The organism is Nostocoides australiense Ben110 (genome assembly GCF_001050535.1).
In the GTDB taxonomy this organism is placed as follows: Bacteria; Actinomycetota; Actinomycetes; order Actinomycetales; family Dermatophilaceae; genus Nostocoides_A; species Nostocoides_A australiense.
In genome coordinates this window covers 1755864-1798789 of the sequence record NZ_HG764815.1, presented here as the reverse complement: position 1 = coordinate 1798789, position 42926 = coordinate 1755864, and the positions used below count along the sequence as shown (strand labels likewise).

The following is a 42926-nucleotide window of genomic DNA, read 5'->3' as shown; positions in this document are numbered from 1 at the left end:
GTGTGTCCGGCGGTCGGCGGCAGGCTGAGCCGGGCGAGCTCGACTCGTTCGGCGCAGACGGTGAGCACGACATAGCCGACCAGCCACGGGAGGAGGCCGGCCACGTCGAGCCGCGTCCAGAGCACCGCAGCCCCGAGAGCCAAGGTCGCCGCCAGCACCTGCGTCGCCGTGGCGTCGTCTCGCGCCCGCCGCCACAACATCGCCAGCACGGCCGTCGCGAGGGCGCAGCCGACGATGAGCAGCACCTGCGAGATCACCCGCGGCACCGGCACCACCAGCGTCAGCCCGCCGGCACCGAGAGCGGCCGGCGCGGCATACCCCCAGACCTCCCGGAGCGCGACGGCCCGCTCCAGCGCGATCAGCGTCCCTAGGAACCCGAGCACCATGAGGATGCCGTGGGCACCGGCCACCCGGTCGGTGCTTGCCTCGTCGAGGAGCAGCCGGGACGCGGCATACAGGCCGGCGAGCAGGCTGATCGCCGCCGGGAGGAAGAACGGCAAGCGGGCGAGAGCCGTGCTGGGTGCAGGCATCGCGTATTCAGTGTGGTCCGGTGTCAGCGCACGCGGGCGAGCTTCAGGCGCCAGGCGTCGGGGCCCTCCTGCAGGTAGCTCACCTCGATCGCGTCGCCTTCGCGGTCGGCGAGCTGCTTCAGCAGCGGCAGCGGATTGTGCGGCGCCACGAGCACCATCGCCTGGCCGGGGCGCAGCTGGCCGACGGCGCCGAAGACGGAGCCGTGCCGGATCGCGTGCGGTATGACGCGCGCGTCGAGTTCGGGCAGCTGCTCGTCGACCTCGTGGCAGCCGCAATCGTGGCCGTGGGCGGTCTCGGTGATGGGGAGGCTGCGGTCGGGGATTTCGGTGTCGGACATGGGCTTTCCTTTCCGGTTGGGGTTCTTCTGGGGGTTGAGCGTGACGGTGCAGGCGCCGGGTTCGGCGAAGGCGTGCAGTCGGGCGCCTGCGAGGTCGAGGTGTTCGGCGAGACGGTCCAGCAGGCCCTGGTGAAATCCGCAGACGACCTCGGGGTCGGCACGGGCCAGGTCGATCAGCGGGCAGGTGCGCAACTGCAGCGCGCCGTCGGGTCGCCTGGTCGCATCGAATCCGCGCTCGGTCAACAGCATCGCGAGCCGGTCGATGCCGTCTCCCGGGTCGCCGGGTGCGAGGGCCTTCGGCTGCGCTGCGCCGCTGGTGCGACCCAGCCGCCGGGCCGCGGCGACCGGAACGTCGCTCGTCTGGCGGAGCACGCCCGCGAGGGCGCCGATCAGCGCACTGAGCGGGTGCTGCGCGGCAGATGGGCGGACGGCATACCGGTATGACGGTCGCCCCCGCCCGCCGTCGCTCACCGGTGCGCGGGTGACGAGTCCGAGGTCGACAAGGGCGTCCAGGTGCTCCCGCACCGTATTGCCGTGCTGCCCCGTGGCCGCGGTGACCTCACCGACGGTCGCCGGGCCGCGGCGGTCGAGCTCCGCGAGGACCAGCGCCTGTGCGGGCGTCGGTGCGGCCTCGCGGACGGGCGCCGGCCCAAGCTGTAGCGGCCCCTTTTTCACGGTTCTAACCGTAACAAATCATCCGAGCCTTCCCGGACCGCGATCGTGAGACGGCCAGTGCGTGGGGAAAGGCGTGTCCATGACGAAAGGCTCGGCACGCCGGTGGCGTCCGAGGCGTCATCCAGACTCTCTCGAGCCCAGGTCGGCTCGCTCCGATTCCGGTCAGGGCCAGTTGTCGTCGCGATCGCCACGAGCGCGGAAGGTGGCGTTCTCGACGAGTGGGTTGCCGGCGGCGGCCTTCTTGTCCGCTTCGATGGTTGCGGCATCGCCCAGCACGACGAAACGCGGTGCGCGGTCGGCGGCGACGTCGAACAGGACGACGGCGCCGGTCATCTCGTCCCCGACAGACATCCAGTCGCGCAGGTGCTGATCGATCTCGGGCGTGAACCAGGTGATGGCGCTGCGCAATTCGTCCGGGTGGTCGGAACCGTTGGGGCGTTTGATTCGGATCTTCGCGGTCGTCCAGTCCTTCGGCAAGCCCGACTTCTCGTCCAACCCGGCCAGTTCGGCCCGAAGGGCGGTGACGTCGTCGGGCGTTGCCGGTTCCGCGAGATTCACATCGATGGCTTCGGGGAACTCGAGATCGGCTCGAGTGTCGACGGGCTCGACACCACGTAGTGCGGTGAGCCGCTGCTCGACGGTGTCCTGGCCGTGATCGGGGCTGATCCCGCTGCACCCCGCAGCAAGACCCGCCGCGGCCGTCACATGGCGAACCGGACCCGCCACCTATGTCCTCAAGCGGCCATCATGGCGTCGGGGTCGCAGCTGCGTCGGGGCCGACGAGCACGTGCATCGCGTCGTCGATGACCTGCCGGCTGGTCGGCCGCACGACCCGGGCCACTTCCGCGCCGTCGCGCAGGAAGATCAAGGTCGGCCAGAGCTTGACTCGAAACGAGCGACCCAGCGGCCGGCCTCGTCCGTCCTCGGTCTTGATCAGCGGCACCTCGGGATGAGCGTCGAACGCCGGCGCGATGAATCGCTCTGCTGAAAGGCAATAACCGCACCAGTTCGTGCCGAACGCCAGCACGACCGGGCCTTCGCGGGCATCGATCTCCGCGCGCGTCGGCTGCGCCTCCTCATACTCACTCATCCGCAGAGCATGACCGAGGTGAACGCTGATCGGGGGCGAGAGGGACGAGCGGGATCAGTTGTGGACGACGACGGGAGTGCCGATCGGCGCCCAGTCGTAGATCCACTTCGCCGTCGGGATCGGGAGGTTGATGCAGCCGTGCGACGCGGCATACCCCCAGGTCTTGCGCCAGTAGGCGCCGTGCAATGCCTCCCCGCCGTTGTAGAAGGACGACCACGGCACGTCGGGGGTCTCGTAGTCGGTGCCGTCGGCGTTCTGCCCGGTCATCGTCATGAGCGGGTTCTTCATGTAGATGTGGAAGGTGCCGACATCCGACGGCGTGTCCTTGGCACCGTGAACCATCTTGACCGTGCTGGCGGCGGCCTTGCCGCCGACATACGGCGTCATGGTGTGCGCCGACAGGTTGACGTCGACCCACTTCTCGCCGGCGACGGCCGGATAGGCGAGGTTCTCGGCACCCGCCGCCAGCGTGCGCTCGGTCCAGGTCGCCGGCAGCACCTTGGTCTTGACCGTGGCAGTGGTGTCCTTGCCGCCGTCCAGCGCCGCGGTGAGGGACTTGGCGACCGCCGCCGAATTGGTGACCTGGATCCCGTCCGACGCGGGTGTGATCACGCGCAGCAACGTGCCGGTCGACGTCAGGTAACGCATCCCGCTCGTCGGCGCGGTGTCGATCGACTTCACTTGCGCGGCAACCCATGCGGTGACCTTGGCGGCGTCCACCTCGGGAGCGGCGGCCACGTCGGCGGGCAGAGTGACCCAGCTCGCCTTCTCCGCCTCGCTGGGCGCAAAGGTCCGCTCGCCCGCGGTCATCTCGGCGGCCGTCTGCACCACGGCATTCGCCTTGTCCGCCAACGCCTTTGCCTCGGCGGTGGTGACTTCAGGCTCCCGGTCCACCAGGGAGGTCGTCGCCGCCGACGACGTCAGGGAGGCCGCCGCCTGCGCCGCGATGTCCGCCAGGCCGGTGGCTTCCAAGGACCGGCCGGCAACCCCGGGTGAGACCGTGAAGGACTCCTTGTTCTTCGCCAGGCTCACCGTGGCGTCGACGGGGCGACGGGCATACGACTCACCCAGGTCGGTGAGGAACGCCGAGAGCTTGGTGCGATCGGCGGTGGTGACCACGGCGACCGGGCGGGATTCGCGCAGTGCCTTGGCGTAGGACGACCAGTCCTCGTTGGCGGAGAACACCCGGGCGAGGGTGGCGTCGACATCGACGGCGGTGCCGAGGTCGGCCAGCGACGCCTGCTTGTGCCCGTCGGGGAGCTTAATGTCGATGACGACGCCATCTGCCTTGGCGCGCAATGCATTTGCAACCTCGTCGCGGGTCAGCCCGGCGACGTCGATGCCGACCACGCTGCTGCCGGGCAGAGCCCGGTCGTGATAGTAGGTCGCGTAGGCCGCCCCCGCGGCGCCGACCAGCACCGGCACTCCGATGCCCACCCAGGTCAGTACCTTCGTCCGTGTCCTCACGGGTTGCTCACCCTCTCGCCGTTCGCGGCCATTCGCCCCCTGTGCATCTACCAAGTATGCGACACCCCCGGGCGAGGCGCGCCGCAGCCGCTCAATCCCGGCCGGCCTTTCCCAAGGCCGTTGACACCGGCTGATCTCTCTGGCACTCTGACCTAAATCGATTTAGTCCTCGACGATGCCGATCCAGCCGACAGCGATCCAGACGGCGTCGATCTTGACGACATCGATCCAGACCGGTGGCACCGACGCCGCCGGCACTCTCCTGGCAGGAGGCATCATGAGCGATCTCAGTCGCCGCGCCGTGCTCGGCGCGGGCGGCCTGGCCGCGGCGGGTCTGTTCGGCGCGAACATCCCTCGGTTGTTCGCCACCGACATCCCCGGACGGGGCGACGACGCGTTGACAGTGGCGATCCTCGGGACCAACCAGGACGCCGAGGCACGGCAGAACCTCGTCACGGCTTTCCGGCAGATCCATCCCGATATCAAGGTGCGGATCCAGGCGGTCCAGGGCCAGGACTGGTCCAACTTCTTCGCCAAGATCCTGACGATGGTCGCGGCCGGCACTCCACCGGACGTGTGCGTCGTCGCGACCGAGGGCGCACAGCTTTTCGCCGATCGGCTCGCTGAACCGTTGGACACCTACGTCCAGCGCGACAAGGACGTCATGCAGGACTACTTCGACGACGTCCACCCGAGCCTTGTCGAAGCCTTCATGTACAAGGGCAACCTCTATCAGCTACCTATCGACTTCAACGCCGCCAACATTTACTACAACACCGGCACCTTCGAGAAGGCGGGCGTCGACCGTCCGGCGGACACCTGGACCACCGACGACTTCCTGCGCATCGCGCGCCAGCTGCGGCAGGGCAATGACGCGCCCTTCGTCCCGTTCTACTGGACCAACCGGCTGTGGGGCGGTTGCGTCCCTTGGCTGTATATCAACGACACGAGCTTCCTCAAGGAGACCAAGGCGGCGGGCGGCGACTGGCTGTGGTCGACCTTCTACGCCGACGACCCGGCGGCGGCCGGTCGATCCGGCGGCTACCTGTGGGAGGAGAGCAACGCGCTCGACCCCAAAGTGGAGGAGTCCTTCGAGTTCCTCCGCACGCTGGTCTCCGAGGGCCTCGGCACCAGCCCAGCACAAGGGGGCGGGAACGAACTGGTGGCCCAGTTCGCCGGCGGCAGCATCGGTATGACGCCGGCGGGCGGCTTTTGGGTCCAGGGCCTGAGCGAAGCCGGAATGAAGGAGAACGACTTCGACGTCCAGTTCTTCCCGAAGTGGGCTTCCCAGCATCACCAGCTCGGCGCGGCCGGCTACGCGATCATGCGCACGTCCAAACGCAAGGACGAGGCGTGGGAGTGGGTGAAGTTCTGCACCTCCCGCGAGGGCATGCACCTCGCGTTCCCCACGCCGAACACCACCCCCACCCGTCGCTCGATGTGCAACGCCCAGTTGTATGCCGGAAAGGGCCCGCAGCACTGGCAGGTCTTCTACGACACCCTCGACAAGGTCGGCGCTTCTCCCATCCCGGCCCCACCACAGCAGGCGGCCGTCGATACGGCCCTGATCAAGAACGTCCTCGGCGCGGTCACCGCGGGTAGCCGGCAGGGCCTGCGCGGCAACCTGCAAACCCTGGACCGCGATCTCACTCTTGCTCTCGGGAGGTCATGATGTCTGCAGCACCCGTCGAACCCGTGATGTCCCAGGCCATCGAGCTGGACCAGGCCGAACAGGACACCAGGCGCCGCCGCAAGCAGAGCCGCTGGTTCGCAACCCTCTTCCTCGCCCCGACGGTGATCGGCATCGGGTTGTTCACCGTGATACCGATCATCGCCTCCTTCGTCCTCGCCTTCTTCGAGTGGGACATCATCAGCAACCCCAAGTTCGTCGGGCTGGCCAACTTCACCGATATCGCCACCGATCCGACGGTGCGGGTGAGCTTCCTCAACACGATCCTCTTCGTCATCGCCGCGGTCACCTTGCAGCTGGCCGTGGCCCTCGGACTCGCGGTGCTCGTGCAGTCCAAGATGCCGAACTTCATGCGCAGCTTCTTCCGCTCGGTGTTCTTCTTCCCGCTGATCCTGTCCGCGGCGAGCGTGTCCATCATGATGAGCTACCTGTTCAACCAGAACTTCGGCCTGGTCAATCACTTTCTGGGAAAGGTCGGCATACCCGCCGTCCCCTGGCTGAACTCCGAGACCGGCGCGATCGTCATGATCGTCCTGGTCTACGTCTGGCAGAACTTCGGCTTCTCCTTCCTGCTCTTCCTCGGCGGCCTGGCGTCGGTGCCCAAGGAGGTCTACGAGGCCAGTTCGATGGATGGCGCGAGCGGTTGGCGCCAGTTCTGGCAGATCACCTTGCCGCTGATCAGCCCGACGATGCTCGTGGCCTCGGTCATGGCGATCATCGCCGCACTGCAGATCTTCGACCAGCCCTATGTCATCACCAGGGGCGGACCGGGCGATGCGACCCGGACCGCGGTGATGGTGATCTACGAATCCGCCTTCCAGCAGCTGAGATTCGGCCGCGCCTCGGCCATCGGCATCGTGCTGACCGTGCTCATCATGCTCGTCACCGCGCTGCAGTTCCGTCTCTCTCGCCGCTTCGTCTTCTACAGCTGAGGTGACCACGATGACTACGAAAACCACCGCCGTCGAAAGCGCGAGCAGCAAGGCAAGCCGGACCCCCGGCATACCGCACCACGCCTGGTATGCCCCCTCGAAGCTGGGCAAGTACTTCATCCTCCTGATCGGCACCCTGCTCACTCTCGGGCCGGTGCTCTGGACGATCTCGACATCCCTGCGTCCGGTCACCGAATCCCTCGGTGCCTCAGCGAATCTCATCCCGTCCAGCCTCGACTTCGGCTCCTACCGAGAGGTCTTCGAGCAGGTCGACATGAAACTGCTCATCCTCAACAGCGTCCTGGTCACCGCGGCGTGCGCGATAGGGCAGATGATCACCGCGGCGATGGCCGGCTATGTCTTCGCCAAGGTCGACTTCCGCGGCCGTAATGCGCTTTTCGCCATCGTGCTGGCAACGATGATGGTGCCGATGCAGGTGACGATCGTCCCGGTGTTCATGCTGATCCGCGGCATGGGCCTGTCCGACACGCTGCTTGCCCTGATTCTCCCGGCTATCCCGACGGCCTTCGGCACCTTCCTCATGCGCCAGTACTTCCTCGGCCTGCCCGACGAACTCTCCGAAGCGGCCCAGATCGACGGGGCCGGGCCTTGGCGCACCTTCTTCTCGATCTTCGCCCCGCTGGCGACCCCAGGCATGGCGATCGTCGGGATCCTGGCTTTCAACTACCACTGGAACGAGTTCTTCCGGCCGCTGATCATGACGATCAGCGAGGAGAACTTCACCTTGCCGCTCGGCCTGGTCTCGCTACAGGGCAACATGGGCACCGGTAGCGTGGCGACCGTCCTCGCCGGTGTCGTGATCTCGATGATCCCGGCGCTCGGCGTGTTCATGTTCGGTCAGCGCACCCTGCGCGAAGGCCTCACCGCCGGCAGCCACCGTTGAGGTCACGCATGACCCACCCGAACGCGGACGATCAGGTCCTGCCCGTCTATCACTTGCGTCCCGCGCGCGGCTGGGTCAACGACCCGAACGGGATGACGTATCACGACGGGCGCTGGCACGTCTTCTTCCAGCACCACAGCGGCGGCCCCTTCCACCACCTCATCGAGTGGGGCCACGCGAGTTCGGCCGACCTGATCCACTGGCGCGAGCATCCCATCGCGTTCGGCCCGACACCCGAGGGGCCCGATCGCTTCGGCTGCTGGACAGGCGTTTTCGTCCCGGGCTTGCAGAGACCGGCCGTCGCGTATTCCGGAGTGGTCGACGAAGGCCTGCAGACCACCACACTGCTGCGGTGGGGGTCGGACGATCTCGACCGGTGGAGCAAGCCCGAGATCGTCGCACGGACCCCCACGACTGACGGGGTCCGGATCATGCGGGACCCTTTCGTCTTCGTCTGGGGCGGGCGTCGATGGGCCCTGACCGGGGCCGGACTCGAGTCGGGCGCGCCGGCATTGCTCATCTATGGAGCCGACGACCCGCTCTCGTGGACCTACGCAGGGCTCTTCTATACAGGCCCGGAGCCGGAGGCCGATGACCGCTATGCGGCCGACATCTGGGAATGCCCGCAGCTGTTGCTCACCGAGGACGCAGCCGTTCTCGTGGTCTCGCTGCAACTGGACGGCGTCCTGGGCGACGTGCTCAGCATCGTCGGGCAGGTCGTCGATGACGCCGGTGTGCCGCGTTTCGTCGCGGTCTGGCCGGACGCGGCGAGCCTGCTCGACCTCGGTGATTCCTACTACGCACCCCAGCTCGTCGCCGACCCCCAGGGCCCCGGTGCGCTCATGATCGGGTGGGTGCGACAAGACGGCCTGCCGCAGGAGACGCACAAAGTCGCCGGATGCCTCTCTCTGCCACGCCGCCTGGCACTGCGGGACGGCGGGGTGGTCGTCCAGTCCGACGAGGCACTGGCGAGCCTTCAGCTAGGGGATTACGTCGACGCGACCGGCGATGGATCGCTCCCCGAGCACTGTCTGGTCGAAACATCCGCTGCCACAGTTGAACTCGCCGGGTCGCTCGACAACGAAATCCGCACGGTGGTGGTCCACCCCGGCGACCGCGCGTGGATCGACGCCGGCGTTGTCGAGGTTTACCCCGAGACGGGGATGCCCCGCACCCTGCGCGCCGATCCCGGCACTTGGCGCATCAGCAGCGGCCGCCCGCACATTCGGCCCGTGCTGACGATCTCGATGTCCTGAGAAGGCACGCCGCCCGCGCACTTAGGTGGCGGGCGGCGGTGCCACGGTGTCCCTCTCGATAAGCTCAAACGGAAACAGGCGAGGAGCATCCACCGCGGGGTCCGCGGCTGTCCGTCGCCGACGGGTGATCATGTCGAGTGCCGTATCCACGGCCCATGTTCCGAGCGCCTCGTGCGGCAGCCTGTAGGTCGTCAGCGCCGGGACGGTCTGATCCGCCAGTTCCTCCTGATCGTCGACTCCGACTATCGAGAGTTCGTGGGGCACGCGCACGCCGAGCCGCAAGGCGGCAAGGAGAGCGCCCGTGGCAACGCGGTCGTTGACGGCGAAGATCGAGGTCGGGCGATCGGATGCGGCAGCAAGCCGATCTCCATCGGCGGTGAGCACAGCGACGGCGCCGCGATAGCCGTCCCCGATGGTCCAACCGCAAACACGAACCTCGCCGGCCGCTCTCGCGACCCCAGTCGAACGCAATCCCGCCCGGAACCCGCGAGCGCGCCGGGCTGCGGCGACATCGACGACCCTGGTCCCGTGACCTGGCCTCCCCGGTCCGGAGAGCATGACGATGTGCCTGTGACCTGTCGACGTCAGCAGGCGCGCGGCCGCTTGGCCGACGGCGACCTCGTCGGGAATCGCGCTCGGATGCCGGGCCGGCTCCTGGAAGCAGTTGGCGAGAACCAGGGGCAGAGGTGTGGTGGGCAGGTCCACAAGCCGTTGTAGGCCCATCGTCGCGTAGACCACCGCATCGACCCGGCGAGACGCGAAGTCGTCCAGGGCTTCCTGATCACGCTCGGAACGAAAATGGGTGTCGCGCAACAGCAACGCCTGCCCAAGCTCGCTGGCGCGCTGCTCGGCCGCGGCGAGCAGGCGGCCGGCGAAGGGCGAGGACGCGATGCCATCGGTGAGCAGGGCGATCGTATGGGTGCGACTGTGGCGCAGGCTCTGCGCCAGCTTGTTGGGGCGGTACCCGAGTTCGTCGGCGACCTGCAGGATGCGCTCCTGGGTCGCTGCGCTGACGTTGCCCCGGGCCTTGCCGCCGAAAACGAAGGAAACGGTCGTCACCGAGACGCCGGCGCGCTTGGCCACGTCTGCGGCGCGCACGGGTCTGGTGGTCACGAGGACGATCGTAGGCACACGTGCACCGCCCTCGGTGTTGTTGCGCTTCGGCGTCCGGTGCGCAGCGCGGTGGGGGCGGCCATGCGGGGCATCGGCTGACTCTCCAACGTTCGCGCACACGAGCAGCCGTGAACTGGCCGATCACCCCGGGCGTTCTGTCGCGATCCACCGCATACGGTTCACGGCATGTCGACAGCCGTTGCCGATCAGCGCCGAAGCCAGATTCTTGTCTCCCTTGCCGCCGTTGTGTGGGCGGTGGGCACCGCTGTCGGCATGGGAATCCTCGGCGATGGGGTGTCACAACAGTCCCGCGGACTGTTCTCCGACCACGCCACCCTCATCGCGCCGCACGGCCCGGCGTTCTCGATCTGGAGCGTGATCTATGTGGGCCTGCTCGGGTACGTCATCTGGCAATGGCTTCCGCGTTGGTCGGCGACGCCCTTGGCGTCGACCACGCGGGTGCCGGCCGCGTGGGCGCTTGCTCTCAACGGGATCTGGCTGTTGGTGGTGCAGGCTGGGTGGGTGTGGGTGTCCGTCGTGGTCATGGTGGGGCTCGTGGTTTCGCTCGGGATCCTCCTCGATCGCGTCCGGTTCGCGCTCGCGGCAGCCGAGATCGACATGGCCTCAGTCTTTGCGGTGCCGGTGACGTTCGGGCTATACCTCGGCTGGATCTGCGTGGCCACGTGCGCCAATATCGCCTCCGCCCTCGTCGGCTCGGGGGTGGAGCCGCACGATCGTCTGGCCACGATCCTCACGATCGTCGTGCTCGCGGTCGTGGTGGCGATCGTCTTCGTCCTGGGTCGGCGGTTCAGCAGTCAGGCGATCGTCACGGCCTTGTCGACGGCCGCGGTCTGGGGACTGGCCTGGATCGCGGTGGCCCGGTTCACCGGAGAGCTGCGCTCGACCCCGGTGGCGTGGACGGCGCTCGTGGCCGCGGCTCTCGTTGCCCTGGCGTGGGCGCTGCGTATTCGCCAGCGCGCCTGAGCCAGGCTCGCACGCCGCCGAACCCCGGGTACGGCGGCAGTCGTATGTCAGTGGAAGCGCTGCTGTGCACCCTGCTTGGTCAACCCGTAGACGGCCCCGATGGCGCGCCAGGACGTGCCCTGCTTGCGGGCGCTGCTGACCTCGTCCAGTTCCAACTCCTCTGCGCTGGCTCGGATGCGTCGAGCGGCGTCCAGCCGGCCGGCCGGATCGGCGGCGTCGTCGAGGTCGGCCAATGCCCGGGTGAGGCGGTCGCGCACCGTGTTCTTGCCCATGGGCGCAGCCTAGGGGCGCGACACGCCATGTGTCCGGGGCGGGCCAGATCGCCGGCCTGCCTGCCTGGAATAGAGGGATCCTGGCTGGGCGCCGGAGGTTCTCATCCGAGCCGGGCCGCGGGGGCTTCTACCCGGGCGCCGACACGGTGCTGTCGTCGACGGGTTCGGTGGTGGAGCGGCGGAAGGTCGAGGGCGTGCTCACCGTCGCCGACGCCCAGCGCGCCCACGGCGTGCTCGCCGAGTCGGAGGCGGCCGCCATCGTCGACCTCGGCGACGGCGTCGCCTGCCTGGCGCTGCGTACCAAGACGAACACCTGCGACGCCGGCGTCATCGAGATGGTCGAGCGCGCCCTGGCCCTGGGCGAGGAGGGGGCCTTCGACGCCCTCGTCATCGGTTCGGACCACCCCCGCGCCTTCTCCGCCGGGGCCAACCTGGCGACGTTCACGCACTTCATCGAGTCCGAGGACCCGGACGGCTTGCGGGCGCTGATCCGACGCGGGCAGGTGTCGTTCCACGCGCTGCGGAACTCCGCGTTCCCGGTGGTGGCGGCTGCCAAGGGCTTCGCGCTCGGCGGCGGCTGCGAGCTGATGCTGGCCGCCAACCGGGTCGTCACGCACGCCGAGCTGTACGCCGGTTTCCCCGAGCGGTCGGTGGGGCTGCTCCCCGCCTGGGGCGGCACGGTGCAGTCGCTGGTACGCGCGCTGGGGGCGGGCGAACCCCTGCCCGCGGCGTCCGCGTTCGCGGTGACCACCAGCTGCGAGGTCAGCACGTCGGCGTGGCAGGCCGCCGACTGGCACCTGCTCACCGACCACGACGAGGTCGTCGCTTCGGTACACCGGGTGCTGGCCGAGGCCAAGGCGGTGGCGCTCGACCTGCTCGAGGGCGGTTGGACGCCGCCGGCCCCGGCCGAACTGCCCCTCCACTCCCCCGACGCCGAGCCGCTGGACGCAGGGTGGGCGGATGCCTCAGAGACCGACCGTGCGATCGTGGCCCGCATCGCCGGGATCCTGACCGGCGACCGGCCCGGGGCGACGGCGTCCGAGGAGGACCTGCTCCCCCTGGAGGTGGACGCCGCGGTGGACCTGCTGCAACGTCCCCTCAACCAGGAGCGCGTGTGGCACCTGCTCCGGACGAACAAGGCCTTGGCGAACTGACCGCCTCCCGGCTCACCGTCGGGCTGCGTCGGACTCCTCGGCCACCGGCCCGAAGCGGTGCCAGACCCGGTGCTCGGCGAGCAGGGCCGCCAGTTTTCCGACCACCGCGGCCGGCTCCCCGACGACCACGCCGGGGGCGTCCTCGGGCACGCCGGCCGCCGTCAGGACGTCCGTCGCGTCGGAGGCGACCCCGATGGCCTTGAAGTGCCGGAACATCTCCGCCACCAGCTTCGCCACCCGCGGGTCCACGGGCAGGCCGGCCGTCGCGTGCCCCGCCTTGGCGTCGAACAGCGGGACCGCGTCCGGTGCGGGCGCGGGAGCGTCCACGACGAGAACGGAGTCGAACTCGATCGACGCCGCCGTGAGGAACGTCCGGTCGACCACGACGTCCCCGAGCTTCCCGCCGGAGGGTGCCGTGACGAACGCCATCATCCCCGCGGCCGTAACGGCATCCTTCGCCGCCTGCACCGCAGTGGGGTCGGTGTCGGCGTCCACGACGAGGGCCACCTTGCGGCCGGCGATCGGCCACGTGCCGCCCACCTGCGACAGCGCCGGGCTGGGCTCGACGTCCGCCGGCGGCACGGTCGGCTCGGGGGCTGGCAGGCCGAGCCCGCGGGCGACCTCGGCGCACAGGTCGGCGTCGATGTTCGCGAGGCACTGCAGCTGGCGGAGCCGGATCGCCTCCTCGTAACACTTGCCCAGCTCGAAGGTGTACGCCCGCGTCAGGTGCTCGCGTTCCACCTCGCTGAGCGAGCGCACGAAGAGGGTCGCCTGGCTGAAGTGGTCGTCGAAGCTGGCCGACAGCTCCCGCACCTTGGCGCCGGGCGCCACCGGGTGCGGCACGTCGATGAAGGCGCCGGAGTCCTCGGACGCCTCGGCGGGGTTGCCGCCGTCGAGCGAGTTCGGTCGATAGGGCGCGACTCCGCCGTGCACCGCGTGCTGGTGGAACCCGTCGCGGAACATGTCGTTGACCGGGCAGTGGGCGCGGTTGATGGGCAGTTGGTTGAAGTTCGGCCCACCCAGGCGGGTGATCTGGGTGTCGATGTAGGAGAACAGCCGCACCTGCAGCAGCGGGTCGTTGGTCACGTCGATGCCGGGCACCAGGTTGCCGGGGTTGAACATGACCTGCTCCACCTCGGCGAAGAAGTTGATGGGGCGCCGGTTGAGGGTCATGGTGCCGATGATCTCCACCGGGCACAGCTCCTCGGGGACGAACTTGGTCGGGTCCAGCAGGTCGATGCCCTCGAACGTCTCGTCGTCCGTGTCGGGCATGACCTGGACGCCGAGGTCCCACACCGGGTACGCGCCGGCGTCGATGGCGTCGTAGAGGTCCCGACGGTGGAAGTCAGGATCGTTCCCGGCCGTCAGCTGGGTCTCCTCCCACACCTGCGAGTGGACGCCTTGGCGCGGCTTCCAGTGGAATTTCACGAGGCTGGTCTCACCCGCGTCGTTGATGAGCCGGAAGGTGTGGACCCCGAACCCCTCCATCATGCGGTACGAGAGGGGCACGGCCCGGTCGGACATGGACCACGCCACGTGCGCCTGCGCCTCGGTGTGCAGCGACACGAAGTCCCAGAAGGTGTCGTGCGCGCTCTGCGCCTGAGGGATCTCCCGGTCGGGCTCGGGCTTCACCGCATGGACGATGTCGGGGAACTTGATGCCCTCCTGGATGAAGAACACCGGAATGTTGTTGCCCACGAGGTCGTAGTTGCCCTCGGAGGTGTAGAACTTTGTCGCGAAGCCCCGGGTGTCACGGACCGTGTCCGACGACCCGCGGAAGCCCTGGACGGTGGAGAACCGCACGAACGTCGGTGTCTCCACGCCCTTCTTCAGGAATGCCGCGCGGCAGATCTTGGCCGCCCGTCCGTTGGCGACGAACACGCCGTGGGCGCCCGTGCCGCGGGCGTGCACGACCCGCTCCGGGATGCGCTCGTGGTCGAAGTGGGTGATCTTCTCGCGGAGGTGGTGGTCCTGCAGGAGAACGGGCCCGCGCCGACCCGCCTTGAGGGCGTGGTCGGTGGTCCGCAGCCGCGCCCCCTGGGCCGTCGTCAGGTACTCGCCCTGCTGGGCCATGGCCTCGGGCGGCGCGCCCGTGGGGGCACCGGTGGGCGTCACCGTGGCCGGGCCCTGTTGGGACGCCTTGGGCGGCGGCGGAGCCACCGGGGCCGTGGGCTCGTCCAGAGAGGGGTCCTCCACGCCGGGGCCGGGTGGCCGGGGCGCGGGGGACGCCATGTCCGCGCCGGGGGTCTTCTTCTTGGGCGATGACATGCGGTTCTCCTTCTGCTCGGGCCGTTCCGGATCAGGTCAATGGCCTCTCATCCTGCGGGGACGCCCCGCACCACGCAACACCCATAGGGGTACTCGGGCTCGCGGAGGACGCCCGGCCCCCGGCGGCTCCTCCTGCGCGGACACCGACGCGCCCTACCCGCCCGCCGGTCGGGAGCCTGGCCGCGAGGGCAAGAGCGGGCCGCAAGACCGGCTCGAACCCCTCCCGCGCGGCCCGGGCGGTGACATGGTCCTGTTAACTGGGCCACCAGCGGCGGGCATCGATGGCGCGCAACTGCCCTGGCCAGTCGGGGGCGAGGGTCGCCGCGGCATACGTCCCGAGTTCGGCCGTCATCGCGTCGCCGGGGATCGGCAGATGACGGGCATCGAGGTGACGCTCGACGTGCCGGGTGAGGTCGAGCGGCCGCCAGCCCGCCATCCAGGCCGCGCGCAGGAGTTCCCGAAGCAACGAGGCCAACTCCCGGGTGATCACCCGGGCATGGCCGGGCTCGTGCGAGCGCGTCACCAGTCGCTGGATGCCGCTCTCGGCATACGCGGACCGTCCGGTGGCGACGTGTCCGATGGCTTCCAGTGTCTCGGCGCGCACCTGCTCGGTCCCGTTCGCGGGCGGTGGCAACGCGGCGGACCCCGGGCCGGCCCCGCTGTATGCCGGTGCTGGCACGGTATGCCGTCGCCGCTCCTTGGCTTTGGCCGCGCGCCGCTGTTGGTTTCGTCGTCCCATCGTGGTCGTCCTTCTCCGCCGGCGCACCCCCCTGGTGCGCGTCTGGTGGCAAAGCTGCCAGCGGACTCCGACAGCGCGGCCGCCACCGAAGCCCACCGCCGCCCGCCTGTGGATAACTTTCTCCGCATTTCGCCGTGTGGGGGGAGGCTGTCCCCATGACGATTCCTCACATGCACGCCCTTCCCAAGCCGACCCATCCGGCGCGCTCCGGACTTCCGTGGACCTCTGACGACTACACCACCTTGGTGCGCCTGGTCCGCGAGGGGCGCGACCTCGGCGAGATCTGCGCCGAGCTCGAGCGCGGCGAATCGGCCGTCCTCGACCGCACGCGCCGGATGCTGCCTCTCGAGGAGCGCGGTGGTCCCCGAGACCACAGCATCGCCCGGCTCCGCATGCACCTGGAGAAGGATCCCGATTACGACTGGAGCACCCAGATGTGCGCCAAACCGCCACCGCCGGTCTATGTGCCGCCGATCATCAAGGGCATTGGTGGGCTGGCCGACGACGACGTCGTGGCTGTCGCGTGTCTGCTGGCCGACCGGCCGTATGCCGCGCCGACCAGCCTGCACCGCAGGGTTTTTCGCGAGGTGCGCACGAGAGGCCTGCGGCGCACGCTGGAGGCGCAGTGGATCCAGGGCGCCCAAGAGAACCTGGAGCGGGTGATCGACACCGACTACGACTGCTACTACGGGCATCCGGACTACCCGCCAGCCTACGAGCGTGACTGGCCGGCGAGCTACGCAACCCCGGAGCCGGACTATCCCTGGTGAGTCACCACGAGGATTGGTCAGGTGCGGAAGGTCCGGGCGAACCGGGTCCAAAGCCTGCGTGATCCCTCGATGGTCACCGTGCCCGCGCGGAGGGCTTGAGTGGGCGTGATCTCGCCGGCCATGACCTGCTTGATCTCGGGGCCGGACCGGATGATGAGGTCCGCCTTCGTGGCAGGTCCTGTGCCTGCGGTGACGCGATCGCCCGTGACGATGGCGTGCGTGACGAGGTCACCCAGGTGGACCTCGTAGGTGACGGGTGTGGTCGCGGCGACGTCGCCCGCGGTATCGGGACGGAAGGTCGTCCGCAAGGCCATCGCGAAGGATTCCGCTGTCACGATCTCACCCTCACGCGGATCGCCGAGGCGTGGCGCTCCCCAACGGCCTAGTGCCACAAGGGTTTCCTCCAGCGCGTAGCCGTCGGTCGTGAGGCGGTATGCCGTCCCCCGCCCCGGCGCCGGCCGCACCACGCGCTCGACAACGCCTGCCTCTTCGAGTTCCTTGAGCCGGTTGGTCAGCACATTGCTGGGGATCCGGGGCAAACCAGCCTGCAACTCACCGAAGCGGTGCGGCCCACTGAGCAGGTCACGCACGATGAGCAGCGCCCAGCGGTCCCCGACAACGTCGAGAGCCCGGGCGAGTCCGCAGTACTGTCCGTAGTCACGCTCCCGCATGACTTCATCTTAGCAAGAAAATGGCTCTTTACAGATTTTACTTGCTTAAATAGCGTGATCATGTCGCGCCTAGTGCGGCACCCATCAGACCAGGAGGAACGCATGCGTAAGGCCACCGCCCATCTGTTCAGCTCCGTTGACGGCATCGTGGAGCGGCCCGACACCTTCTTCCAGTTCGAGAGCATGGGACCGGAGGAGGAGGCCTTCATGGCCGAAAGCCTCGCGTCCTGCACCGACGTGATCCTCGGACGCAAGATCTACGAGGAGTGGGCGGGCTACTGGCCGGCCCAGACGGACGACCCGTTCGCCGCCTTCATCAACCCGGCGCCGAAGTATGTCGCGAGCCGGACGCTGACCGGCGATCTGGCGTGGGAGAACGCTTCCGTCATCGACGGCGACCTGCTCGAGTTCGTCCGAAGCCTGAAGGCCGGCGACGGGGGCGACATCAACGTCAACGGGATCACGGTCATCCGCGAGCTGCTCCTCGCCGATCTGCTCGACACCCTGACCCTGACAGTGCACCCCGCCGCAGCCGGCGGCGGCCGCACCCTCTTCGAAGGCATCGACGGTCCGCTGCTCCTGGAACTCGTGGACAGCAAAGTCACCCGCACCGGCAACGCCATCCTCACCTATCGCACCAAGGCCTGACAGCAGCGCCGGTCGCGGATCTGCTTGCCCGCACCCGGCGCGGCGGACACGATTCATCGCTATCGTCACCAGCCATGGACAGGCTGACGGGGGACCAGATCACCGAGGCCAGGCTGACCGACTGGACGAAGCGGCCCAGGGACTGCAGACCCGCTATCTGACCGACTCATTCGCCGCCGGCGTCCGCTTCGTCGCCGCCGTCGGCGAGGCGGGCGAGGCGGGCGAGGCGCTCGGCCACTACCCGCGCGTAGCGCTGGGCGCGGCATACGTCGACCTCAAGCTCAGCAGCCCCGACGCGATCTTCCGCGACGACGAGGGCACCGAGCACATCGTCGAGTGGGTGACCCAGCAGGATGTCGATCTCGCGCACCGCATCGCCGAGATCGCCGCCGCGCAGGGCCTGACCGCCGACCCCGGCGCGGCCTGCGTGGTCGAGCTGGGTCTCGACGCGAACGACTCCGCGACGATCGCCCCCGTATGGGCAGCGTTGCTCGCCGGCGAGGCCGAGGCCCAGGGGCGCGGGACGCCGAGCGACGAGGTGCGGGACGCCACGGGACGGGTGCCGAATCTGTGGTTCGGCGACGCCGACGGGGCGGAGGCGCGCCAGCGCTTCCATGTCGAGGTGTACCTGGCTGCCGACGTGGCCGCGCAGCGGATCGCTGCGGCACTCGCGGCGGGTGGGACCGTCGTCGACGACAGCGACGCGCCGGGGCTGACGGTGATCGCCGACCAGGAGGGCAACCGGGGCGTCGTCTGCGTCGCCGCCTCACCGGCGCCCGCGGGCTGACCCGGCCGCGACGAGCCGGGGCCCTGACGTCGGGGCTGTGTCCGACGTCGCTGTCAGACCTGTGGTGCGTAGTCACGCGCAACGTCGATGAGCACCTCGTGGAAGGCGATCTCGGCGGCGGCACGCACGCGGTCGTGCCGGTGGGCGGCAACGATGCGTCGAGGTGGCGCACTGTCGCCGAGGGGGATGATGCGCACGGCGGGGTGCTTGTTGGTCATCGCGGTGCGGGGGGCAAGCGCGATGCCGAAGCCAACGCTGACCATGGCCTGCGCTTCCTGATAATCGTTGGCCTCGAAAGAGATTCGCGGCTCGAAGCCAGCGGCCGCGGCACTGCGCTGCAGCACCTCGACGACCGGGTGCGCGGCGCGAATGATCCACTGCTCCTCGGCCAGGTCGGCCATCGACACCTGGCGCTTGCGAGCGAGCCGGTGATCGGCGGCGACGACGAGGACGGTGGGGTCCTCGAACAGGGTCGTCAGGGCGAACTGGGTGGGGTCGAGCCGTCGCCACTCGTAGTCCCACAGCAGCGACAGCCCGACGCTGCCTTCCTCGAGCATGGTGAGCAGAGCAGCCTCTCGTGCGCTGTGGATGTTAAGCCGGATGGAGGGGTAGAGCGCCCGGAAGCGTTGCACGGCAATCGGCACGAACGAACTGCCCACGGTGGCGAAGGTTCCGATGCTCAGCTGGCCCCGGCGCAGCCCGGCCATCTCCTGCAGATCCGACTCGGCGGCGGTCAGCTGCCGGATGACCTTGCGGGCATGGCCGGCAAGGACCTGGCCGGCCTCGGTCGGCTCCATGCCTCGCGCGTGCCGGATCAGCAGGGGCTGCCCGACCTCCCGCTCCAGGCGCCTTAGCTGCTGCGACACCGCCGATGGGGTGTAGTTCAGCCGCGCGGCCGCCGCGGTGACGGAGCCTCGCTCGATGACCTGCAAGAGGACGTGAAGGCGGCCGACGTCGAACACAGAAGCGATCTTCCTTGTAGAACTGCTTAACTTCCTTGAAGGAGATGAATTCTACCTTTAACGCGGGGACGGCTGAACGGGTTTCGGTGGCTCTGCACGCAGAGTATGCCGCTCTGCGACGCGGCGAATCGGACCACCGCTCCGCGCATTTGTAGCGCTGCTACATCATGATGTCCAAAGTCGCGCTGGTGCTTTATCCCGCTGCCCGGGATCCTCACTGTCACGGATGGTTCCGAATACATCGGAGAGAGGAGGACGGATGAGAGGGATCCCAGCGACATGGATGCGCGGCGGGACGAGCAAATGCTGGGTCTTCCGCGCGCAGGACCTTGAGGTGCCCGAGATGACGGTCGACGAGGTGCTCCTGCGTCTCTACGGCAGCCCCGACCATCGCCAGGTCGACGGAGTCGGCGGTGCGACGTCCACGACCAGCAAGGCGGTCATCGTGGCCCCGTCGGCTCGCGACGGCATCGACGTCGACTACACCTTCGCCCAGGTCGGTATCGAGCAGGCCAAGGTCGACTGGGGCAGCAACTGTGGGAACTGTTCCGCGGTCGTCGCCGCCTATGCGGTGCGCGCCGGCTGGGTGAGCGCCCAAGATCCGACGACCTCCGTCCGGGTCCTGAACACCAATACCGACCAGGTCATCGTCCAGGAGCTCCCCACGCCTGGAGGGATCCTGACCGAGGAGCCGACCACCGAGATCCCCGGAGTGCCGTTCCCTGGTGCGCCGGTCCGGATGGGCTTCGTCGAACCCGCCGGCCGAACGACCGGACGGCTCTTCCCGTCCGGCAATCACGTCGATGAGCTACCCGATGGCGACAACGCGGTGATCGCGGCGACACTGATCGACGCCGGAGCCCCGGTCGTCGCTGTCCGCGCCGCCGACCTGGGCCTGACGGGTGACGAATCACCCGACCAGCTCGACGCGCTGCCGGGCATGCTGCCCCGGCTCGACCGCATCCGGCGAGCAGCGGCCGTCGCCATGGGCCTGGTGAAGACACCCGAGGAGGCCGCGCGCGCCATACCGAAACTGGCGATCGTCAGCTCCCCAGCCGCAAGCGGAACCGACCTTCGGGTTCTCATGCTGTCGATGGGCAAGGCTCACCCCGCCGTCCCCATCACCGGCAGCGTCGGACTCACGCTCGCGGCAAGCCGGCCCGGCACCCTCGTCGCCGAGGTGGTCGACGCCGGCGGACGCCCCCGCTCGCCCTTCGCCGGCCTGGGCCTGGACACGGCCGCCGGGGTGGTCTCGACGTTCGTGACCGAAACCGACGGCCAGCAGGTCGTCGGGGCGACACGCACCTACCGACGCCTCGCCGAAGGCGTCCTCTTCCTGCCCGATCCCACCCGCACAGACACTGGAGACGAATCATGACCGAGGAAGTGACAATCATCCCGGCATCCCATACCGATCCCCCACCTCCGAACCGGCGGACCGCCCTGGCCATCATCGGCGGCTTCGCGGCGCTGGGCCTCGGTGCCTCCTTGCTGGCCGGCGGGCTGCTCAACCCCGCCCGCCTCGACCACGGACGGCGACTACGCCGGCGAAACCGTCGAGTTCCTCATACCGCTCGCCGAGGGCGGCGGCACCGACACCTGGGCCCGGTTCATCGGCACCGAACTGACGCGCACGGTTCCGGGGCAGCCCGGCTTCGCGCCCGTCAACGAGGCCGGGGGTGAGGGCATCACCGGCACGAACCGCTTCGTGGTCTCCGCCCGCGCCGACGGCACCGAAGTGCTGGTGAGCACCGCGACGACGGTTGTTCCCTGGCTGTTGAAGAAGCCCGCCGTTCGCTACGACTTCACCAAGCTCACCCCCATCCTCGCCAACGGCACCGGCGCCGTCGTCTATGCACGGTCCGCCGCGGGCGTGGCGGGGTTGAAGGATCTCGTCGACCGGCAGACGCCGCTGAAGTTCGGCGGCATCACCGCGACCGGGCTGGACCTGACCACCTTGCTCGCGTTCGACCTTCTGGAGATGGACGTCGACGCCGTCTTCGGGTTCGAAGGTCGCGGCCCGGTCAACCTGGCCTTGCAGCGCGGTGAGATCGACATTGATTACACGACCACGTCCACCTATGCATCCGCCCTGAAGCCTCTCGTCGACGAGAAGTCGGCGGTCGCCCTGTTCTCGCTCGGTCAGGTCGACGCGCAGGGCGAAATCGTCCGGGACCCCAACTTCAAGGACCTGCCGACAGTCGTCGAGGCGTACGAAGAGCTCCACGGCTCGAAGCCCAGCGGCCCGAAGCTCGAGGCGTACAAGACCGTCCTCGGAGTCACGTACACCTACCAGAAGGCGCTCTGGGTGCCACCGGACACCCCGAAGGAAGCGTCCGAAACCCTGCGCACGTCCGCCGAGAAGCTCGGCAAGGACGAAGCGTTCCAGACCGCGGCGAAGAAGGTTCTCGGTGGCTATCCGCTCGATGCCAGCGCCGATCTAGTCGGCCGGATCACCAAGGCCTACGAGGTCGACTCCACAGTGCGCCAGCACATCGTCGAACTCCTTAAAAACTCCTACAACATCAACGTCGAGTGAGGTTCTGACATGTTCGATGCTGCACTGTCCGCGCTCTCGTCCCTGGCGGATCCCTCGCTGCTCATCATGCTCGCGATCGGCGTCTTCGCCGGTCTCGTCATGGGGCTCATCCCCGGACTCGGTGGCACCGGAGCGGTCGCCATCCTCATGCCGATCACCTTCGGTATGCAGCCGGAGCAAGCGTTCGCGCTGCTCATCGGGGCCCTGGCCGTCGTGCATACCTCCGACACCGTCTCTGCTGTCCTCCTCGGGGCGCCAGGCTCCGCCTCGGCAAGCGTGACGATGCTCGACGGCTATGCCATGGCACGGAAAGGCCAGGCCAAACGGGCCCTGTCGCTCGCCTTCCTGTCATCGATGGCGGGCGGCCTGATCGGGGCCCTCGGCCTGACCCTCGCGATTCCCCTGGCGCGCCCTCTCGTCCTGTCCTTCGCGAGCCCCGAGTTGTTCATGCTCACGGTGCTCGGTGTCTCGCTCGCGGCGGTGCTCTCGCGCGGGAATATCGTCAAGGGCCTCCTCGCCGGGTTCCTCGGCCTGCTGCTCGGCCAGGTGGGAACGTCACCGACGACGGCCGAGGAGCGCTTCACCTTCGGCAGCCTCTTCCTCGGTGACGGGCTGTCCCTCGTGGCCGTCGCCCTGGGCATCTTCGGCCTCGCCGAGATCGCCTCGCGCGTCGGGCAGCGGACCGTCGACAAGGACATGGTCGGGCTGGGCGGTGGCTGGATGTCCGGCATCAAGGAGTGGCTGACCCACTGGAGCCAGGTCATCCGCGGAGCCCTCATCGGCATCTGGGCGGGCGTGCTCCCCGGCGTCGGCGCCACCGCCGGCACCTGGCTCGCCTACGGCCAGGCCGTCGCGACAGCCAAGGACAAGCGCAACTTCGGCAAGGGCGACCCCCGCGGGATCGTCGGCCCGGAGAGTTCCAACAACTCCGTCGAAGCCGGCGACCTCATCCCGACGCTGCTGTTCGGCATACCCGGCGGTGTGCCCTCCGCGATGCTCCTCGGCATGCTGCTGACCTACGGAATCCAGCCTGGTCCGGCCATCGTCACCGAACACCTCAACCTGATGTACCTCATCGTGTGGTGCTTCGCCATCGCCAGCATCTTGGGCGCCTTCTTGTGCTTCCTCGCCACGCCCAGTTTGGCCAAGCTGACCAAGGTCCCCTTTGCCGTGCTCGGCGCCGGCCTGCTCGTCATCATGCTGCTCGGCGCCTTCCAGGAGGGCGGGCAGATCGGCGACCTGTGGATCATGATCATCCTCGGCGCCGTCGGCTGGCTGATGAAGGCGACGGACACCCCGCGCGCCCCGTTCCTAATCGGCTTCGTGCTCGCTATCCCGATGGAGCGGTACTACTACCTGACCGACAGCCTGTACGACGGTCTGGGCTGGCTGACCCGACCGGGCGTGCTCGTCTTCCTCGCGGTACTGATCGCCCCGGCCCTCTTGGCGCTGGTCAAGCGCACCCGCAAGAGCGCCCCGGACCTCGGCCACCGAGGCGAGGACGACCTCTCGCACGGTGAGGAAGACGAAGCGGAGGACGGGCAGCTGAAGGATTCGATCTGGTCGCTCGGGCTCGCTCTCGGCGTCACGCTCATCTTCGGGACGGCGTTGGCGGTGAGCCAGTCGTTCTCGGCAGAAGCCCAGCTCATGCCCCGGCTGGTCAGCATCGGCGGCCTCATCACCGGTCTGATCCTGCTCTGGAAGGAGTTGCGGGCGAGGCGTTCCATCGGGGACGGCCCAGGATGGACCCATGACGTCACGATCGCCATGCGAATGTTCGCGGCCATGGCGCTGTTCCTGGTGCTCGTGATGCTCGGCGGCTACCTGCTCGCGGTCGCGCTGTTCGTGCCGGCCTTCCTGCTCTTCGTGGCTCGGGCGACGCCACGCACGACCATCATCTACACGCTGGTGCTCTGTGCCGTCCTGCTGACCCTGCCCTCGATCCTGCCGGTCGACCTGCCGACCGGCCTCCTGCAAAGCTGAATCCGAAGCTGACTGAAAGGACAAAACCATGACGATCGTCGTGGCCTACGCAGACACCCCACCAGGGCGCGCGGCCCTCAACCTCGCCGCGCAGGAAGCCCTGCACCGCAAGACGTCCCTGATCGCGGTCCCCGCCGTATCCGGGACCAGCCTCACGGAGTCGGAGTTGACGGACCGGCTCGGTGCGGCCGGTGCGGAGATCGTCGCCGCCGGAGGGACCGTGAGCGTCGGGAGTTCCGACCTGCACGACCCCGCGGATGCGGTCATCCAAGTCGCCCAGCAGGTGGACGCCACGCTCATCTGCCTCGGGCTGCGACACCGATCCCCTGTCGGCAAGCTCCTCCTCGGCAGCACGGCACAGCGCATCCTGCTCGACGCCACCTGCCCCGTGTTGTCCGTCAAGGCCGACTGAGCAACTCGTCGGCAATTGCCCCGAATGCCGCCCGGCGACGTCCGCCGGGCGGCATTCCGCATGCCTGGTCCGGGCCGGGCGCGTGGGCACCGTCGGTCAGCTTCGGCAGCGCGCAGGCGGTCCGGATGCACCCGGCCGACGCGTGCACACCAGCTACCAGTAGTCGGGCCGGCGGATCCGCGCGACCCTGTGACCTGCGGGTATGCGGTGCGGCCCGGTTGCCGAGGCGAGCACTCGTAGCTGGTGTATACCGCCGCGGATTGACCTCGTCCTCCCGGTATGCGGGCTCGCCGCGGCACCTCGAACTACTGCGCCTTCTTCAGCAGCTTGACGACCTGCTTGGCGACGCCCTCGGCGCTCGCCGGGTTCTGTCCGGTCACGAGATTGCCGTCGGTGACGACCTTGGATGCCATGGGGCGCAAGGCTTTTGTGTATGACGCGCCTTCAGCCTTGAGTCGCTCGTCGAGTCGGAAGGGGACGACCTTGTTGCGGCCGGCGAGTTTCTCTTCGGGCCAGCTGAAGCCGGTGACCTTGCGTCCGTCGAGGAACGGCTTTCCGTCCGCACGCGTGGCGCCGAGGAAGCCGGCGGGGCCGTGGCAGACCGCGCTGATGATCCGGCCCTGCCCGTCGAGGCGGCGCAGGATCCCGGCCAGGTCGGCGTTGCCGGGGAAGTCGAACATCGTCCCGTGCCCGCCGGTGAGATAGATCGCGTCGAAGTCCTCACGCGCGACGTCGCGCAGCCTCGTGGTGTCGCTGAGCAGGTCCATGAAGGCCCGGTCCTCGTAGCGCTCGTCGGTGTCGCCCATCTTGACCACCAGCGACCCGAGGCTTTCGGGATCGATCGGCACGCGCCCGCCGGCGGTCGAGGCGATGACGACCTCGTGGCCGGCTTCGGTGACGACGTCGTAGAAGTGCGTGAGCTCACCGAGCCACAGGCCCGTGCGGTAGCCCGCGTCGCGGTACTCGTCCGTGCTCGTGACGACGATAAGGATGCGCTTGGCGGGCTCAGGCGAACGCTTGGCCATGGGTGTCAACTCCCTCGGTGCGAATACGGAAACTTCTTGAGGTTAGGTGAGGTTGTGCCCCTAACGGGCCCAGAGCATCCGGAGTCTTCACCCTGTCGTCGGCAATCGGGACCGTCAGGCCGGCGCGCAGCCAGATCACCGACCTGGCCGAGGTGGTCGCCGGGCGTGTGCGCCCGCCGGGCACGGGGCGTCGCGTCTATTGCGCGGTCGGCCTCGCCGGCACCGAGGTGCACCTGCTCGGGCGCCTTTGCCGAGAAGGTCAGCCGGGCATCGGGCCACTGACCAGTGTCGATACCGGTGTATGCCGCTCGCCGCTCTCGAGGCCGGGCACGCTCGTCCAGTCGGAGTCAGACGCGCTTGGTCTGGTAGGCCCACATCGCGATCTCGACCCGGTTGCGGACAGCGAGTTTGGCCATCAACGCGGCGACGTGGGTCTTGACCGTGCTCAAGCTGATGAAGAGCTCGGCGGCGATCTCGGCGTTGGTGCGGCCACGGGCGACCAGCACAAGCACCTCCTCCTCGCGCTCGGTAAGCGGGTCGATCGGCCGGACCGGGACGGCCGATGCCCGGTCGGCGAAGGTCGCCAGCAGCCGACGCGTGACATTGGGGGCGATCAGCGCATCGCCCTTGGCCGCGGCGTGGATGGCCTGGGTGAGCAGGTCCGGGCCGGCGTCTTTGAGCAGGAATCCGCGAGCCCCGGCCCGCAGGGCCCCCAGGACGTACTCGTCGAGATCGAAGGTCGTGATCACCACCACCGCCATCGGGTCGGTCGCGTCGGGCCCGGCCAGGCGCCGCGTCACCTCCACGCCATCGAGCCCGGGCATCTGGATGTCCACGAGGAGGACATCGGGACGCAGCCGGGTCGTCACGTCGAGTGCCCCGGGCCCGTCGGCGGCTTCGCCCACGACCTCGATGCCGGGTTGGGAACCCAGGATCATCACGAGCCCGGTGCGGACCAGGTCCTGGTCGTCGGCCACCACGACGCGGATGGTCACGCCGGACCCCTCACCGGGAGCACGGCTTCGACGACCCAGCCCCCGTCGGGCCCCGGCCCGGCAGAGAGGGTGCCACCGAGGAGTTGGGCGCGTTCGGCCATGCCGGTCAGGCCGAATCCCGAAACGGCGCCCGGAGACGAGTGGGCCTGTCCGTCGTCGGCGACGCGCAATCTGACACCCTCCCCGGCACGGCATACGGCGATCTCGACGCGGGTCGCGCCCGACGCATGGCGGATGGCGTTGGTCAGGGCCTCCTGCGCGAGCCGGTAGATCGCGGCATCCACGGGTCGCGACAGGCGCGTCAGGGAGCCGGCCAGCGAGACCTCGACCGTCGGGGTCGCGTCAGTTCGCGCGAGCGCGGGCAGGTCCGCGATGCCCGTATGCGGTATGGCCGCCGCCCAGGTGTCCTCACGCAGCACGCGCACCATGTCCCGCATCTCCGCGAGAGTGCGCGATGCCTCGGACTCGATGGCCGCGAGGATGCCGGCCGCCTGCTTGGGCTGCGCGGCGGCCACCACGCCGCCGGCCTGCGCCTGCACGGCGATGGCCGAGACATGATGGGCCACGATGTCGTGCAGCTCGCGGGCCAGCGCCAGGCGCTCCTGGTTGCGGATCTCGCGTTCCTGGCGCTGCCAGAGGTCGGCGCGATAGCGGAACACGGCCGCGAGGGCGGCGATCAGCATCAGCAGGAGGATCCCGCCGGTGATGTCGCCCAGGCCGGCTGCAGCGACGTACAGGGACAAGGCGACGACGACCACCACGAACGCCAGGCCCAAGGCGATCTCGCGACCTGAGCCCCACCGCACGAGGGAGTAGAGCAGGATCAGGACGGCCATCATCGACGAGGGGCCAAGATCTGCGCTCGCCGTGGCCCACTGCAGGACCGACAGCAGCCCGGCGACGCCGAAGCCGATCAGGCAGGCCGTCAGCGGGCGACTGCGCCGCCAGAGCAGGGCGGGCACCACTGCCAGGGCGAGCACGGTGACGAGCGACTGCCAGCCCGGCCCCGGACGGATGAGGCCCTCGACGAGCACGGCGATGGCGAAGGCGGCGGCGAGTAGCCGGTCGACACGACCCGCGGGCGGAGCGTCGGCCGGCCGCGGCTCCCGCCAGATGGACCGCCATACCGCAATCACTGGATCAGCGTAGGGATCGGCACTTCTCGGCGCACCCGAACGCCAGATTCAATCCCCTGCCATGGCACGCCTGTCGACGAGCCCGCCCGCCTTGGCACCGACCACCGACGCCGAGGCCGTGCGCGGCCAGGCCCAGGCGGAGCGCATGACGAACGCGAGGATGAGCACTTCGAGCACGATGCCGAGGCCGTAGAAGACGTACCAGGACTCGCCGGCCAGGTTGAAGACCGAATAGGGGATGTACAGCCCTGCCACGATCAGGTTCAGGACACGGGTCGCTTTGGCGGGCAGTGTCGCCGAGAGCAGGATCATCATGATCGGGATCGCCATGCTCGCGAGCGCACTGGCCGCGAAGGTCTGGCTGATGTCGAACTCCCACACGACGCCGTCGAGGATGTCGTCGACGACGCCGGGCTTGTACAGGTGGAGGTAGTCGACGTAGATGTAGAGGAACATGAAGCTGGTCCAGGCTGCGGCGAGCTTGGTCCGGACCGGGACCTGTTGGTCCATGAGCGTGGTCCGTTGCGCTCCTTGGGTTTTCACGGGTGGCAACTCCTTTGGCTGGATCGGAATGTGTGGTAGCACCACCCTGGCTGTCGTCCGTTGCGAGCCGCATCGGCCTGCGGGCGCGGATCGGCCTGTCCGAAAGAATGATTCGTGCGCCCTGCTTCCGGGCGAGCCGGACCAACGACGGCTTCGATCACCGGGACCTACTGAAGCTCGGCGCCCGCCAGACCGACAAGGCATGATGTGCCCATCGCGATCTTGACCCCCGCCCGCTGAATCCACCGGGACGGCCGAACCGCTTGGGATAGTCCCTGCGCTGCGACGGCACGACGCGGAACGCGGAGTTGGAGGCAGGAGGACTTCCACTGACGAGCATGGCGCGAACGGAACCCGGCGCGACAGCACTTGGCGACCAGGCGCGCCGCGATGAGTCACCCGAGCCCGCGGCCCCTCAGGAACCAGGTAAGGCGGTTTCCTCGCCAGCTGATGATTCGGCCCGGTACAGGCCCAGCAGCACCCCATACCGCTGCTCCCCCTCTCCGGCCTCGGCGATGTCCTGCGCGAGCGATTCGATCGTCTCTCGCAGCTGGGCGACCTGGGCGGCAGTTAGCCGTACATGGCGATGGATGACCAGCGGGTCCGGGTCGTGCGTGACGATCTCCTCGGCCACCGCGGCGAACGAGGCGGCGGTCGCATCGCCGACCGGGTAGCGGATGCGCTCGGCGGCCCGGCGGTAGTAGATCTCGGTGCCGCCGCGCACCTGGCGGGTGCGGTCCACGGTGACGAGGCCGGCGTCGGCCAGGACCTTCAGGTGGTGGGCCACGCTGCCCTTGTTGGCGCCAAGCGCCGCAGCCAACTGACTGATCGTTGCCGGCTCCTGACCGATCGCGAACAGCAGCCGGTGGCGCATCGGGTGGGCGAGCGCCTTGTGTTGGCCTGGACCGTCGATCGTCATCTCTTCCACAAAGAGAGAGTCAACTTATCTTGACACTTAAGTCAAGCGTCTGATTCTCTTAACACATGATCGACCCAATCCCGATCGTCGGCCGGGTGCGCGCCCGCCTGACCGACCATTACGTCTTCCCCGAGGTGGCAGCCGAGATCGCGGACCGGCTCGCGGCCCGAGCCGCGGACTACCCGACCGATCTCCCCGCGCTGGCCGCCGCCGTCACCGCCGACCTGCAGTCGGTCAACGGCGACCAGCACCTGCGGCTCGTCCACCACGTCGAACCCCTGGCCGAGCGCACGGAGGGCGACGACGCGGTCGAGTGGGCCGAGATGGCTACGTGGGCGGCCACCACGGGCGGTGGGGTCGCCTCGGTGCAGCACGTGCCCGGCAACATCGGCGTCATCGAGATCGCACCGCTGCTCTTTCCCGTGGCCCTGTGCGGCGAGGCGATCACCGCGGCGATGACGCTGGTCGCCGACTCGTCCGCGCTGATCCTCGACCTGCGCGGCTGCCTTGGCGGCGACCCCTACATGGTCGCGTTCGTCGCCAGCTACCTGTGGGACCGTGAGCCGGTCGAGCTGTCCGGCATACGATCTCGCGACCGCCAGGTCCAGGCGTGGACATCGTCGTATGTGCCAGGCCGCCGCTTCGGCAAGGAACGACCGGTGTACGTGCTCACCAGTGCGGCGACGTTCTCCGGCGGTGAGGCGCTGGCCTACGACCTGAAGTCGATCGGCCGGGCCACGCTCGTCGGGGAGCGCACCCGCGGCGGCGCCAATCCGCGAGTCTCCTTCCGCGTCCACCCGCACCTGGAGGCGATGATCCCCACCGGCACGTCGCAGCACCCGGTCACCGGTGGCAACTGGGAAGGCGTCGGCGTCGCCCCGGACGTCCCCACCGGCGCCGACGACGCCCTGGACACCGCCCACCAGCTGGCACTCGCCTCGATCGCCGCCTGACCATCCCCATCAGGCTCCCGGCCCGGGTGGAGCATGGCGGGCCGGATCCGTGCGCGCCCGGGGTGAAGGTGATTCGTCGATCTCGAGCCAAGGTTCGTGCCCGGCCGTGGCTCCGGACTCGCGGTCCGGGAAGTCGAAGACGCCGGTGAAGATCTGAAGCGGGTATGCCGGTGCCTGCCGGGAGGTGCGCATCGGAGCGCCGTCGATGTCCCAGGCGCAGGCGTCGGCGGCGATGGTGACCGCATACCGGTGCCACCGCGCCGGATCGAATGGTATCGAATCAACCGAAAACTCCTCTCGCAGTGCGGGATCGCGGAACGGATGGATGCCCGCCCCCACGGCGGCGGAGGGGTTCGGACCGCTCGTAACCGTGACGCCGAAGATCTCGAAGACGCACACCTCTCTGCAGCGCTGCGGCTGGTCTTCGAAGCCGGTCAGCCACACCGAGACCATCGACCGCTCGCTCACCTGCGCCCGCGCAGTGACCGTCAGCCGGCCGGGACCGAGCAGCCAGCCCCGGAAGGGTGGCTGCTCCTCCTGCACGGTGAGGTCGTCGCCGAAAGGCTGCTGCCCGACGGTCGAGCCGACCGGACCGGCATACAGGCCAGGAGGCGATGGTTGAGGTCCGCAGCGGTGGCTGGTGCCGGTCGCCCACACCACAACCCCTGGCTGATCGGAATGGTCAGCCGCAGAACGGAATCGCACCTCGCCGCGACTCGACGTTCGCGCAACGAATCGGTTGCAGATCGACGGATCGTGGTCTAGGTTAAGCGCAACCTTTCAGTTGCAGTTCGCCCTTCCTGAGTAGGAGACGTCCCATGGACACCGGTAGCACGCTCGACGAGACCGCCCACACGGTGACCCGAACAGTGCGGGTCGCCGCATCCCGCGACCTCGTCTTCGAAGTCCTCACCCAGCCATCGCAGATCGCCCAGTGGTTCGGGCAACGTGCCGACTTCCCCGATGGCGTCCACGCCGGGGCGCACGGCACCTTCGGATGGGTCGACCACGGAGACTTCCCCGTCCGCATCGACAGGTATGACGCGCCCACGGCCTTCGCCTTCACCTGGGGGACGCCCGGCGAGCCCATCCGGGAGGACAACTCCACGACGGCGACCTTCACCCTTGAAAAGGACGGCGAGAAGACACAGCTGACCGTGGTCGAGAGCGGCTTCGACACCCTCGGCGCGGCGGCCGGGCGGCGGGCCGCGATGGAGGACAACGCGCGGGGCTGGACCGGGGAGCTGGACGAGCTGGTCGCCCACGTGGACGGGCTGGAACGGGGCACCGGGCTCGCACCGATCGCCGACGTCGAGAGCGGACGGATCACCCGGTCGGTGCTGGTACGAGCGCCGCAGCAGACCACCTGGGACGTGCTCACCGACCCGGTGGCCATCGAGCAGTGGTGGGGCCACCCGGCCCGCTTCCCCGGCGGCCTGCGCGAGGGCGCGGAGGGCACCTTCGAGTGGACCGGTCACGGCCTGATGCCCATGCGGGTGGAGCGCCTCGACGCCCCGGCGGTGCTCGAACTGCTGTGGGGCGAACTCGGCGAGGAGACGCCGGGCGATGACGCCTCGCTCGTGCAGTTCCGCCTCTCCCCCGTGGGGCCCGACCGCACGCTGGTCACCGTCGTCGAGCACGGCTTCACCCACCTCGACGACGCCGGGCGCCGGGCCGCGATGGAGGAGAACGTCACCGGCTGGACCAACGTCCTCAACGCTCTCGTCACGTATGCAGAGCGGGCCGACGCGTGACCGCCGTCGCCTCCCCGGTAGCGCTGTGCGGCGCGCTCGCGGACGACACCCGCTGGGAGATCCTGCGCCGACTGGGTGAGCAGCCACTGTCGGCGTCCGAGCTGGCGCAGCGACTGCCGGTCACGCGCCAGGCGATTGCGCGCCACCTTGGGGTGCTCCACGAGGTCGGCCTGGTCGAGCCGGCCAAGGAGGGCCGGCAACTGCGCTACCGCGCGCTCGGCCAGCCGCTGACCCAGCTGGCCCGGGACCTCGAAAACATCGGGCAAGCCTGGGAACAGCGGCTCGACCGGCTGCGCGCTATCGCCGAGGAGCGCGCCCACCCCTGAGCGAGGCGCTGTTTCGGGCATGGACAGTGACACGAACTGGCGTCATGTCGACACTCAGCGCGCGCTGGCGGCCGACCTGCTCGAGGGCCTGAGCAAGCAGCAGTGGGCCCAGCCCTCGTTGTGCACCGAATGGAGCGTGCGGGATGTCGCGACGCACCTGACGTTCGCGCAGGTGCGGCTGCGCGAGGCCCTGATCCCGGCCCTGCGCGCGGATCTTCGCGATGATCTCGTTGTGCGAGAGCGGACTTCGCCGGGCCATGTCTCGGACGAGGGCATTGCTGCGCAAGCCCGGCGGCGGGCCCGGTCAGGGCCTGCTGAGGTAGGTCCGTGCCACGCCGGCAGATCTCGACCCCGGTCGAAGCCGCGCTGACCGATCAAGCCGGCCAGGCGGCCTAGCTCCGCCTCGTCCCCGGCCGACAACGTCGGCCGCAGCGCGCGCAAGTCCATGGCATCCTGCGGCCGCTTCTCGTCGTCGCGTGAAAGCAGCTTGAGCACGACGAGGTGCGCAGCGCGCGCCACCGGCACGACCAAACCCGCCATGAGCTCCAGCGGCTCGGCCGCCTCGACGGTTTCGGCCTCGATGCCTGAGGAGGCGAAGAGGAGATCCACGAGCACACCGCCATCGACCGGTGAGACCAGGCGCAGAGTCGAGAGCCGGCGAGCGAGCTCGTGCTCGATGAGCGCGGACACCGCATAACCCAGGCGAGTCATCGCGAGGGCCAGGCGCTCCGCTTCCTCGGCGTCAGCCACCAGCACGCAGACATCGACATCGCGAGTGAACCGCGCGTCCGCTCGGGCGGACACCGCGAACCCGCCGATCAGCGCCCAACGTGCGTGCACCGCAGCGAGATCCTGGGCGAGGCGCTCGAGAGACGCCGCCACCGCGTTGGTCATGGCGCGGCGCCACCCAGGGTCCGCGTCGAGGGTGGGCCGGGATGGTCGCCATATGGGGCGCCCGGGCGCTCCTGACGCCAGCGCATTACTGAAGTCTCGATGGCCGCGTCGTCGAAATCCGGGTGCTCGCGACGCAGTCGTGCGCGCGCCATCTGCTCGCCCACCTCAGATGCTCCAACGCCGCGAGCAGGCGCTCCCGAGGCGTGCTGCCAGACATGGGCTCGAATCTAGCCGGGGAAGGCAACTTCTAGGTGACATGCTCGCTCGACATCACGAGGATGACTCGAGCGGCCTTGTCGGGCGGGACGGGCACCCCGACTCTTCCGCCGGCAGTCACGCGAGGTTTGCCCGCGGCGGATCAGATCGGCGTTGGCTGGTCGGGAACCTGCCCTCCACCGCCAAGGAGCACTCCCATGACCCCACGCACGACGATGGCAGCGGCCGTCTGTGGCCTCTCCCTCGCCGCCATCGCGATGTCGGCCCCCAGCGCGAGCGCCGCGCGCCCGATCCCCGACCCGGCGCCGGCGACGCTGGTCGGACGTTCGATCCTGCCCGCCGAAACCTATGTGCCCGGCAGCGAGACCTCCGGCCACTGGACCACCGGCAATGCGCAGATCCCCGCGCCCTATCCGGGCCAGCCGGTCCAGGGCTTCTCCGGCACGCACCGCAACCCCGACGGCAGCTATCTCGTGATGGCCGACAACGGCTACGGCGTGCAGGTCAACAGCCAGGACTTCAATCTGGCCGTCCACCTCATCCGCCCCGACACGGCGACGGGCTCCACGACCTTCGTCAAGCAGGTCTTCAACCTCAGCGATCCGAATCACTATGTCCCGTGGACGATTTGGCGCGACGGCGGCTGTGCGGCGGCCACGAGCCTCCCGGCGGGCTACAGCTGTCCGGCACCGGACCGCATACTCACCGGGTGGGACTTCGATCTGGAGTCGATGCAGATCGTTCCCGACGGCACCTTCTGGATCGGGGAGGAGTTCGGGCCGTATCTGTTGCACGCCGACGCGCAGGGCCGGCTGCTCCAGGCGCCGATCCCGACGCCGGGCGTGACCTCGCCGTCCAACCCGACGCTCACGGCGGGTCAGGTCCCGAACCTGCCGAACTCCAAGGGCTTCGAGGGGATGGCGATCTCTCCGGACGGCCGCACGCTTTATCCGATGCTCGAGGGCGTGGTCGCTGAGGACAAGGCCGCCGGCCTGGCCAGTGATCTGCGGGTCTTCACCGTGACGCTGCGCGGGAAGGGCGCCGAGCAATTCGCCGACGGCTTCGTCCGCTACCGCATGATCGCCGTCAACAAGCACCAGTTCCTCGTCATCGAACGCGACGGCGGTCAGGGCGCAACGGCGGCGTTCAAGCGGATCTACCTCGTCGACATGCGCGGCGTCGCGGACGGCGGCTACCTGCGCAAGGCACTCCTGGTGGACCGCATGGGGGTGCCGGACCCCGCCAACGTCGGCGGCTTCGGGGCGACGTTCACCTTCCCCTTCGTGACCATCGAGGACGTCGAGCTCATCGACAAGCAGACCATCGCCGTGATGAACGACAACAACTTCCCGGCGATGGGCGGACGCGGCCCGGACGTCGTCGACCAGAACGAGTACATCGAGATCCGCCTCGGGACGCCCCTGCAGGTCGATCACCGCCTGCTCGCGCACTGAGTGGTCGGGCTGGGTCCGTTCCGGCGCACGGCTCTGCCCGACCGCGACCCTCGTCCGACCCGCGTGGGAGCCTGGGTGTCATGAGCGAAGAACCCCGCGAAAGCCTCACGGGGCGCACCTTTCACGGACGAAGCCTGCGCGGGTCGCGCTTCGTCGATTGCGACCTGACCGATGTCGTCGTGCGCGGCAGTGAGCTTGTCGGCCTCGAGCTGGACTCCGCGTGCCTGTTCGAGGGTGGACAGCTGCTCGTCAACGGCGTCGACGTGGTGCCGCTGGTCGATGCCGAACTCAATGCCCGCTTCCCCGGTCGGGAGCTGCGCGGCGCCGCCGACCCCGTCGGTATGCGGACCGCGTGGGCGGCCGTCGAAGCCGCGTGGGCCGCGGTGGTCCAGCGGGCGACGGCGTTGCCGTCCGGGTCGGTCGAGGTGTCGGTGGCCGGAGAGTGGTCCTTCGCCCAGACCTTGCGGCATCTGGTCACCGCGACCGACTGCTGGCTCGGCAAGGCCGTCCTCGAGCGCGAGCAGCCCTTCGACCCGATCGGGCTGCCCAACGACGACGGAGAAGGCAGCGCTGCCTTCCAGCATGCCGAATTCACCACGAGCACAACGGATTTCGCGGACGTCCTGCGGGTTCGGGCGCACCGGCAGGGGATGGTTCGTGACTTCCTCGCGGAGGTCACCGAGGCGAATCTCGCCGAGCAGCGCCGCAATCCGCACGCCCCCGCCCACGAGGAGACCGTGCTCTCGTGTCTGCACACGATCCTCGAGGAGGAGTGGGAGCACCTTCGGTATGCGGTGCGGGACCTAGACGCGCTCGCCGCACCCGATTCCGGACGCGGGTGATCCGCACGCCTCGACTCCCACCCGACCCGGCCGAGCCCTACGTCTTGCTCGGCGCCGATGGCCTCCCCTATCGCTCATCCCACCCGGGCGAGCTGGGCGGGCATCGCCGCTCGCGCATCTACGGCCGCCTGGACTGCCCGAGCGCGCTGCGGGCTATCGCCCGCGGTGGGTATGTCGCGCACCGGGTCTTCTTCGCCGACGGGGCCACCGCGGTCGCCGCAGGCTACCGGCCGTGCGCGCGGTGCCTGCCCGCGGCATACCGTGCGAGAATGCCATGACCTACGAGCGTTCCTAGTCAGCGGTCAGTGACGGCACGCTTTCGTCACGGCCCTTGCTCGGCAACGCGTCGCCGCGCGATTCCCTCCAGGATCACATCCTGGCCATACTCGGAGTCGGCGTCGTCGCAGCTAACGAGGGGGCCCGCCCTCCGCACGGTGGCCCATTTTGCCGCCGCCGTGGGCTGCGCCGATGTGCTTGCCGGTGTCCGCCCCGGCACGGTGCGCTGGCATGGGCGCCGAGGTCTTCCGGACCCTCGAGGTGGCCTTGTATGCCGTCGCGTTCGTCTGGTTGGACGCCTTGCTGATCACGGCGCGTGCGGGTGCGGGCTGGATAGCAGTCGGAGCTCCGGTCGTGTAACCAGAGCCCCGACGTGTTGATGTTCGGAGACACGCCCTCGTCCTGTGTGAGAGCGCACGGCGCAAGCTGCGCCGCGCTGTGAGCCTCGATCGACATCGCTATGGAGTGTTTCAGGCGTCCCCTGAGGCGAGCGTTGGGGGAGAACGTTGTCTCGGCCGGTCATAAGCATCGCGCTGCCCGGCTCGAGTTGCACTGTGGCCGGCACTTGTGCTGGGTCGGCGCGGCCGATCAGGCCGACCATGCCAGAGAGAGGCGAGACGACCGTCGTGACGGTTCGGTGGCACAGGTCGCTCCGCGTCGGCGATGATGGCGGCGAACTCCCCAGCCAGGAGATCTGAGTCGCTACAGATAAGGACCCAGAACTGGTAGTCGATTTCGTCTATGACTTCGCCGTCGGACAGCATCGCAGTTGCCTCCCCAGTCAGGCCGTGATCGCCTGCTGTTTTCCTTCTGTGGTGGCGACGGAGATCTTTCGCGGCTTGGCCTTCTCGGCGACCGGGATCCGCAGCGTCAGCACCCCCGAGTCGTAGCTGGCACTGATGTTCTCGGTGTCGAGGTTGTCGCCGAGGACAAGTTGGCGGCTGTAGACCCCCCGCGGGCGTTCGGCTGCCAGCAGTTCTGCCTGGTTCTCCCGCGGAGGCCGTTCGGCCTTGACCGTCACGACGTTGCGTTCGACGTCGAGATCGATCGATTCCGGCCTCACCCCGGGAAGATCGAACTCCACCTGGAAATTATCGCCGTCACGCCAGGCGTCCATCGGCATCAGCGAGGGGCGCGCGAGGGTGCCGGTCGTGCCGAGAGCCTGCTGAGTCAGGCGCTCGAGTTCGCGGAACGGGTCGGTGCGCATCAGCATCGTCTCCACCTCCATACTCCTGTTCTGTGGGTGATGTAATCCCATCCACCGATCGTCTGTCTCACAGATCTGTGGCGAGATCTATAGATTTTTTGTAGCACTGATAGCATGGGTTGCGCAAGTGGGAAGTGGATGCTCACCCGAGAAGGGAGGCGCTCGTGGTCCAGAGCCCCGACCCGGAACGTGCGCGTGGCGTTTTTGGGATAACGGTCGCCGCCGAACTGGTGGGGACCGGTGTGCAGAACCTCCGCGCGTACGAGGCACGTGGACTAGTGGAACCGGTTCGGACCGAGGGTGGGACGCGTCGGTACAGTGCCGAGGACGTGGACCGCCTGCGCCGAATCACCGCTCTTCTGGACGCAGGCCTTAACCTCGCCGGCATCGCGATGGTCATGGACCTGCAAGACGAGAACGACCGCCTGCGGCGCGCTGGCCCTGGATGAACGAACGCGGCGCCGCCGTCTGGGGGGTGTGTCAATCCGCTACGACGCGGCCAGCCCAGGCCGCACCGCGACACGGACCGGGCCATGGGATGAACCCCCAAGGTCGAGTCCATGACCTCGAGCTTGACGACTTCCATCGCCTCGACCATGGCGGTCGAGGCGACGTGCGTCACGCCGTCCGCCTGGGTGTCGAGGGCGACGACATCGACGATCCGCACGATCTCGACGTCGTCCGGGACGAGCTCGTTGCGGTGCGGACATCCTGCAGGCGGCCACGGTAGCGCCGCACGTCAACCAGCTGCTGGTGCATGCCGGCAACACCCCGACGGACCTGCGTTAGTACCAATTGGCTCCGCCGCGTTTCGGTACGGAGCCGGTTCAGGTGCGACTGACCAGCAGGTAACGCTCGTCGTCGATCTCCTTACTCCAATAAACGGCCTCAGGCAGTGGACGGATCACCGCAGAACTCCGCACCGTGCGCACTATGCGCTCGGCGTCGGTCGCCGTGAGCCCTGCCCCGGTTGCCCAACTGCCCTCGACCAGGACAAGGACTCCGTGAGGTGCGAGCAGATGCACCCACGCACGCATCGCTGCTTCAGGGTCGGGCAACGCCCACAGGACGTGGCGACGCAGCACGACGTCATACGGGTCGCCTGGACGACCCAGGTGCAGGCGCCGAGCCTGGGCGGTCGGTGAGTTGGCGTGTATAGTACGTGTATGGCTCGGACCCGCACAAACATCGAGATCGAGAACGACTACGTCGATGTGATCGTCGAGCGCTTCGGGGTGCGGACCAAGACCGAGGCCGTCGACCTGGCCCTGCGGCACCTCGCCGGTGACCCGATGAGCCGCGAGGAGGCGCTCGCCATGCGCGGCGCTCACGCTATCGCCGACCTGCCCTCGGACGAGCCGCCCGCCGACGTCGCATGATCCTCGTCGACAGCTCGGTCTGGGTGGAATTCGACCGAGCCACGGGCAGCGCCGTCGACCTGGCCGTGACCGAGCTCATCGCGACCGGTGGCCCGGTGGCCGTCACCGAGCCCATCGTCATGGAGGTCTGTGCGGGAGCGCGCAGCCGGACCCGCGAGGCCGACCTGCGCCGGCTTCTCAATCGCTTCCACCTGGCCCGCTTCGACGCCGCCGTCGACTTCAACGGCGCTGTGACGATCTACCGCACGTGCCGTCGGGTCGGCATCACGCCACGGGGGCTCATCGACTGCATGATCGCTGCGGTGGCCCTGCGCGGATCCCATCAGTTGCTGGCCCAGGACCGGGACCTGGCCATGGTGGCCCGGGTCATGGGCCTTCCACTGCACCCGGGCTCTACGGCGAGCTGACGTCCGTACGGTGTGAGGCCGCCGACGAGGTCCTAGCGATCCGGGATCCCTTGCCCCGCAACGACGGCTCGGCCAGCACATCCGTCGAGAACTCAACCCACTGCATACCCTCCTGTCCTCCACAATGGCCCGATGACCGTGAGTGACCCGCCGGCCCGCCCTCAGGACCCCCGTTCTCGCGGACCTTCATCACCAGCGCGTCCGCCGCGATAAACGTGTCCGGGCCTTGGTCGAGCGGTCGGGTGCCGAACGCGGCGACCTGCTCATCCAGGTCCCGGGCCATCTCCGAGACCTGGGACTTGGACAGGCCGGTGATCCCCGGAGTGCGGACCAGCTTGTCCATCCGGCGCGTGGACACCCCGAGCAGGTAGCAGGTCGCGACCACGGTGGTCAGTGCCCGCTCGGTGCGTCGGTGCCGCTCCAGCAGCCACTCCGGGAAAAGGCTCCCTTCGCGCAGTTTCGGGACGGCGACATCGAGGGTACCGACGCGGGTGTCCAGGTCCCGCTGCCGGTACCTGTTACGGCGGTTGACCCGCTCGGGGTCCCGGGCGCCGTACTCGGCGCCACACACGGCGTCGGCCTGCGCCGACAACAGGGCGTTGACGAACGTGGTCAGCAGCTCGCGCATCAGGTCAGGGCTGGCCTGGGCCAGCTCGTCGCGGAGGAACTGGGCAGGGTCGATACTGGGGGCGGCGGTCACCGTGGTGCTCCTTCTTCGAGGCGGTTGTGAGAGATCACTCGAAGAATCACCCGGTGACCGCCGCCCACATCGGCAGCGACACGCTCACCGGCTGTTAAACACCACTCTGTCGGACTCAACTGTCGGCAGCGCCGTCAGGTGGCTATGTCAAGCGACCACGCCGCGCTAGCGCCTAGGCAACATAGGGCGCGATTTGTGCAAAGTAGGCGGCACCTCGACATGCGTCCACCGCCTGCGGCACGGCGCCGATGTTGACCCGATTTGGGCGTTCGTTTCGTGCGGTGAGCGGCGGGCCGACGACGCGACGCAGGTCGGCGCCGGGGACGGCCGCGAGACGTTGTGGGTCGGGAAGATGGCCAGCCGGACCTGAGGTGAGGTAGTCACGCTGACCGCGGAAGAAGTCCTCGATACCGCTGGGGTCACGACGGTGATGAAACGGCGCGGTTCCTGGCTCAGGTTCGCCACGGCATGGGGCACTCGCCTGGGAAACCACAAGATCCCGCCCGAGGTCAAGGCTCCCCGGTCGTCGCCTACCTGGTAGTCGAGTTCGACTTCGATCACGATGACCACTTCGCCCTCGGACTCGTGTATGCGCAGGGGAGTGCCACCGGAATGGACGACTCCGGACAAGACGATGACCAGCCCGAGGGACTCCTCGCCCGTCACCTTCAGCCACAGCGTGCTCCCGACACCCATGCCTAGCTCCTCCAGCGAGTCACTGGACGTGAGGACGTACCCGGGTGTGAAGGTCCTGATCCAGGATGCCTGCCCGCCGCCGCTGAGCGCTGGGGACTCGCGCTGAGATGGACGGCCGTGCTCGCGGACCCGCGGCTTTCCTCCGGGTGCTGGCCGCCCGGGCGCAGGCGGCGAATCCCGCGGCCTTCGCCCGGGGTCGTAGCTTCGCCCGCGGCGCGCAGTGCTGCGGAGTAGGAGGTCGTGCACGCCGCGGGTAGCGGGCACCTGAGCGAGTGGTCAGTAAGCGATGCTGATGTGCTCTCGGTGATGACGCGGGTTCTCGATCTCGTCGACGATGGCGAGAGCGAAGTCGGCACCGGAGATGTTCGAGTTCCCGTCGGCGTCGAACAAGGCGATCTCGTCGCCCACCCGGTAGGCACCGGTGCGCTCCCCCGGGGCAAACGAACCGTAGCCACCAGCGGGGCTGATGAAGAGCCAGTCGAGTTCCTCGGGCGCCTGCTCCGCGAGCATCACCCGGGTTGCCTCACCCTCCAGGGCCTCGGCCCGGTACTGCTCCGGGATCTCACCCTCGACGACCCGCGGCAGGCCCGGCCCGGGTCGCAGCGAGCTGAAGCCGCCGATCTGCAGGTAGCGCGCACCGGATTGGGCCGATAGGCGGGCCAGCTCGCCGTACACCTCGACGAGACGGCCGGCCATGTCACCGCGCGGGGAGAGCGCGGCGACGACGACATCGGCGCCCGGCACGACGCGGGCCGCGACCTCGGAGACGCTGCCGACCTCGTAGCGCACGCCATCCACGGGTTCCTGGGGCTCGGACCGGCTGACGGAGATAACGTGGTGACCCCGCGCGGCCGCCTCCCGTACAACACTGCCGCCGGTGTACCCGGTTCCGCCGAACACAACGATGGTGGCCACGAGCATGCTCCTGTACGGGTGAATCAGTCGGACTGACTCGTGAACCCCCGCTCAGGCTCAGATATTCCAGCATCCAAGAGCGAACCGCGCGGGTCTGTCCGACGCCTTGGGTTGGGAAGCCACCCGCTTCATGGCGAGGGGGCGTTGGTCACCATCCGCTGTAGGGGGCGATGTCGTCGTCGGTGACGTGTCCGAGTGCGGCCCAGTCGATGGCTTCGGTGAGTAGGTGGGTGGCGGTGGTCACTTCGTCGTGGGTGATGGTTAATGGTGGGGTGATCTCGATGACGTTGCCGCGGACGGGGTAGGCGATGATGCCGAGGTGCCAGCCGGCGAGGACGGCCTTGGCGGCCAGGACCGGGTCCGGTGTCTTGGTGCCGGGTTCGACGAGCTCGACACCGATGGCCAGGCCCCTTCCTCGGATGTCGCCGATGTGGGCGGCGCCTGGTCGGTCGGAGGCTGCGTAGTGACGCAACGCCTCGGTCAGTTGGGCGCCTCGGTCCTGAGCGGCGTGGGCCAGGGCTCCGTCGCGGAGGATGTCGAGGACGGCGAGTCCTGCTGCGCAGGAGACGGGGTTGCCGATGGTGGTCATGAGGGCTGAGGCGGCGGGGGTGTCGAGCGCGGAGGCGGGGCCGATAGCGGCCGAGAGGGGCAGTCCTCCGCCGAGGGCCTTGCCGAGGGTGACGATGTCGGGGACGACGTCCTCGATGTGGTGTGCCATGAGGTGCCCGGTGCGGGACAGTCCGACCTTGACCTCGTCGACAACCAGCAGGGCGGCGTATTTGCGGGTGAGGACGCGCAGCCTGGTCAGGAAGCCGGCGGGCGGGACGATGACCCCGCCGTCGGACTGGATGGGCTCGACGATGACCGCTGCGACGTCGCCGTCTGCGAGGTGCCGTTGCACCAGAGCCATCGTGTCGGCCAGCAGCGTGTCGGGGTCGATCCACGGCCGGTAGGGGTCCGGGTAGGGCACGAGCGTCAGGTCGGGCTCGGGACTGGCTCCGGCGTCGATGTGGACGCCGGAGATGGCCATGGAGGTGCCGAGACCGCCGTGGTAGCCGTGCTCGAAGGCGATGATGCGACGCCGTCCGGTGGCGTTGCGGGCGGCGCGGAGGGCGACGTCGTTGGCGTCGGTGCCGGCGTGGCCGAGGTAGACCCCCCGCCGGTGCCGTCCGGTGGTCGGGACGAGGTCGAGCAGCTCCTCGGCGAGGCGGACGGCGTGCGGGTGGGTGCCGGAGAGCAGGGAGGCGCCGGGGGGTGCGGCCATGGCGGCGGTGACGGCCTCGACGATGCGGGGGTGCCCGTGACCGAGGCCGGAGGCGGTCCAGCTGGCGCTGAGGTCGAGCACCTGCCGTCCGCTCGGGGTGATCAGGTATGTCCCGTGTCCGGTGGCGGCGACCTGGGGGAAGAAGCGGAGCTTCTCGACGCCGGCGATGGTGCGGGTGTCGCGGTCGTACCAGTCGGTGTCGGGGGTGGCTGTCGCGGTGGGGTCAGCGGTCATGTCAGGCCCAGGTGGATGATCTCGGCTCCGGCGAGGTAGGCGGCGACGAGGGCGGTGGCGACGTCGAGGATGGCGTCGTCGTCGGGCAGGAACCGCGGATGGTGCAGTTCGGGGGCCTCGTCATGGCCTGCGACGGTGACGCCGACGAACGACATGACAGCAGGGACCACCTCGCCGAAGAAGGAGAAGTCGTCGGCGCCCAGGGACCGCATCGGTTCGGTGACGTCGATCCCGCTGCGCACCAGCCAGTCGTCCATCCGCTCCACCAGGGCGGGGTGGTTGTACAGGACGGGCTCGCCCGCGGTGATCGTCACCGCCGAGGTCAGGCCGAAGGCCTCGGCCTGGCTGGAGGCCAGGAGTCGCACCTGGTCCTGGACGTCGCTGCGGTCCTGGGCGTCGGTGGTGCGCATGGTGGCGAGGATGCGGGCCTGGTCGGGCAGGACGTTGGCGCTGGGCTGGCCGGACTGGACGTGGCCGACCGAGACGGTGGCCGGGCGCATCGGCGAGACGGTGCGACGGACGAGCTCGGGCAGGGCCAGGACGATGTGGGCGGCGGCGGCGATCGGGTCGGCCGCGCGGTGTGGGTAGGCGCCGTGTCCGCCGCGGG

Annotated in this window: 47 protein-coding genes and 4 pseudogenes; 24 read left to right on the top strand and 27 right to left on the bottom strand. The window is 68.9% G+C overall.

All coding sequences use genetic code 11. The features are described 5' to 3' along the window. The 5 genes and pseudogenes from BN11_RS23570 to BN11_RS08630 all read right to left on the bottom strand — a co-directional run. Positions 1–530 (bottom strand): annotated as a pseudogene (locus tag BN11_RS23570) (hypothetical protein); the annotation flags it as partial. Positions 531–553: 23 nt separating this feature from the next. Then, complete coding sequence (locus BN11_RS25860) at positions 554–1543, bottom strand: DUF2249 domain-containing protein (protein WP_083433630.1); 990 nt, start codon at positions 1541–1543, stop codon at positions 554–556. A gap of 162 nt (positions 1544–1705) precedes the next feature. After that, on the bottom strand, positions 1706–2248 hold the full coding sequence (locus tag BN11_RS08640) for a hypothetical protein (protein ID WP_048696647.1): 543 nt from the start codon (positions 2246–2248) through the stop codon (positions 1706–1708). A 40-nt stretch (positions 2249–2288) separates the two neighbouring features. Beyond that, the gene (locus BN11_RS08635) at positions 2289–2633 is read right to left on the bottom strand and encodes a thioredoxin family protein (RefSeq protein ID WP_048696645.1); all 345 of its coding nucleotides are present in this window, start codon (positions 2631–2633) and stop codon (positions 2289–2291) included. Between the two features lie 54 nt (positions 2634–2687). Beyond that, a complete protein-coding gene (locus BN11_RS08630; RefSeq protein ID WP_157044047.1) occupies positions 2688–4100 on the bottom strand; it encodes a L,D-transpeptidase family protein in 1413 nt (470 codons plus the stop codon). 277 nt (positions 4101–4377) lie between these two features. Here BN11_RS08630 and BN11_RS08625 point away from each other — a divergent pair, with 277 nt between their 5' ends. The 4 genes from BN11_RS08625 to BN11_RS08610 are packed head-to-tail and all read left to right on the top strand — an operon-like array spanning position 4378 to position 8882. Continuing rightward, a complete protein-coding gene (locus BN11_RS08625) occupies positions 4378–5772 on the top strand; it encodes an ABC transporter substrate-binding protein (protein WP_048696639.1) in 1395 nt (464 codons plus the stop codon). Positions 5773–5798: 26 nt separating this feature from the next. Continuing rightward, positions 5799–6722 carry a carbohydrate ABC transporter permease gene (locus BN11_RS08620; RefSeq protein WP_048701101.1) on the top strand — a complete coding sequence of 308 codons (924 nt, stop codon included), beginning with the start codon at positions 5799–5801 and terminating at the stop codon, positions 6720–6722. Between the two features lie 10 nt (positions 6723–6732). Then, positions 6733–7626, top strand: a complete 894-nt coding sequence (locus tag BN11_RS08615) for a carbohydrate ABC transporter permease (RefSeq protein WP_083433995.1) — start codon at positions 6733–6735, stop codon at positions 7624–7626. Positions 7627–7634: 8 nt separating this feature from the next. After that, positions 7635–8882, top strand: a complete 1248-nt coding sequence (locus tag BN11_RS08610; RefSeq protein ID WP_048696636.1) for a glycoside hydrolase family 32 protein — start codon at positions 7635–7637, stop codon at positions 8880–8882. Between the two features lie 21 nt (positions 8883–8903). Here the strand turns inward: BN11_RS08610 and BN11_RS08605 are convergent, their stop codons facing one another. After that, positions 8904–9995 carry a LacI family DNA-binding transcriptional regulator gene (locus BN11_RS08605; RefSeq protein ID WP_157044046.1) on the bottom strand — a complete coding sequence of 364 codons (1092 nt, stop codon included), beginning with the start codon at positions 9993–9995 and terminating at the stop codon, positions 8904–8906. 186 nt (positions 9996–10181) lie between these two features. Here BN11_RS08605 and BN11_RS08600 point away from each other — a divergent pair, with 186 nt between their 5' ends. Next, entirely contained in the window at positions 10182–10979 is a 798-nt protein-coding gene (locus BN11_RS08600; protein WP_048696633.1) for a hypothetical protein, read from the top strand. A gap of 47 nt (positions 10980–11026) precedes the next feature. Here the strand turns inward: BN11_RS08600 and BN11_RS08595 are convergent, their stop codons facing one another. Next, positions 11027–11251 (bottom strand): hypothetical protein, encoded by a 225-nt coding sequence (locus BN11_RS08595; RefSeq protein ID WP_053084043.1) that lies wholly within the window; start codon positions 11249–11251, stop codon positions 11027–11029. 170 nt (positions 11252–11421) lie between these two features. On the opposite strand from BN11_RS08595, the gene BN11_RS08590 reads away from it, so the two are divergent. Further along, positions 11422–12405: an enoyl-CoA hydratase/isomerase family protein gene (locus tag BN11_RS08590; RefSeq protein ID WP_157044045.1), complete on the top strand. Its 984-nt coding sequence runs from the start codon at positions 11422–11424 to the stop codon at positions 12403–12405. Positions 12406–12417: 12 nt separating this feature from the next. On the opposite strand, the gene BN11_RS08585 is transcribed toward BN11_RS08590, so the two are convergent. Together BN11_RS08585 and BN11_RS08580 are read right to left on the bottom strand one after the other, a co-directional pair. Continuing rightward, positions 12418–14673 carry a catalase gene (locus BN11_RS08585; RefSeq protein WP_157044044.1) on the bottom strand — a complete coding sequence of 752 codons (2256 nt, stop codon included), beginning with the start codon at positions 14671–14673 and terminating at the stop codon, positions 12418–12420. 253 nt (positions 14674–14926) lie between these two features. Further along, entirely contained in the window at positions 14927–15412 is a 486-nt protein-coding gene (locus tag BN11_RS08580; protein WP_157044043.1) for a hypothetical protein, read from the bottom strand. Between the two features lie 155 nt (positions 15413–15567). Between BN11_RS08580 and BN11_RS08575 the strand changes: the two genes are divergently transcribed. Beyond that, on the top strand, positions 15568–16182 hold the full coding sequence (locus BN11_RS08575; RefSeq protein ID WP_157044042.1) for a hypothetical protein: 615 nt from the start codon (positions 15568–15570) through the stop codon (positions 16180–16182). 17 nt (positions 16183–16199) lie between these two features. Here BN11_RS08575 and BN11_RS08570 read toward each other — a convergent pair whose 3' ends face one another. Continuing rightward, on the bottom strand, positions 16200–16853 hold the full coding sequence (locus BN11_RS08570) for a winged helix-turn-helix transcriptional regulator (RefSeq protein WP_048696619.1): 654 nt from the start codon (positions 16851–16853) through the stop codon (positions 16200–16202). A 102-nt stretch (positions 16854–16955) separates the two neighbouring features. Between BN11_RS08570 and BN11_RS08565 the strand changes: the two genes are divergently transcribed. Further along, entirely contained in the window at positions 16956–17501 is a 546-nt protein-coding gene (locus BN11_RS08565; RefSeq protein ID WP_048696617.1) for a dihydrofolate reductase family protein, read from the top strand. A 166-nt stretch (positions 17502–17667) separates the two neighbouring features. Here BN11_RS08565 and BN11_RS25855 read toward each other — a convergent pair whose 3' ends face one another. Beyond that, complete coding sequence (locus tag BN11_RS25855) at positions 17668–17871, bottom strand: hypothetical protein (protein WP_327152848.1); 204 nt, start codon at positions 17869–17871, stop codon at positions 17668–17670. Here BN11_RS25855 and BN11_RS25850 point away from each other — a divergent pair. Continuing rightward, complete coding sequence (locus BN11_RS25850) at positions 17842–18288, top strand: VOC family protein (RefSeq protein WP_327152847.1); 447 nt, start codon at positions 17842–17844, stop codon at positions 18286–18288. The genes BN11_RS25855 and BN11_RS25850 overlap by 30 nt on opposite strands. Positions 18289–18341: 53 nt before the next feature. Here the strand turns inward: BN11_RS25850 and BN11_RS08555 are convergent, their stop codons facing one another. Then, complete coding sequence (locus tag BN11_RS08555) at positions 18342–19250, bottom strand: LysR family transcriptional regulator (protein WP_048696615.1); 909 nt, start codon at positions 19248–19250, stop codon at positions 18342–18344. 259 nt (positions 19251–19509) lie between these two features. Between BN11_RS08555 and BN11_RS08550 the strand changes: the two genes are divergently transcribed. The 4 genes from BN11_RS08550 (at position 19510) to BN11_RS08535 (ending at position 24184) form a co-directional block, all read left to right on the top strand. Beyond that, positions 19510–20628, top strand: a complete 1119-nt coding sequence (locus BN11_RS08550) for a PrpF domain-containing protein (RefSeq protein WP_048696613.1) — start codon at positions 19510–19512, stop codon at positions 20626–20628. Between the two features lie 102 nt (positions 20629–20730). Further along, complete coding sequence (locus tag BN11_RS08545; RefSeq protein WP_048696609.1) at positions 20731–21789, top strand: Bug family tripartite tricarboxylate transporter substrate binding protein; 1059 nt, start codon at positions 20731–20733, stop codon at positions 21787–21789. A 9-nt stretch (positions 21790–21798) separates the two neighbouring features. After that, complete coding sequence (locus BN11_RS08540; RefSeq protein WP_048696606.1) at positions 21799–23772, top strand: tripartite tricarboxylate transporter permease; 1974 nt, start codon at positions 21799–21801, stop codon at positions 23770–23772. Between the two features lie 28 nt (positions 23773–23800). Continuing rightward, the gene (locus tag BN11_RS08535) at positions 23801–24184 is read left to right on the top strand and encodes a universal stress protein (RefSeq protein WP_048696602.1); all 384 of its coding nucleotides are present in this window, start codon (positions 23801–23803) and stop codon (positions 24182–24184) included. A 305-nt stretch (positions 24185–24489) separates the two neighbouring features. Here BN11_RS08535 and BN11_RS08530 read toward each other — a convergent pair whose 3' ends face one another. The 5 genes from BN11_RS08530 to BN11_RS08510 form a co-directional block, all read right to left on the bottom strand. Next, entirely contained in the window at positions 24490–25209 is a 720-nt protein-coding gene (locus tag BN11_RS08530) for a type 1 glutamine amidotransferase domain-containing protein (protein WP_048696599.1), read from the bottom strand. Between the two features lie 347 nt (positions 25210–25556). Further along, a complete protein-coding gene (locus tag BN11_RS08525) occupies positions 25557–26204 on the bottom strand; it encodes a response regulator (RefSeq protein WP_048696596.1) in 648 nt (215 codons plus the stop codon). Then, positions 26201–27340: a sensor histidine kinase gene (locus BN11_RS08520; protein WP_048696594.1), complete on the bottom strand. Its 1140-nt coding sequence runs from the start codon at positions 27338–27340 to the stop codon at positions 26201–26203. Before BN11_RS08520 ends, BN11_RS08525 begins: the two co-directional genes overlap by 4 nt. Before the next feature lie 48 nt (positions 27341–27388). After that, a complete protein-coding gene (locus tag BN11_RS08515; protein ID WP_235435418.1) occupies positions 27389–27883 on the bottom strand; it encodes a DUF6326 family protein in 495 nt (164 codons plus the stop codon). A 415-nt stretch (positions 27884–28298) separates the two neighbouring features. Beyond that, a complete protein-coding gene (locus BN11_RS08510; protein WP_048696588.1) occupies positions 28299–28802 on the bottom strand; it encodes an ArsR/SmtB family transcription factor in 504 nt (167 codons plus the stop codon). Between the two features lie 65 nt (positions 28803–28867). Between BN11_RS08510 and BN11_RS08505 the strand changes: the two genes are divergently transcribed. Continuing rightward, positions 28868–29755 carry a S41 family peptidase gene (locus tag BN11_RS08505; protein WP_048696586.1) on the top strand — a complete coding sequence of 296 codons (888 nt, stop codon included), beginning with the start codon at positions 28868–28870 and terminating at the stop codon, positions 29753–29755. 9 nt (positions 29756–29764) lie between these two features. Here BN11_RS08505 and BN11_RS08500 read toward each other — a convergent pair whose 3' ends face one another. Beyond that, positions 29765–30415, bottom strand: coding sequence for a glycoside hydrolase family 16 protein (locus tag BN11_RS08500; RefSeq protein WP_053084042.1), 651 nt, complete (start codon positions 30413–30415; stop codon positions 29765–29767). 158 nt (positions 30416–30573) lie between these two features. Between BN11_RS08500 and BN11_RS21795 the strand changes: the two genes are divergently transcribed. From BN11_RS21795 to BN11_RS26095, 3 genes are read left to right on the top strand one after another with little or no spacing between them, the layout of a single operon-like run. Then, a complete protein-coding gene (locus BN11_RS21795) occupies positions 30574–31509 on the top strand; it encodes an SRPBCC domain-containing protein (protein WP_083433625.1) in 936 nt (311 codons plus the stop codon). Continuing rightward, a complete protein-coding gene (locus tag BN11_RS08490) occupies positions 31506–31835 on the top strand; it encodes an ArsR/SmtB family transcription factor (protein WP_048696583.1) in 330 nt (109 codons plus the stop codon). Before BN11_RS21795 ends, BN11_RS08490 begins: the two co-directional genes overlap by 4 nt. A gap of 19 nt (positions 31836–31854) precedes the next feature. Then, on the top strand, positions 31855–32205 hold the full coding sequence (locus BN11_RS26095) for a maleylpyruvate isomerase N-terminal domain-containing protein (protein WP_157044358.1): 351 nt from the start codon (positions 31855–31857) through the stop codon (positions 32203–32205). Here the strand turns inward: BN11_RS26095 and BN11_RS26090 are convergent. Together BN11_RS26090 and BN11_RS26085 are read right to left on the bottom strand one after the other, a co-directional pair. Continuing rightward, positions 32193–32729: pseudogene (locus BN11_RS26090) on the bottom strand (nucleotidyl transferase AbiEii/AbiGii toxin family protein); the annotation flags it as partial. The gene BN11_RS26095 and the pseudogene BN11_RS26090 overlap by 13 nt on opposite strands. Beyond that, positions 32726–32893: a hypothetical protein gene (locus BN11_RS26085; RefSeq protein WP_407667979.1), complete on the bottom strand. Its 168-nt coding sequence runs from the start codon at positions 32891–32893 to the stop codon at positions 32726–32728. The gene BN11_RS26085 and the pseudogene BN11_RS26090, both read right to left, overlap by 4 nt. A 249-nt stretch (positions 32894–33142) precedes the next feature. On the opposite strand from BN11_RS26085, the gene BN11_RS08480 reads away from it, so the two are divergent. From BN11_RS08480 to BN11_RS25590, 4 genes are all read left to right on the top strand, one after another. Next, positions 33143–34399, top strand: coding sequence for an esterase-like activity of phytase family protein (locus tag BN11_RS08480; protein WP_048696581.1), 1257 nt, complete (start codon positions 33143–33145; stop codon positions 34397–34399). Between the two features lie 80 nt (positions 34400–34479). Continuing rightward, entirely contained in the window at positions 34480–35241 is a 762-nt protein-coding gene (locus tag BN11_RS08475; RefSeq protein WP_048696579.1) for a DinB family protein, read from the top strand. After that, positions 35238–35519, top strand: a complete 282-nt coding sequence (locus tag BN11_RS08470; RefSeq protein ID WP_235435417.1) for an Ada metal-binding domain-containing protein — start codon at positions 35238–35240, stop codon at positions 35517–35519. Before BN11_RS08475 ends, BN11_RS08470 begins: the two co-directional genes overlap by 4 nt. Positions 35520–35748: 229 nt before the next feature. Continuing rightward, positions 35749–35877 (top strand): hypothetical protein, encoded by a 129-nt coding sequence (locus BN11_RS25590; RefSeq protein ID WP_268807086.1) that lies wholly within the window; start codon positions 35749–35751, stop codon positions 35875–35877. Between the two features lie 421 nt (positions 35878–36298). Here BN11_RS25590 and BN11_RS08465 read toward each other — a convergent pair whose 3' ends face one another. Next, a complete protein-coding gene (locus tag BN11_RS08465) occupies positions 36299–36730 on the bottom strand; it encodes an Hsp20/alpha crystallin family protein (RefSeq protein WP_048701086.1) in 432 nt (143 codons plus the stop codon). A gap of 158 nt (positions 36731–36888) precedes the next feature. On the opposite strand from BN11_RS08465, the gene BN11_RS08460 reads away from it, so the two are divergent. Beyond that, complete coding sequence (locus BN11_RS08460) at positions 36889–37173, top strand: MerR family transcriptional regulator (RefSeq protein ID WP_048696577.1); 285 nt, start codon at positions 36889–36891, stop codon at positions 37171–37173. Positions 37174–37773: 600 nt separating this feature from the next. Here the strand turns inward: BN11_RS08460 and BN11_RS25845 are convergent. Then, a pseudogene (locus BN11_RS25845) lies at positions 37774–37938 on the bottom strand (hypothetical protein); the annotation flags it as partial. On the opposite strand from BN11_RS25845, the gene BN11_RS08450 reads away from it, so the two are divergent. Together BN11_RS08450 and vapC are read left to right on the top strand one after the other, a co-directional pair. Beyond that, positions 37891–38103 carry a type II toxin-antitoxin system VapB family antitoxin gene (locus BN11_RS08450; RefSeq protein ID WP_048696571.1) on the top strand — a complete coding sequence of 71 codons (213 nt, stop codon included), beginning with the start codon at positions 37891–37893 and terminating at the stop codon, positions 38101–38103. The pseudogene BN11_RS25845 and the gene BN11_RS08450 overlap by 48 nt on opposite strands. Beyond that, a complete protein-coding gene (gene vapC / locus BN11_RS08445; RefSeq protein WP_048696568.1) occupies positions 38100–38510 on the top strand; it encodes a type II toxin-antitoxin system VapC family toxin in 411 nt (136 codons plus the stop codon). Before BN11_RS08450 ends, vapC begins: the two co-directional genes overlap by 4 nt. Positions 38511–38679: 169 nt before the next feature. On the opposite strand, the pseudogene BN11_RS08440 reads toward vapC, so the two are convergent. The 5 genes and pseudogenes from BN11_RS08440 to BN11_RS08420 all read right to left on the bottom strand — a co-directional run. Then, positions 38680–39210, bottom strand: a pseudogene (locus tag BN11_RS08440) (IS256 family transposase); the annotation flags it as partial. Between the two features lie 165 nt (positions 39211–39375). Continuing rightward, a complete protein-coding gene (locus BN11_RS26080) occupies positions 39376–39906 on the bottom strand; it encodes a cupin domain-containing protein (protein ID WP_048696564.1) in 531 nt (176 codons plus the stop codon). 276 nt (positions 39907–40182) lie between these two features. Further along, positions 40183–40827, bottom strand: coding sequence for an NAD(P)-dependent oxidoreductase (locus tag BN11_RS08430; protein WP_048696561.1), 645 nt, complete (start codon positions 40825–40827; stop codon positions 40183–40185). Between the two features lie 142 nt (positions 40828–40969). Then, a complete protein-coding gene (locus BN11_RS08425; protein ID WP_048696558.1) occupies positions 40970–42319 on the bottom strand; it encodes an aspartate aminotransferase family protein in 1350 nt (449 codons plus the stop codon). After that, on the bottom strand, positions 42316–42926 hold a 611-nt coding region (locus BN11_RS08420), incomplete at its 5' end, for a M20/M25/M40 family metallo-hydrolase (protein WP_048696555.1). The genes BN11_RS08420 and BN11_RS08425, both read right to left, overlap by 4 nt.

What these genes read in the sequence shown, in the direction of transcription:
- BN11_RS08610 (WP_048696636.1), top strand. Translation starts at nt 7,635, where the DNA reads ATGACCCACCCGAACGCGGACGATCAGGTCCTGCCCGTCTATCACTTG.
- BN11_RS25590 (WP_268807086.1), top strand. Translation starts at nt 35,749, where the DNA reads ATGGGCGCCGAGGTCTTCCGGACCCTCGAGGTGGCCTTGTATGCCGTC.
- BN11_RS08510 (WP_048696588.1), bottom strand. Translation starts at nt 28,802, where the DNA reads ATGACGATCGACGGTCCAGGCCAACACAAGGCGCTCGCCCACCCGATG.
- BN11_RS08505 (WP_048696586.1), top strand. Translation starts at nt 28,868, where the DNA reads ATGATCGACCCAATCCCGATCGTCGGCCGGGTGCGCGCCCGCCTGACC.
- BN11_RS26080 (WP_048696564.1), bottom strand. Translation starts at nt 39,906, where the DNA reads ATGGGTGTCGGGAGCACGCTGTGGCTGAAGGTGACGGGCGAGGAGTCC.
- BN11_RS08475 (WP_048696579.1), top strand. Translation starts at nt 34,480, where the DNA reads ATGAGCGAAGAACCCCGCGAAAGCCTCACGGGGCGCACCTTTCACGGA.
- BN11_RS08570 (WP_048696619.1), bottom strand. Translation starts at nt 16,853, where the DNA reads ATGCGGGAGCGTGACTACGGACAGTACTGCGGACTCGCCCGGGCTCTC.
- BN11_RS08565 (WP_048696617.1), top strand. Translation starts at nt 16,956, where the DNA reads ATGCGTAAGGCCACCGCCCATCTGTTCAGCTCCGTTGACGGCATCGTG.
- BN11_RS26095 (WP_157044358.1), top strand. Translation starts at nt 31,855, where the DNA reads ATGGACAGTGACACGAACTGGCGTCATGTCGACACTCAGCGCGCGCTG.
- BN11_RS08635 (WP_048696645.1), bottom strand. Translation starts at nt 2,633, where the DNA reads ATGAGTGAGTATGAGGAGGCGCAGCCGACGCGCGCGGAGATCGATGCC.
- BN11_RS08535 (WP_048696602.1), top strand. Translation starts at nt 23,801, where the DNA reads ATGACGATCGTCGTGGCCTACGCAGACACCCCACCAGGGCGCGCGGCC.
- BN11_RS08425 (WP_048696558.1), bottom strand. Translation starts at nt 42,319, where the DNA reads ATGACCGCTGACCCCACCGCGACAGCCACCCCCGACACCGACTGGTAC.
- BN11_RS08575 (WP_157044042.1), top strand. Translation starts at nt 15,568, where the DNA reads ATGACGATTCCTCACATGCACGCCCTTCCCAAGCCGACCCATCCGGCG.
- BN11_RS08540 (WP_048696606.1), top strand. Translation starts at nt 21,799, where the DNA reads ATGTTCGATGCTGCACTGTCCGCGCTCTCGTCCCTGGCGGATCCCTCG.
- BN11_RS08580 (WP_157044043.1), bottom strand. Translation starts at nt 15,412, where the DNA reads ATGGGACGACGAAACCAACAGCGGCGCGCGGCCAAAGCCAAGGAGCGG.
- BN11_RS08615 (WP_083433995.1), top strand. Translation starts at nt 6,733, where the DNA reads ATGACTACGAAAACCACCGCCGTCGAAAGCGCGAGCAGCAAGGCAAGC.
- BN11_RS08530 (WP_048696599.1), bottom strand. Translation starts at nt 25,209, where the DNA reads ATGGCCAAGCGTTCGCCTGAGCCCGCCAAGCGCATCCTTATCGTCGTC.
- BN11_RS08620 (WP_048701101.1), top strand. Translation starts at nt 5,799, where the DNA reads ATGTCCCAGGCCATCGAGCTGGACCAGGCCGAACAGGACACCAGGCGC.
- BN11_RS08480 (WP_048696581.1), top strand. Translation starts at nt 33,143, where the DNA reads ATGACCCCACGCACGACGATGGCAGCGGCCGTCTGTGGCCTCTCCCTC.
- BN11_RS08625 (WP_048696639.1), top strand. Translation starts at nt 4,378, where the DNA reads ATGAGCGATCTCAGTCGCCGCGCCGTGCTCGGCGCGGGCGGCCTGGCC.
- BN11_RS08465 (WP_048701086.1), bottom strand. Translation starts at nt 36,730, where the DNA reads ATGCTGATGCGCACCGACCCGTTCCGCGAACTCGAGCGCCTGACTCAG.
- BN11_RS21795 (WP_083433625.1), top strand. Translation starts at nt 30,574, where the DNA reads ATGGACACCGGTAGCACGCTCGACGAGACCGCCCACACGGTGACCCGA.
- BN11_RS08550 (WP_048696613.1), top strand. Translation starts at nt 19,510, where the DNA reads ATGAGAGGGATCCCAGCGACATGGATGCGCGGCGGGACGAGCAAATGC.
- vapC (WP_048696568.1), top strand. Translation starts at nt 38,100, where the DNA reads ATGATCCTCGTCGACAGCTCGGTCTGGGTGGAATTCGACCGAGCCACG.
- BN11_RS08450 (WP_048696571.1), top strand. Translation starts at nt 37,891, where the DNA reads ATGGCTCGGACCCGCACAAACATCGAGATCGAGAACGACTACGTCGAT.
- BN11_RS08595 (WP_053084043.1), bottom strand. Translation starts at nt 11,251, where the DNA reads ATGGGCAAGAACACGGTGCGCGACCGCCTCACCCGGGCATTGGCCGAC.
- BN11_RS08600 (WP_048696633.1), top strand. Translation starts at nt 10,182, where the DNA reads ATGTCGACAGCCGTTGCCGATCAGCGCCGAAGCCAGATTCTTGTCTCC.
- BN11_RS08585 (WP_157044044.1), bottom strand. Translation starts at nt 14,673, where the DNA reads ATGTCATCGCCCAAGAAGAAGACCCCCGGCGCGGACATGGCGTCCCCC.
- BN11_RS08430 (WP_048696561.1), bottom strand. Translation starts at nt 40,827, where the DNA reads ATGCTCGTGGCCACCATCGTTGTGTTCGGCGGAACCGGGTACACCGGC.